Origin of the sequence: Pseudomonas sp. C1C7 (assembly GCF_013359595.1) — a bacterium.
Lineage (GTDB): Bacteria > Pseudomonadota > Gammaproteobacteria > Pseudomonadales > Pseudomonadaceae > Aquipseudomonas.
The window spans coordinates 1-53,052 of the sequence record NZ_JABFMP010000039.1; the positions used below are offsets into that span (position 1 = coordinate 1).

Sequence of the window (53,052 nt, forward strand, 5' to 3'; positions counted from 1 at the left end):
TCTTTTGATTTTGTTTTTCAAGATCAAAAGATCGCAGCCTTCGGCAGCTCCTACATCGATTCGGGTCAGCCACAGATCCAGCGTCTGCCACGGAGACTGTGTGCGAGCCTGCTCGCGATGGGGGCGACTCGGTCCATCTATTGAGTCGCCGGCCGATACTGCAGCGCCTCGGCCAGATGTTCCCGGCTGATCTCCTCCACCCGCTCCAGATCCGCCAACGTCCGCGCCACCTTGAGCAACCGATGCGCCGAGCGCAGCGACAGGGTCAACCGCTCACAGGCACTCTCCAGCCAATGCTCATCCGCTGTGGATAACTTGCAGTACCGCTTCAACCCCGGCAAATCGAGAAAGGCATTCGCACAACGCTGGCGCTTCTGCTGACGTTCCCGGGCATCGGCGACCAGTGCCGATGCGCTGCCGCTGTCATCACCGGGCTTTGTGACGGGGTTCAGCGTCGTGGCTTCCCGGGCCACCGTCAGGTGCAGATCGATACGATCCAGCAACGGCCCCGACAGTTTGTTGCGGTAGCGCTGCACCATGTCCGGTGTACATGAGCAGCGGCCAGTGGGCTCGCCAAGATATCCACAGGGGCACGGATTCATCGCGGCCACCAGTTGAAATCGCGCTGGAAAACGTACGCGTTCCTTGGCTCGGGAAATCACGATATGCCCTGACTCCAGCGGCTCCCTGAGAACCTCCAGCACCTTGCGATCAAATTCCGGGAGCTCGTCCAAAAACAGAACACCGTGATGGGCCAACGTGATCTCGCCGGGTTGCGGTTTTGAGCTGCCACCGACCAGCGCCGGACCCGATGCCGAGTGGTGCGGTTGGCGGAACGGTCGCTGCGGCCAATGGGTCAGCGGTGCACCACTGGAAACCGATTGAATCGCCGCCACTTCCAGGGCTTCACTCTCGGTCAGCGGTGGTAGCAATCCGGGCAGTCGACTGGCCAGCAACGTCTTGCCTGTTCCCGGCGGCCCGCTGAAAAGCAGGTTATGTGCCCCCGCCGCGGCAATCAGCAACGCACGTTTGGCGGCCATCTGGCCCTGGACTTCATTGAGATCGGGATAGGGTTTGGCAGCGTGGAACAGCCCGTCGGAGACATAAGGCTCAACCGGCGTATGCCCGTTGAAATGCGCCACTGCCTGCAGCAGATGATCCACCGCAATCACCTTCAGCCCCGACGCCAGACACGCCTCCTCGGCATTCGCCCGCGGCACCACCAGCGTCCGCCCAGCCTTGCGTGCGGCGAGCGCCGCCGGCAACACCCCGCGCACCGGCCGCACTTCGCCAGACAGCGCCAACTCGCCCAGGCATTCCACATCGTCGAGGGTCAGCGTCGGTACCTGCACACTCGCCGACAGAATCCCCAGGGCAATCGCCAGATCGAACCGCCCACCGTCCTTGGGCAAATCCGCCGGCGCCAGATTCAACGTAATCCGCCGCGCCGGAAACTGCAGCCCCGAATTGATGATCGCGCTGCGCACCCGATCCTTGCTCTCCTTCACCGCCGCCTCGGGCAAACCGACCATGGTCAGCGACGGCAAGCCATTGGCCAAATGGACTTCAACAGTAACGGCGGGAGCATCCACGCCAACCTGGGCGCGGCTGTGGACAATGGAGAGAGCCATGATCGTTCCTTGAAATGGTGTGGGGCCGCTTCCTGCGGGTTTTTCAAGGGTAGACACAAGGCGGGAATTTCGCGGGGCGATGGCGAGAGCAAACCTTCGCAGGATGTTGCGCGTTCACGTCGCAGGTTGGTTATGCGGTAAGAGCTGGCGCGCATTTCTTATAGGAAATGGTTGGAATCGGACTGCGTCCTGAAAGCACCTTTGTAGGCCTTTTCCTAAAGTTCTGAAGGGATAACCAAGATTCGCAGTTTTTGCATTTACATGCTGAAAGACCTGCGATCTCCTCCGGGTAATCGTTTGGAAGCGTTGGATGGAAACCGAAAAGGTCAACACAGCATCCGTGTGAATGCGCAATGGCGAATTTGCTTTGTTTGGGGGCCAAACGGACCAGAGAATGTCGAAATCGTCGATTATCACTGAGGTGAGCAATGAAGACTTGCGCAAAGCCGAGATTGAGCGTGGATCTGCGATTCGGGATCAGGTTGAGCGGCTTGCGCATTGCGCTTGATCGCGGTTTTGTTTTTTGTAGGACGTTGCCGAGAATGTTGTAGGGCAAAAGATCGAAAAATCGCATCCTGCGGCAGCTCCTACAGGTGAAGCTGAAGGCCGTTCCGGCCTTCTATCGCGAGCAGGCTCGCTCCCACAGAGGGGCGAGCGTTATTCCGTGGGCGGGGTGAGCTTCGCTTCCAGTTCGGCGACTTTGGCTTCCAGGCTTTCGAGGCGGGCGCGGGTGCGGGCGAGGACGACCATCTGGCTGTCGAATTCTTCGCGGCTCACCAGGTCCAGTTTGCTGAAGGCGCTTTGCAGCAGCATTTTGAACTGGCTTTCGATTTCGGCTTTCGGCAACGGGGTGTCGCCGCTGAAGAGGCGGGAGGCGGTGCCGCTCAGGGCGTCGAGGAAGTCTTTGGGCGCGAGCATGGTGAGTGTCCTGATAACGATGGCGGGCAGTGTATCACGCACCATTGGCAGTCATTTTCCCGGGCAGTGCATGCACGCTTTTCGCGCATGGGGATGGACGGCATCGCACCGTTGTTGTGCGTATCTTGCCGGGTGTTGCCGCGAAGTGGCGGGCATCCGCTGGCAAGCACTTGAAAACCGTGAATTTTGTGGAGATGGCAAGCTTTCTGCAAAGACACCATTAACCCATGCACTGATGCAGTCGCTGCGACGAATGCAGTGCGCCAGGCGGAACACGGGGAGTGTTCTGCAAGGAACGGTCAGCGGCGTCGGATGGGCGGGTAAGGCCGACGAAGCGTTACAAAGCCAGGCACTGCGCTTAGACTTGAGACGGGTTTGTTTTCCTGGGGCAAGTCCACCAATTCGGGAGAGAGTTTTCATGAAGCTAGTCACTGCCATCATCAAGCCGTTCAAGTTGGACGACGTGCGCGAGTCGCTGTCCGAGATCGGCGTGCAGGGCATTACCGTCACTGAAGTCAAAGGCTTCGGTCGGCAGAAGGGCCACACCGAGCTGTACCGCGGCGCGGAATACGTGGTCGATTTCCTGCCAAAGGTGAAGATTGATGTCGCCATTGACGACAAGGATCTCGACCGGGTTATCGAGGCGATAACCAAGGCGGCCAACACCGGCAAGATCGGTGACGGCAAGATTTTCGTGGTCAATCTGGAACAGGCGATTCGCATCCGTACCGGCGAAACCGATACCGACGCAATCTAAGCCGCCCAAACCCAACGCCCCAGGAGAAAACAAAATGACTCTGCGTAAATTCGCAGGGCTAGGAGCCCTGTTGTCCATCGTAATGCCAAGCCTTGCAATGGCGGCGGACGAAGCGGCGGCCCCAGTCCTCAATTCCGGCGACACCGCCTGGATGCTGACCTCGACAGCCCTGGTGCTGTTCATGACCATTCCCGGCCTTGCGCTGTTCTACGGCGGCATGGTTCGGTCGAAAAACATTCTTTCCGTGATGATGCAGTGCTTTGCCATTACCGGTCTGATCAGCATTCTGTGGGTCATTTATGGCTACAGCATTGCGTTCGACACCACCGGCATGGAGCAGGGTGTCGTCAACTTCAATTCCTTCTTCGGGGGCATGGGCAAGGCCTTCCTCGCCGGCGTCACGCCAGCCAGCCTGACCGGTCCTGCGGCGCTGTTCCCTGAAGCGGTGTTCATCACCTTCCAGATGACCTTCGCCATCATCACCCCGGCGCTGATCGTCGGTGCCTTCGCCGAGCGCATGAAGTTCTCCGCGATGCTGGTGTTCATGGGCATCTGGTTCACCGTGGTCTATGCACCGATCGCGCACATGGTCTGGTCCGGCAACGGCGGCCTGATGTGGGACTGGGGCGTGCTGGATTTCGCCGGCGGCACCGTGGTGCACATCAACGCCGGTATCGCAGGCCTGGTGGCGTGCCTGGTGCTGGGCAAGCGTAAAGGCTTCCCGACCACCCCGATGGCTCCGCACAACCTGGGTTACACCCTGATGGGCGCCGCGATGCTGTGGATCGGCTGGTTCGGTTTCAACGCCGGTTCCGCCGCAGCCGCCAACGGCACCGCCGGCATGGCGATGCTGGTGACCCAGATCGCAACCGCCGCTGCCGCATTGGGCTGGATGTTCGCCGAGTGGATCACCCACGGCAAACCAAGCGCACTGGGTATCGCTTCGGGTGTGGTGGCCGGCCTGGTCGCCATCACTCCGGCGGCTGGCACCGTAGGCCCGATGGGCGCTTTGGTGATCGGTCTGGCGGCAGGCGTGGTGTGCTTCTTCTGCGCCACCACGCTGAAACGCAAAATGGGCTACGACGACTCCCTGGATGCCTTCGGCGTCCACGGTATCGGCGGTATCCTCGGTGCGATCCTGACTGGTGTTTTCGCAGCCCCGTCCCTGGGTGGCTTCGGCACCGTGACCGACATCGCCGCACAAGTGTGGATCCAGTGCAAAGGCGTTGGCTTCACCGTGATCTACACCGCGATCGTCACCTACATCATCCTCAAGGTGCTGGATGCGGTGATGGGTCTGCGCGTCACTGAAGAAGAAGAGGCCGTCGGTATCGATCTGGCGCTTCACAACGAACGCGGCTACAACTTGTAAGCACGCGCACGCAAAAAACTTGCCCGGCTTGCCGGGCATTTTTTTGTCCAGGATTTGTCATCAGGGGCGCGGCTGAAAGGTTTTTTCCGACAGCTTTTTGAACGTTTGGGCGAGGTGGTTTTCTACGGTCAGAGGCACGCGCGTTCCAAGAAAAACAAGGGCCTTTGTTTTTTCCCAGACCGCGCTAGAATGCGCCCCGAACGAGCGGAGAACTGTATGTGGCAACAGACTCTGATAACCCTGCGGGCGCGGCCCAGGGGCTTTCATCTGGTAACGGACGAGTTACTCGCCGGCCTGCCTGAACTCAAGGCGTGTCGGGTCGGTCTGTTGCATTTGTGGCTGCAGCATACCTCGGCGTCGTTGACCATCAACGAGAACGCCGATCCGGCAGTACGCCGCGACTTCGAACGATTTTTCAATCGTCTGATCCCACAAGGAACAGACGGCTATGAGCATAACGACGAAGGCCTGGACGACCTCCCGGCGCACTTCAAGGCCAGCGTGCTTGGCTGTCAGCTCAGTCTGCCGGTTTCGGCGGGTCGACTGGCGCTAGGGAACTGGCAAGGTGTTTATCTGGGCGAGCACCGTGATTTTGGCGGTGCTCGCAAAGTCCTCGCCACCTTGCATGGTGAAGAGGCATGAGCCGCTGGTCACCAGCGACTATTGAATTTTTCCGGCAGCCTTCGACAGAGGGCTAAGCTGGTCTATAACTAACCTGCTTTTCGCAAGTCATGAGGTAGAACATGAGCGACGATGATCTGGAAAACGACGACCTCGAAGTAGGCGACGAAGACGAGGCTGAAGACGGCCTGGAAGCAGCGGCCGAAGACGTCGCTGAAGACAGCGGTGATGACGCACCGGCCCCGACCGCCAAAGGCAAGTCCAAGGCTGCGGTATCGGTCGATGAGCTGCCGAGTGTCGAAGCCAAGAACAAAGAGCGTGATGCTCTGGCCAAGGCCATGGAAGAGTTTCTGGCCCGTGGTGGCAAGGTGCAGGAAGTGGAGGCCAACGTGGTCGCCGATCCGCCCAAGAAGCCTGACAACAAGTATGGCAGCCGGCCTATCTGAGCCTGCTCCACGCTTATTGAAAAAGCCCGCCGTCGCTGCGGGCTTTTTCATGCCTGGATAAAAGCAAAAGATCGCAGCCTTCGGCAGCTCCTACAGGGGAACACATTCCAATGTAGGAGCTGCCGAAGGCTGCGATCTTTTGGGATTCACCTCAAATGCTGTTGGAATTCCACAACGCCAACAACGCCGGCAACTCGGTCAGGCTGCGGATTTCGGCATCCGGCAGGCGTTCGGCTTCCCAGATCTTGCCCGCCGGGTTGAACCAGATGGCCCGCAGACCCGCTTGCTGGGCGCCTGCAATGTCGTCACCCGGATGATCGCCGATATGCACCGCCGCCCTGGCGGTGACGCCCCCGCGCTGCAGGGCTTCGTGGAACAGGCGCGCGTCGGGCTTGGCGATGCCGATGTCTTCGGCGCACAGGGCGAACTTGAAGTAGTCCGCCAGACCCAGCCGGCGCACGTCGGCGTTGCCGTTGGTGACCACGCCCAGGGCATAGTGGTTGGCCAGCACTTCCAGGGTCGGTTGCACCTCCGGGAAGATCTCCAGTTGGTGCCGCGCATGCAGGAACACTTCGAAGCTGCGTTCGGCAAGGTCCGTGGCTTCGGCCCGGGCATAACCGGCTTCTTCCAGAGCCTGGAACAGCACGCGCCGACGCAGTGCGCTGATGCGGTACTTCAGGCCCGGTTCGCTATTGATGATGCGCTCGCGAATGGCCCACAGGTGTTCCACCGCAACCGCGCCCAGCTTGGGCGCATGCTCGGTCAGCCATTCACGCAGTACGGCTTCGGCGCTGACGATCACCGGGGCGGTGTCCCACAGGGTGTCATCGAGGTCGAAGGTGATCAGTTGGATCGTCATGAATCGTCGCCTTTAATGCGTTTGGCCCGTGGATGGGCGCTGTCGTAGACCGAAGCCAGGTGCTGGAAGTCCAGGTGGGTGTAGATCTGCGTGGTCTTGATGTCCGAGTGGCCGAGCAGTTCCTGCACCGCCCGCAGGTCCTGGGAGGACTCCAGCAAATGACTGGCAAAGGAGTGCCGCAGCATGTGCGGGTGCAGGTTCTGCCCCAGTTCGCGCTCGCCGGCGGCCTTGACCCGAACCTGGATCGCCCGTGGACCGAGGCGCCGGCCTTGCTGGCTGATGAACACCGCGTTGTCCGCCGGGTTGGCCAGGGCGCGCAAAGGCAACCACTGTTCCAGCGCTTCGCGGGCCTTGGTGCCCACCGGCAGCAGGCGGGTCTTGCTGCCCTTGCCGAGTACCTGGACCATGCCGTCGGCCAGATCCAGCTGATCGAGGTTCAGCCCGGTCAGCTCCGAGAGGCGCAGGCCGGAGGAGTAGAACAGCTCGAGAATCGCCTGATCGCGGCGCGCGAGGAAATCGTCTTCGACGCCGCCCTCCAGCAGCTGCAGCGCGCGGTCGGTGTCGAGGGTCTTGGGCAGGCGACGCTCGCCTTTGGGTGGCGCCAGGCCGTTGGCCGGGTCGTGATCGCACAGGCCTTCGCGGTTCAGATAGTGATACAACCCGCGCACTGCCGACAGCAGTCGCGCCAGGCTGCGGGAGGATTGACCCTGGGCATGCAGGCGGGCGATCAGGCTGCGCAGGCGCTGGATGTCCAGCGCCGCCCAGCTGCCGATGTTTTGCCTGGTGCACCAGAGCAGCACTTTATCGAGGTCGCGGCGGTAGGCCGACAGGGTGTGCGGCGACACCTGCCGCTCACTGCGCAGGTGTTCGCAGTAAGCGTCCAGTTGCCGTTCCATGATCAGCGTACCGAGCGCAGGGAGCTGTTGATCCGTGGCAGCACGCGGCCCATGACTTCGGCGATGTAGCTCAGGAACAGGGTGCCCACCGAGCTCTTGTAGTGCTGGGGATCACGGCTGGCGATGGCCAGGATGCCGTGGATGCCCTGATGGGAGATGGCGACGACGGCGGTGGAGCCGATCTGCTTGCGCTGTTCTTCGCCGAACAGGAAGTCCAGTTCGTGCTCGCGCAGGCTGCCGCTGACGCTCTTGTCTTCCTGCAACAGGCCGCCGATGGCCACCTGGGCATCGGCGTGGGTGACCCAGCGACCGACCGGCATGGGGTTGTCGCCAAGCAGGATGAGGCTGACGAAGGGCACCTGGAAGTCCTGGCGCAGACTGTCCTCGACGCTCATCACCACGTCTTCCAGGGTGCTGGCGTCCATCAGGGCGAGGATCAGGCGGCGGGTTTTCTCGAACAGACGATCGTTGTCGCGGGCGACGTCCATCAGATGGGAAAGACGGTGGCGCAACTCGATGTTGCGGTCACGCAGAATGGTCATCTGCCGTTCCACCAGCGACACGGTATCGCCGCGTCGGTGGGGAATGCGCAAGGCCGGCAGCAGTTCTTCGTGCTCGACGAAGAAGTCCGGATGAGCCTCCAGGTACGCGGCAATCGCCGCCGCCTCCAGGCTTTCGGACGCTGATTCGTCGGACTGTCGGGCGGGTACCTGTGGCTTATCGGTCATGGCTTTGGCTCACTCAAAGACGCACTTGTCCTTCGTATACGCGAACTGCCGGGCCGGTCATCAGAACCGGTTGGCCAGGGCCTGCCCATTCAATGGACAGACGCCCGCCAGGCAGGTCGATCAACAGCGGCGAATCCATCCACCCCTGGCTGATCGCGGCCACCGCGGCAGCGCAGGCGCCGGTTCCGCAGGCCTGGGTTTCCCCGGCACCGCGTTCCCAGACGCGCAATTGCGCGCGATTGCGGTCGATGACCTGGATGAAACCGACATTGACCCGCGACGGGAAGCGCGGGTGATGTTCGATTTTCGGTCCCAGCTCGTGCACCGGCGCACCGTTGATGTCGCTGACCCGCAGCACGGCATGGGGGTTGCCCATCGACACCGCGGCCAGCTCCACCGACTTGCCGTCGACGTCAACCTGATAACTCAGGGCCTGTTCCTCGGCCTGGAACGGAATATCGGCCGGCACCAGGCGCGGTGCGCCCATGTCGACGCCGATCTGCCCATCGTTGCGCACATCCAGTTCGATGATCCCGCTCTTGGTTTCGACGCGGATCTTCTTCTTGGCGGTCAGGCGCTTGTCGAGCACGAAGCGGGCGAAACAGCGGGCACCGTTGCCGCACTGTTCCACTTCGGAGCCGTCGGAGTTGAAGATCCGATAACGGAAATCCACGTCCGGGTTGCTCGGTGCTTCAACGATCAACAGCTGGTCGAAACCGATGCCGGTATGCCGGTCGCCCCACAGCTTGGCGTGCTTGGGCAGGATGTGCGCGTGCTGGCTGACCAGGTCGAGAACCATGAAGTCGTTGCCCAGGCCGTGCATCTTGGTAAAACGCAGCAGCATGGTTTTACTCCGGCAGCAGGCTTTCGCCAGCGAACAACTCGGCTACCGTTTCACGGCGACGCACTTCAAATGCCTGATCACCGTCCACCAGCACCTCGGCGGCGCGGCCGCGGGTGTTGTAGTTGGAGCTCATGACAAAGCCGTAGGCGCCCGCCGAATGCACGGCCAGCAGATCGCCTTCTTCCAGGGCCAGCTCACGCTCCTTGGCCAGGAAGTCGCCGGTCTCGCAGATCGGGCCGACGATGTCGTAGGTGCGGGCGGCGGTATCGCGTGGGCGCACGGCGGTGACGTCCATCCAGGCCTGATACAGCGCCGGGCGGATCAGGTCGTTCATGGCCGCATCGACGATGGCGAAGTCTTTGTGTTCGGTGTGCTTGAGGTACTCGACCTGGGTCAGCAGCACGCCGGCGTTGGCGACGATGAAGCGGCCCGGTTCGAACACCAGCGCCAGGTCGCGACCGTCGAGACGCTCGCGCACGGCCTTGATGTAATCGCCGGCCAGTGGCGGCTCTTCATCGCGATAACGCACGCCCAGGCCACCACCGAGGTCGATGTGGCGCAGGTAAATTCCGCAGTCGCTCAGGCGGTCGACCAGGCCCAGCAGGCGGTCGAGGGCATCGATGAATGGCGGCAGGGTGGTCAGTTGCGAACCGATGTGGCAGTCGACGCCGACCACTTCCAGGTTCGGCAGCTGCGCGGCGCGCACGTACACGTCTTCCGCGTCGGCGATGGCGATGCCGAACTTGTTCTCTTTGAGACCGGTGGATATGTACGGGTGGGTGCCGGCGTCGACGTCCGGGTTCACGCGCAGGGAGATCGGGGCGCGAACGCCGAGCTCCGCGGCCACCACTTGCAGGCGCTCCAGCTCGTCGGTGGACTCGACGTTGAAGCAGTGCACGCCCACTTCCAGGGCGCGGCGCATGTCGTCACGGGTCTTGCCGACGCCGGAGAACACGATCTTGTCGGCGCTGCCGCCGGCGGCCAGCACGCGTTCGAGCTCGCCACGGGAAACGATGTCGAAACCGGCGCCAAGACGGGCCAGGACATTCAGTACGCCCAGGTTGGAGTTGGCCTTGACGGCGAAGCAGACCAGGTGCGGCATGCCGGCCAGCGCATCGGCGTAGGCCAGATACTGGGCTTCGATGTGGGCACGGGAATAAACGTAGGTCGGTGTACCAAAGCGATCAGCGATAGCAGACAGGGCAACACCTTCCGCGAACAGTTCACCGTCACGGTAGTTAAAAGCGTCCATGATGCTCCCTTATTGGTAGACGTCGTGCTTGTGCTTGGACGATTGCTTCTGCGAGGACTGGGCTTGCTCGGCCGGGTCCTGGTCATCGTCGGGCAGGTACAGCGGGCCTTTTTGACCGCAGGCCGAGACGAGGCAGGCGATCGCGAGGAGCGCAGCAAGGGAAGAGATCAGGCGCTTCATGGCGAAATCCTTGAAAATGCATTAATTGGGCCGGAGTATACCGGCCACCCGACGGCTTGCCTATGCGAGGGGGCTCCCGTCCGGCGGGGCTTGGCGCATGCAGGTCGCTATACTGCATTCCCTGTGGGCAGTCCGGGCACCGCATTCCCTACAGGTCCTGCGGCGGCCTGACTGATCAGGCCCGCTCCCACAGTTTTTGGTTTCCAAAGGATAGGGTTCCCGGGCTTTAATCTTTGCAATCGACGAGACTCGGCCGTATCTTGCGGCGCTTGAGCCTGATCAGACACTTTTTGAGGTTGCCGTAATGAGTTTGTCCGAAGCGCGTTTCCATGATCTGGTCGATGCCACCCAGCAAACCCTGGAAGACATCTTCGAGGACAGCGACCTGGATATCGATCTGGAGAGCTCGGCCGGTGTGCTGACCGTCAAGTTCGAAAACGGCACCCAGCTGATCTTCAGCCGCCAGGAGCCGCTGCGTCAGCTGTGGCTGGCGGCGGTGTCCGGCGGTTTCCACTTCGATTACGACGAAGAGAGCGAGCGCTGGATGTGCGACAAGAGCGAAGAGCAGCTGGGCGAAATGCTCGAGCGCATCGTCCGCCAGCAGGCCGGTGTCGAATTCGATTTCGAAGGTCTGTAACACCGTGACACAACCTGCTCCGGTCCGTCCGCCCAAGCCGCTCTACAGCAACGTCAGCCCGGCGGTGCCCTCGCCCTGCTGCAATGTGTGCCGGCTGGATGAGCAAAAAGTCTGCACAGGATGTTTCCGTCATGTCGAAGACATCCGCGAGTGGCGGTCGGCGGATGACGAGCGCCGGCGCGTCATCTGCCAGCAGGCCAAAGTGCGCAAAAGCACCGCCACCTCCCTGTAGGAGCGAAGCTTGCTCGCGAACCAGGCGATGCGGTCTATCAGATAGAACCGGTAATCGTTCTTCGCGGGCAAGCCTCGCTCCTGCGGGCGGCGTCACTGGCTTGTATATTTTTTGAGCTGTGATAGTGTCCGAATACGCCTCAACCCATCGAGGCTTGTGAAAACCCCGCCTTGTTTCTGGCGGGGTTTTGCTTTTTTGTGCAGAAGAAAGGAGTCTGCCCTGATCATGACCGCACCTTCCATCACCCTTACCCGTCTGGACGTTCAGCGTCTGGAGCGTCTGATCGACAGCCTGGATGAAAACCTGCCGGGCGTTATTGCGTTGCAAACCGAGCTGGACCGAGCCGACACGCTGGTGGGCCACGATGAAGTGCCGCCTGATGTCGTGACCATGAATTCGCGCGTTCATTGCCGTGAAGAAAGCAGCGGCAAGGACTACCACCTGACCCTGGTTTACCCTAAGGACGCCAACGCCGACGAAGGCAAGGTCTCGATCCTGGCACCGGTGGGCAGCGCACTGCTGGGCCTGAAAGTCGGCCAGCACATCGACTGGCCGGCACCCGGCGGCAAGACCCTGAAGCTGACGTTGCTGGAAGTCGAATCGCAACCGTCCAATGGCGGCGACTACAACGTCTGACCCCGCCTCACACCTGATCGAGCGCCTCGTTCAATGCGCGCTCCAGGTCCGCCTTGTAGCGCAGATACAGATTGCTGGAACCCTGACCGTCACCGAGCAGGCCCGAAAGGTCCAGGTCGGTGATGTAGCAGCGGTAGCGTTGGGTCTCGCGGCGCTGCTCGACGATTTCCCGGGCGACCACGCTGAACAGCTGGTCGCCATGCTCCAACTCTGAAAACTCCCGCTGATTGCAATACAGGGTCACCTGCACCTCGCCCGGTGCGGCTTTGCCGACGATTGCCTGCACGTCATAGAAGGGTTTGTTGGCCGGCGTGTCCGGCGCCGGCCGGGCTTCGACGCGGCGCGCGCGCCCAGTGCCCGACGGCAGGAGCTGGTAATACAGGATGTCCAGGCTGCGAGGCTGGGCGGTCATCGGCAATGAGGCGTCGCGCCGGTACTGGATCGATTGCAGGAAACGTTGCAGCGGCACCAGCAGGCTCTGCTCGTCGTGCCACGGCAGGCGCTGCTGCCACAGCGCATTGAATTCATCGAGCACGTACAGCTCGGCGTGATCCTCATTGACCCGGTAGAACACCTGAATGCAGTCGGGCTGGCCCATGGGCAGCAGCAGGGCGAGGTCGTGGTCTTCCAGGGCCATCGAATCCAGGTGCAGCGGGCTGTAGCTGACCAGTTCCTCGCTCAGGTAATCGACCAGCGCCGTCAGCGTCGGCAAGGCGACATGATTGACCTGGCCCGGCACCAGCTCCAGCACGTGATAGTGCTGCTGAACCTGAATCAGGTAGCGGTGATTGAGCTTGCTCAGCAACAGGTTCTGCGCCGTGTCGAGGATGCCCTCCACGCGCTGCGCGATGAATTGCGCGCGGTTGTGGCAGAAGCAGCGCACCCGCAGCCGGGGCTGATTCGGGCCGTCGGGCAGGTCGTTGAGGTAATCGCGCACGCAGTCGAGCAGGGCGTGGGGGCCGTCGAAGCGACTCACCAGTACTTCGTTCCAGCTGTTGAGCGTGACCTGATCCAGGGTCAGCACCAGATTTTCCCGGACCCCCGCATAACTCAGGGAGTCGGTGCGTTCGGTGGTCATCAGGATGTTCAGGTCGCGGTGGTGCTTGAGCGGGTCGACGCCGACGTTCACCAGAATCAGCACTTCGCCGGGCACGCTGGCCCGCAGCAGAGGTTCTTCGTCGACGGTCGGCATCGGCAGGGGAATGGTCTGCTGCAGGCTGCCGAGCAGGTTGAACAGTTCGAATTCGCTCAGGTCGCTGCTGCCGGGGTGCAGGGCCAGGCGGGTGCTGCTGTCGATCACGCCGTTGCGGTGGCACCAGGTCAGCAGTTCGAGCAACTGGCGGCTGCGCTTGATCGGCGCGAAGTGCTCCCACTCAAGCGCGGTCAGGCTGCCGTTGTACAGGCCCCATTGGGATTGCCCGGCTTCCTTTTTGTTGGGCGCGTGCACCAGCGTCAGGGTGTCCTCGGCCAGGTCCGGGGCGATGCCCGGGTTGATGAACTCGACCTTGTCCGCCTTGCGCTCGAACGCTGCGTACAGACGCCGGCCGAGCACGCTGAGGTCGCGCTTGTTGATCAGGCTGACGGTCTGTTCCTGACGGGCGAACTGGGTCAGGAAGCGGTAGCTGTAATTGAGCTCGTTGACCAGCGCCCGGCGCTCGGAGCTGACCTGGCGGACTTTCCACTGACTGCGGCTGTCGAGCAGCGCCAATTGCCGATGATCCCAGTGCCATTCGTGGGCCAGGCGTTCCAGCAGCGAGCGCTGCCAGCTCTGAGTGCGGCTGTTGCCGGTGAGTTTGCGATTGACCTTCAGGTACAGCGCGCGTCGCACCAGTTCCAGGCGCTCCGGCTCGTTGCGGGCAATCAGGTATTCCTCGATGCGCCGGTACACCACGACATACGGGTCCAACTCATCCAGATCGAGGCGGTTGGCGAACACCGCCTGTTTGTAGCGCAGGCTCAGGCACTGGACCCGCGGGTGTTCGCTGGCGTACACCTCGGTCAGCAGCAGCTTGAGCACCGACTTGTAGGGCGACTCGATGCCCTTGAACAACTGCCACAGCCCGGCGCCAATGAACTCGCCGGGCGGGATGAAGGCGAGGTTGCCCAGGTCGAGGGTTTCGTCGGCCCGGATGAAGCGCTTGGACAGCAACGTATGGGTGTAGCGATCGTAGCTGGACTCTTCGTAGACCGGCACCAGCCACCAGATCGGCGTGCGCCCGGCCAGCCAGATCGCGGTGCGATAGAACTCGTCGAGCAGCAGGTAGTGCTGGGTGGTGCCGCAATTCTCGGAGCTGAGCTGATTGTCGCGCTCGCCCCGCACGAACCGCTCCGGATCGATCAGGAAGAAGTGCGCCTCGGCGCCCTGGCTGGCGGCCCAGGCTTCGAGCAACTGGCATTTCTTGCGCAGCTCGTTGAGTTCGCTCTCGCTCAGGTCCGGGCTGTGACAGACCCACAGGTCCATATCGCTCTGGTCGGCCTGGGCCAGGGTGCCGAGGCTGCCCATCAGGAACAGGCCGTGAATCGGTCGTGGCGGATTGCTGCCGTGGCGCGGTTTATAGGTAAACGAACGGGTCAGGCGCTGGGCTTCGGCCAGCAGGTTGGCGTCGGGCTCGTAGTTCGACAGCCCGGCCGGGGTGCTGCTCGAGACATACCCTGGCAACAGCGGATGATTGACGTGGAAAAACAGCGGCAACAGGCTCAGCACGCCTTGCTGGCGGGTCGACAACCCCTCCATGGCGCGGGCCATGCGACCTTCGTTGAGCTTCAGAAAGCGCGCGCGCAGCTGGCTCAGCACCTTGCGGTCGATGCCCTCGTCCAGATCGGGGCGGATTTCATGGTTGCGGGTCATGTCAGCTCAAACCGGCTCGCAGGGCTCGGACGTGGGGCTTTGGGGTGAGCGCAGTTTAGCGTCTCGTCCCTTGGACATTTAAGCTGATTTTGTTTTTTTGACGTCAGATTTATAACGTTGGAAAAGGTCAGTCAGCCGAACAGGCCCACGGATGTCCCGTTTCGGGTTTTCCGTGGGCGATACGGTACGGTCAGGCCGTTTCCTGAGTCGTCAGGATGGTCAGAAGGGATTGAGCGTGTTCGGCGGCATCGCGCCCCAGGCTGGTCAGGTAACCGCCATCGGGCTGGGTAATCAGTTCTTTTTCGTGCAGGCGTTTGGCAGCGGCAATGGCTTGAGGGGCAGCGGTGTGATGAATTTTCAGACCTTCCTGGGAACTGTCCAGGTTGTAGAGTGCAAGGATTTCCAGTTCGGCAACCAACTCAGGGGTAAACGACATAAGGACTCCATACTTTCTAGGAATGGGACAACAGCGCCCTTAAGGTGAACCTGCCGGTGCGGCATGTCCAGTGCCAACACAACAAATCGGAATCTCTTGTAGGAGCGAGGCTTGCCCGCGAAGAACGATGACGCGGTTTGTCTGGCAAACCGTGTTGGGGCGTTCGCGGGCAAGCCTCGCTCCTGCAAGGGGGCGGGGTTATTGCTTTTCCGGGGGCAGTTCCGGCAGCGCCCGCAGCGCCGCTTCGTACCATTCGGTGTTGAACGGGCGGTCTTCTTCGAGGATCGCGTCGATTTCCACCGCCAGAACGTGAGCCATCAGGTTGAGGATGTCCTCGCGCTCGTAGCCCACCAGGGTCAGCTTGTTGTACGTCGCCTTGGCCGCCGGCGGGTTTTCGCTTTCGATCTGGTTTTCGATGGCCTGGATCAGGGTGCTTTCGGCGAACTCTTCGTCGTCGTTGTCGATATCGGTTGGCTCGCTCATGGCTGGCTCCTCGGGAAATGGCGGCCAGTTTACCCGCATTCAGCCCGGTGATGCTGCTGGCAAGAATCCGCGCGCCGTTCTATAAACAGACACCGCCCACCCCGCACGGCCTGGAGGCTTTGTGATGATTGAGCTTTATGGATTCTCCGTCAGCAACTACTACAACATGGTCAAGCTGGCGCTGCTGGAAAAAGGACTCCCCTTCGAAGAAGTGCCGTTCTACGCCGGCCAGACCCCCGAGGCCCTGGCCATCAGCCCTCGCGGGAAGGTGCCGGTGCTGAAGACGGAGCAGGGCTTCATCAACGAAACCATGGTGATCCTCGACTACATCGAGCAGAGTCAGAAAGGCACGCCGCTGTTGCCTGGCGATCCGTTCGAGCGCGCCCAGGTGCTGGCGCTGGCCAAGGAAATCGAGCTGTATATCGAATTACCCGCGCGCGCCTGTTACGGCGAAGCGTTCTTCGGCGCCAAGCTGCCGGAGGCGATCAAGGAAAAGACCAAGGCCGAACTGCTTCTGGGCATTGCCTCACTGGCACGCCACGGCAAGTTCAGCCCTTATGTGGCGGGCGACAGCCTGAGCGTGGCGGATCTGTACTTCCTCTACAGCGTGCCGCTGGCCTGCGCAGTGGCGAAGAAGCTGTTCGAGATCGACCTGCTGGCCGAGCTGCCGGCAGCCAAGGCGTTGCTGCAGCGTCTTGAGCAGAACCCGAACGTTCAGCGCATTGCCGCGGACAAGGAAGCGGCGATGCCGGCGTTCATGGCGATGGTCGCGGCCAAGAAGTAATCGTCAGGGTTGGAACGAGGAAGGCCTGTGCTGCAGAAGACTCGCAATCTTTTGTCCCATATGGCCTTCACGCCTGCTTGGCAGCCTTTTCAGGCGTTTTTGTCATATGCGGCAATAGCCCAAAACCACCTCTTCCCCGAGCGATGCCTACCTTGAGCGCTGGATTGTTTTCGTAATGGAAACCAGACGGTCAAGGAGACCTGCTCATGCTCAAACTCTATGGCTTCGCGGCCAGTAATTACTTCAACATGGTCAAGCTGGCGCTGCTGGAAAAGGGCGTGGCCTTTGAGACCGTGCCGTTTTATGGCTGCCAGAATCCGCAGATTCTCGCCGTCAGCCCTCGGGGCAAGGTGCCGGTGCTGGAGACCGCAAAAGGTTTTCTAAGCGAAACCGACGCCATTCTCGACTTCATCGAAGAGACCCAAGAGGGCGTCGCCCTGCTGCCGACCGATCCGTTCGAGCGGGCGCGGGTTCGGGCATTGGCCAAGGAAATCGAGCTGTACATCGAACTGCCGGCGCGGGTCTGTTACGTCGAGGTGTTCTTTGGCGGTAGGCCAACCCCGCAAGCCTTGCGGGACAAGGCCGAACGGGATCTGCTCAAAGGTTTCAAGGCGCTGAAGCAGCGGGCGCGGTTCTCGCCCTTCGTGGCGGGAGAGCAGTTCACGTTGGCCGACCTGTACTTTCTGTACAGCGTCGATCTGGCCGTGGACGTCGGCAAACGCTTGTTCGGAATCGACTATCTGATGGGGATGCCTGGCGCCACTGCGCTATTGCAGCGTCTGGCCGAAAATCCGAACGTACAGAAAGTCGCCGCTGACAGAGAGGCCGAAGCGCCGGCGTTTCTGGCGCGGGTGCGAGCGGTGGGAAGTCCAGGCCGCTAAAACAAAGAGCCCGATGGTCACGACCATCGGGCTCTTTTTTCACGCTGTGTTACTTGCCGAGGAATCAGCGGCTGGCGAGCAGCGCCTGACCCCGCGCAACAGCAGCTTTCACCTGAGCCGGTGCAGTGCCGCCGATGTGGTCACGGGCGTTGACCGAACCTTCCAGGGTCAGAACGGCGAACACGTCCTGATCGATCTGATCGCTGAACTTGCGCAGCTCTTCCAGGCTCATCTCCGCCAGGTCCTTGCCGCTTTCCACGCCGTATTTCACCGCATGGCCAACGATCTCGTGGCAGTCACGGAACGGCAGGCCACGGCGCACCAGGTAGTCGGCCAAGTCAGTGGCGGTGGAGAAGCCGCGCAGGGCCGCTTCGCGCATGATCGCATGCTTGGGCTTGATCGCCGGGATCATGTCGGCAAAGGCGCGCAGCGAGTCGCGCAGGGTGTCGGCGGCGTCGAACAGCGGTTCCTTGTCTTCCTGATTGTCCTTGTTGTAGGCCAAAGGCTGGCCTTTCATCAGGGTCAGCAGGCCCATCACCGCGCCGAACACACGACCGGTCTTGCCGCGCACCAGCTCCGGCACGTCCGGGTTTTTCTTTTGCGGCATGATCGAGCTGCCGGTGCAGAAACGATCCGGCAGATCGATGAACTGGAACTGCGCGCTCGTCCACAGCACCAGCTCTTCGGAGAAGCGCGACAGGTGCATCATCGCGATGCTGGCGGCCGAGCAGAATTCGATAGCGAAGTCACGATCGGACACGTTGTCCAGGGAGTTGCCGCCCACGGCCTCGAAGCCCAGCAGCTGGGCGGTGTACTCGCGGTCGATCGGGTAGGTCGTGCCGGCCAGCGCGGCGCTGCCCAGCGGCATGCGGTTGGCGCGCTTGCGGCAGTCGACCAGACGCTCGTAGTCACGGCTGAGCATTTCGAACCAGGCCAGCATGTGGTGCCCGAAGGTCACCGGCTGCGCGGTTTGCAGGTGAGTGAAGCCCGGCATGATGCTGCCGGCTTCGCGCTCGGCCTGCTCCAGCAGGCCTTTTTGCAGGCGGGTGATTTCGCCCAGGATCAGGTCGATCTCGTCACGCAGCCACAGGCGGATGTCGGTGGCGACCTGGTCGTTGCGGCTGCGGCCGGTGTGCAGTTTCTTACCGGTCACGCCGATGCGGTCGGTCAGGCGCGCCTCGATGTTCATGTGCACGTCTTCGAGGTCGATGCGCCAGTCGAACTGGCCGGCCTCGATTTCGCCCTGAATGGTCTTCAGGCCGTCGATGATGCTGTCGCGCTCGGCATCGGTCAGCACGCCGACCTTGGCCAGCATGGTGGCGTGGGCGATCGAGCCCATGATGTCGTGGCGATACAGGCGCTGGTCGAAGGTGACGGAGGCGGTGAAGCGGGCGACGAAGGCGTCGACGGGTTCACTGAAGCGGCCGCCCCAGGACTGATTGGTCTTGTCAGTGCTCATGAATTCGCTCGTATCGGCTGGATAAAGATGGCGTTGAAAGCTGCGGCGGATGATAACAGGGTTGCCGGGGCTGGCGCTGACGCTGGTCGACTGCTTTTACACCGGATACACACGGAACCTGTAGGAGCCGAGCTCGCTCGCGATACACGAAAGAACACCACGGGATATCAGGCAACCCGCCTCATCGTTAACGACCATCGCGAGCAGGCTCGCTCCCACAGTCAGTTGTAAATACAACGATATTTTCCGATTGAGCAATATCGCTCCGCCAACCGTCTACAGTTGGACAGTAGGAGCAGCGCACTTCTCGGTGCAGACGCTGACTATAAGTAGAGGGGGTGTTCATATTGCGTAACAGCAAACCCTGTGGCGGTCTGTCGCCAATGCGTGCCTGGTCCGTCAATTGTCCGGCAGATGAAAATTTTGCTGTCGGACGAGCGGCACTTTTTGACGCTCGCGCTAGTCTTAGCGTGGATCGCGGTGACGGACGTCACTTCACCTGTCTACGCTATCCTTGTGCGAGACTCACGCAGGAATCCAGCGCAATATGAATGTCCTGATCGTTGATGACGACCCTACTGCCCGCGAGCGCCTGAGCCGAATGGTTGGCGAACTCGAGGGATACAGTGTCCTGGAGCCCAGCGCCACGAATGGCGAGGAAGCGTTGGCACTGATCGACAGCCACAAGCCGGATATCGTGCTGCTCGATATCCGCATGCCCGGCCTTGATGGCCTGCAGGTGGCCGCCCGATTGTGCGAGCGCGAGACCCCGCCCGCCGTGGTGTTCTGCGCAGGACCCGATGAATATTCCGAGGGAGCCTTACAGGCCAGCGCCGTAGGCTATCTGGTGAAACCGGTGAGAACTGAACATTTACATGACGCGTTGAAAAAAGCCGAACGCCCCAACCGCGTTCAACTCTCCGCCCTGACCCGGCCAGCGGCCGACAGCGGCAGTGGCCCTCGCAGCCATATCAGTGCGCGCACCCGCAAGGGGATCGAGCTGATTCCCATCGACCAGGTGGTCTACTTCATAGCCGATCACAAATACGTGACCTTGCGCCACGAGGCCGGTGAAGTGCTGCTCGATGAACCGCTCAAGGCCCTGGAGGACGAATTCGGCGAACGTTTCGTGCGCATTCACCGCAATGCCCTGGTCGCTCGCGATCGCATCGAACGTCTGCAACGCACGCCTCTGGGACATTTCCAGCTGTTCCTCAAGGGCTTGAACGGCGATGCACTGATCGTCAGCCGGCGTCACGTGGCTGGCGTACGGAAAATGATGCAGCAGCTGTGATCCGCGGGGCCGCAGGCAAATTTCTCACCCGATTTCCGGACATCCGGGGCCAGGGAGGCCAAGTAGTTTCTGATACAAGTCAAAGTGGATTTGGCTGAGCTGTTATCATCCGCCGTATCTATTCAGTACGGATTGATCCATGTCCACTCGCCAAATCCGCATCGCCACCCGTAAAAGCGCTCTTGCCCTGTGGCAGGCCGAATACGTTAAAGCCCGTCTGGAAGAGGCCCATCCGGGCCTGCTCGTGACCCTGGTTCCGATGGTCAGTCGCGGCGACAAGCTGCTCGACTCGCCGTTGTCGAAAATCGGTGGCAAGGGCCTGTTCGTCAAGGAGCTGGAAACCGCGCTGCTGGAAGACGAAGCCGACATCGCCGTGCACTCCATGAAGGACGTGCCGATGGACTTCCCCCAAGGCCTGGGCCTGTTCTGTATCTGCGAGCGCGAAGACCCGCGTGACGCGTTCGTCTCCAATACCTATGCCAGCCTCGATGCCTTGCCGCCAGGCAGCATCGTCGGCACCTCGAGCCTGCGTCGCCAGGCGCAACTGCTGACCCGTCGCCCGGATCTGGAAATCCGCTTCCTGCGTGGCAACGTCAACACGCGACTGGCCAAGCTGGATGCCGGCGATTACGACGCGATCATCCTGGCGTCCGCCGGCTTGATCCGCCTGGGTTTCGAAGATCGCATCACCTCGGCCATCAGTGTCGACGACAGCCTGCCGGCCGGTGGCCAAGGCGCGGTCGGCATCGAGTGCCGCAGCGGTGACAGCGAAATCCACGCGCTGCTGGCGCCGCTGCATCACCATGACACCGCGACCCGCGTGACCGCCGAACGTGCCCTCAACAAACACCTCAATGGCGGCTGCCAGGTGCCGATCGCCTGCTACGCCGTGCTCGAAGGCGAGCAGGTCTGGTTGCGCGGGCTGGTGGGCGATCCCAATGGCGGCCTGCTGCTCAGCGCCCAGGCGCGTGCGCCCCGTGGCGATGCCGAATCCCTGGGTGTGAAAGTGGCCGAAGACCTGCTGAACCAGGGCGCCGCCGACATTCTCAAGGCGGTCTATGGCGAGGCAGGTCACGAGTGACCGACTGGCGCCTGCTGCTGACGCGTCCGGCGGATGAGTCGGCGGCGCTGAGCGAAGTGCTGGCCGCGCAGGGGATTTTCAGCAGCAGCTTGCCGCTTTTGGACATCGTGCCGATCCCTGCCTCTGACACAATGCGCGAGGTGATCCAGGGGCTGGATCGCTATTGTGCGGTGATCGTGGTCAGCAAGCCGGCCGCGCGGATGGGCATCGAATTGCTCGATCGCTTTTACCCGCAGACGCCATCTGTGAAGTGGTTCAGCGTCGGCTCTGCGACCGCGCAGATTCTCCAGGATCGCAGCCTGGATGTGAGCTTCCCGCAAGACGGCGATGACAGCGAAGCCTTGCTCGAACTGGCGAACCTGCGCGAGGCCATTGCCCGGCCCGATCCACGGGTGCTGATCATGCGCGGCGAGGGCGGTCGCGAGCTGCTGGCTGAGCGCTTGCGCGAGCTAGGTGCTAGTGTCGATTATCTGGAGTTGTACCGCCGCGAGCTGCCGCAATACTTACCTGCGGCGCTGCCGGAACGGATCCGTGCGGAACGCCTGAATGCACTGGTGGTCAGCAGTGGACAGGGTTTTGAGCACCTGCATCAATTGGCTGGCGATGCCTGGCCGCAATTGGCGCGGTTGCCGTTGTTTGTACCAAGTCCCAGGGTTGCCGAGCTGGCACGTGCCGCCGGCGCCCTGACAGTTGTGGATTGTCGTGGCGCCAGTGCCGCGGCTTTGCTGACGGCGCTACGGGAGCATCCCGTACCCGTTTACTAATGCAAAGGATGGATACGTGAGCGAAACAGCCTTGCCTAAAGAAGACGTCCGGCCAGTACTGGATGCGCCGATTGAAACTCCACCTCCTGCCACAGAGCCGCGCCGAGGCAATGGCCTGGCCGTCGTCGCGCTCTTGCTCGGCGCCGCCGGTGTTGCGGTGGGCGGCTGGGGAGTCTGGCAGGTGCGCCACTTGCAGGCGACCAACCAGCAGCAGTTGAGCCAGGTGCAGGCTTTGAGCGATGAGGCGCAGAGCCTGAAGCTCAATGAGCAGCGCCTGAGCGCGCGTCTGGAGCAACTGCCCGGCGCCGACGTGCTGGAAGAGCGCAGCCGTCTGGTGGTGCAGTTGCAGGGCGATCAGCAGCGACTCAATCAGCGTCTGGAAACCGTCCTCGGCGCCAGCCGCAAGGACTGGCGCCTGGCCGAGGCCGAGCACTTGCTGAGACTGGCCAGCCTGCGTCTGTCCGCGTTGCAGGACATCAGCAGCGCCCAGGCCCTGGTCCAGGGCGCCGACGACATTCTGCGCGAGCAAAACGATCCGGGTTCCTTCGCCGCCCGCGAACAGGTGGCCAAGACCCTGGTGGCCTTGCGCAGCACCGATCAGCCGGATCGCACCGGCCTGTTCCTGCGCCTGGGCGCCCTGCGCGAACAGGTGACCGGTCTCACCGAACTGGCGCCCGAATACAAGGACCGTGGCGAGTCCCTGCTCGGTCTGACCGCCGACGGTGACGGCGCCAGTCGCTGGGCGCAATGGTGGGATCAGATCTCGCGTTACATCCGCATCGATTTCAATGCCGACAAAAACGTCCGTCCGTTGCTTGCCGGGCAGAGCCTGAGTCAGGTGCGTCTGGCGCTGAGTCTGGCGCTGGAGCAGGCGCAGTGGGCTGCGCTCAACGGCCAGGCGGCGGTTTACACCCAGGCGCTGGACGAGGCGCGTGACGTGCTCAAGGGCAACTTCAACCCGGACAACGCGCAGAGCAAAGTGATGCTCGATCAGGTGGCGGAGCTGAGCAAGCAACCGGTCACCGTGGTCACCCCGGACCTGACCGGCACGCTGAGCGCCGTGCAAGGCTATCTGGAGCGTCGCAACGTCAATGCCGAGGACGCGATCAAACCTCTGCCCAAGCCTGCCGCAAGCACTGCGCAGGAGACCACGCCATGAAGCGCCTGTATGTGATCCTGTTTCTGGTCATCGCCGCCGCGGCGGCGCTGGGGTTGGCGATTGCCGAGCATTCCGGTTACGTGCTGATCGCTTATAAGAGCTTTCGTTACGAGTCGAGCCTGTGGGCGACCCTGGCTTTGGTAGCGGTCCTGTGGCTGGTCATCTGGGGCATCAAGGCGTTGATCGAACTGGTGCTGACGTCCGGCGGCGTGGTCAATCCCTGGTCGCGGCGCAACCGCAGTCGCCGGGTGCAGGTGGCGATCGAGCATGGTCAGATGGACCTGGCCGAAGGTCGCTGGGCCAGTGCGCAACGTCATCTGCATCGGGCCGCGGAAGCCGAACGCCAGCCGCTGCTGTATTACCTCGGCGCGGCCCGTGCGGCGAACGAGCAGGGCAATTACGAAGAGAGCGACAACCTGCTCGAACGCGCTCTGGAGCGCCAGCCTCAGGCTGAGCTTGCGATTGCGTTGAACCACGCGCAATTGCAGACCGACCGTGGCGATACCGAAGGCGCCCTGACGACCCTGCAGGCGATGCGTGAGCGTCATCCGCATAACGCGCAGGTGCTGCGTCAGTTGCAGCGCCTGCATCAGCTGCGAGGCGAGTGGTCGGCGGTGATTCGTCTGCTGCCGGAACTGCGCAAGGACAAGGTCCTGTCCGCAGCCGAGCTGGCAGATCTGGAGCGTCGTGCCTGGGGCAAGAATCTTTCCCTGGCGGCTCAGCGTGAAGGCGAAGGGGCTGTCGGCCTGCAATCACTCAAGAGCGCCTGGGAGCAGCTGACCTCGCCACAACGGCAGGAACCGCAGCTGGTACTCGCCTACGCCGAGCAACTGCGGCAACTGGGGGCGCAGGTGGAGGCTGAAGAGGTCTTGCGCAACGCGCTCAAACGTCACTACGACAGTCACCTGGCGCGTCTCTACGGGCTGGTTCGCGGTAGCGATCCGGCGCGTCAACTGCACCTTGCCGAGGGCTGGCTCAAGGAGCATCCCGCCGATTCCGGTCTGCTGCTGACCCTGGGTCGCCTGTGCCTGCAAAGCAGCCTGTGGGGCAAGGCCCGGGACTATCTGGAGCGCAGTCTGCACATGGAGCGCAACCCGGAAGCCTGTGCCGAACTGGCACGGCTGCTGGCGCAGATGGGTGATACCGAACGCAGCAACCAGCTGTTCCAGGAAGGTCTTGGGTTGCTGGACGAGCGCCTGCTCGCCGCACCGCTGCCCGTACCTGCTCGCGCATGATCCTGTAGCCGCCGGACGCAGCCTTCGGCAGCTGCTACAGGTTCTGCGTACGCCGCGGTACATGTAGCAGCTGGCGCAGCCTGCGTCCGGCTGCGCAGCAGTCGTAGACCATTCAACACCGGTTCCAAACCTTAAAGTGTCTGCTTCGCAGCCGGATGCAGGCTGCGCCAGCTGCTACAGGAATTGTGTGGTTCTGAGGGGTGAAATTTGCCCTGTTTTTGCCTTCCTACAGTCTCATCAGCAAAGTCCTACAGAGGGTTTCGCCTATTCCTCTGTCTCGTGTTGGGATTTCCCTACATCCCTGCTGAACTGTCCCAAGCAACCCGCCTTGAAACGCCAAAGCGCTTTCCTCTACCGTAGCCGTCGGTCCCAACTGTTACGGAAAAGCCATGTCTTTGGCCTGCACACGCTCCTTGTTTTTCACGGTCTTCGTTGCGGGCGCCCTGGTCCTGGGCGTGTCCTACTACCTGGAATATTCCATCGGCCTGAACCCCTGCGGCCTGTGCCTGTTGCAACGGATTTGCCTGGCACTGCTGACGGGCATCTGCCTGATGGCGGCGGTGCAGGGCCCCGGTCGCGTCGGCTCCTCTCTCTATTGGCTGCTCGGTCTTCTCAGCAGCCTCGCGGGTACGCTCACGGCCGGGCGGCAGGTGCTGCTGCAAGGCAATCCGGCGCAGCCATTGGCGGGGTGTGCTTCAAACCTCTCAGAGCTGTTCGCTGCCGAGCCGTGGCTGTGTGTCGTGCAGCAACTATTCAAAGGTGCCTTCGACTGCACCCAGCGCTCCTGGACGCTGCTGGATCTGAGCATCCCCGAGTGGAGCCTGCTGTTCTTCGTCGCGATGTCGATTCTGGCCGTTTACCAGCTCCTGCGACTTGTCTGGCTCGCCATCAGGCGACCGCTCGGCGGCGAGTCGTCGCAGCAAGCCCTGTTGAATGATTAAACACTTGTATGAACTTTATCGCCTGCGTACCTTGAAGCCTCAGTCCTGCGGGCATAATCTGGCCCGCACGTGTCATTGGAATTTTGTCTTGCTCGATGACGCTCTGCCCCGAACGCCCAATACAAGAGGCGAACGGGCATAGAGCAGCTGACCCAAAAGGGAAGAGAGATCACCATGCTCGAAAGTTGTCAGAATGCTCAGGAACGCTGGGGTGGAGTGCACCTGCTGATCGATCGCTGGTTGCAGGAGCGTCGAGAACTGATCGGGGCCTATGATGCGCTTGGCGCAGAGCCCGCAGCGCTGAGTGAAAGTCGCAAACCCTTGCAGGAGTTCTGCGGCGTTCTGGTCGATTACGTGTCGGCCGGCCACTTCGAAATCTACGAACAGCTGACCGGGGAGGCCAAGGCCTTCAACGACAAGCGCGGCCTGGAACTCGCCGAAACCCTCTACCCACGCATCGACGTCATCACCGAGAAGCTCCTGGCTTTCAACGATCTGTGTGATGAAGGCAAATGCGTCGCGGAGAAATTCAAGGAGCTCGGCGGCCTGTTGCACGAACGCTTCGAACTGGAAGATTGCCTGATCGAAGTGCTGCACACCGCTCACAAGGCAGAAGACTCGGTTCAGGTCTGAACCGCGTTTTGCGAGACACGAAAACGGTGCGCCACGGCGCACCGTTTTTCATTTGTGCAATCAGCCGGTCGCACCGCGCAATTCGACTTCGAACACCAGTGGCGTGAACGGTGCGATCAGGTCGCCCGCACCGTCGGCGCCATAGGCCTGCGCCGAAGGAATCACCAGACGCCATTTCGCCCCGACCGGCATCTGTTGCAACGCACTGCGCCAGCCACTGATCACGCTGTCGAGACTGAACCACTGCGGCTGATTGTTCTGGTCGAACACGGTGCCGTCAGGCAGGCGACCGACGTACAACACCTGCACCTTTGCGTTCGGTCCGGCCTTGGCGCCGTTACCCGGTGTCAGTTCCGTCAGCAGAATTCCATCGGCCAGTTCGCGAACGCCAGGCTTGGCTTTTTCTTCGGCGAGAAAACGTTTTTCGTTTTCCACCGCCAGTTGGTTTTCCGGTGCCGGTGTCTGCATCGCCACCCGGGCTTCGTGCTCGGACAGGATCTGTTCGATCTGCTCGTCTTTCAATGCCAGTGGCTTGCCTTGATAGGCTTGCTGCAACCCTTCGACCAGAGCCTTCAGCTCCAGATCCGGGACCTCCTGGCGAAGGCGTTCGCCCAGGCTCGCACCCAGGCTGTAGGCGAGATCGTGCGCGTCATTTTCCTGGGTTTTTTCGGCGGCCTGAGCCACGGAAAAAATCACGCACAGCGATAAAAAAAGGTAGCGCGACATGGGCACTCTCCGACCTGAAATGCGGGCGATTATGCCAGTGTGAATGTGCTTTTCGGTGAACTGCTTTTGCGCAAGCGAAGAAGTTTTTCGCTCCTTTGCAACACGACGCTTTCGATAGTGTCAACATGCCCTAGCGGCGGTTGCAGCAGAGGTCTAGTATGAGCCGCACTCACTTCAGCCAGGAGGTAAATCATGTCGGCCACCAAGAAGCCAGTAAACACTCCGTTGCATCTTCTCCAACAACTGTCGGGCAGCTTGCTCGAGCACCTAGAAACTGCCTGTTCGGAAGCCTTGGCTGATGCTGAAAAACTGCTCGCCAAGCTGGAAAAACAACGCGGCAAAGCACAGGAAAAACTGCACAAATCCCGCACCAAACTGCAGGACGCCGCAGCGGCCGGCAAGGCCAAGGCACAAGCCAAAGCCAAGGACGCCGTGCAGCAACTCGAGGACCTGCTCGATGCTCTGAAAGATCGTCAGTCGGACACTCGCGGCTACATCCTGCAACTCAAGCGTGACGCTCAGGAAAGCCTGAAACTGGCTCAGGGCGTTGGTCGTGTTCAAGAGGCTGTCGGCAAGGCGTTGTCCCTGCGTGCGGCCAAACCTGCTGCGGCACCTGCCAAGAAAGCCGCTGCCAAACCGGCTGCCGCAAAAGCACCGGCCAAGTCTGCCGTCAAACCGGTTGCCAAAGCACCGGTGAAAGCCGCAGCAAAACCTGCCGCTGCCAGCGCTGCCAAACCAGCCGCTAAAACCGCAGCAGCAAAACCGGCTGCCAAGCCAGCCGCCGCGCGTACCGCTGCTGCCAAACCTGCAGCTCGCACCACCGCTGCCAAGCCAGCCGCCGCTCGCACCGCCGCTGCCAAACCTGCGGCGCGTACCGCCGCTGCAAAACCTGCCGCAGCGAAAACCGCCGCAGCAAAACCAGCCGCCAAGCCGGCGGCAAAACCTGCCGCTAAAACAGCTGCCGCGAAACCGGCTGCCAAGCCTGCCGCAAAACCTGTCGCGGCTAAAACCGCTGCCAAGCCAGCTGCCAAAACTGCCGCTGCAAAACCCGCCGCTAAACCGGCTGCTAAAACCGCTGCTGCGAAACCTGCAGCCGCCAAGCCAGCCACTGCAGCAAAACCTGCTGCGGCGAAACCGGCAGCCAAACCAGCTGCTGCGGCTAAACCCGCCGCTGCAAAACCGGCAGCCAAACCTGCTGCCAAGCCAGCAGCGAAACCAGCAGCGAAACCAGCCGCGGCAAAACCCGCAGCCAAGCCTGCAGTGAAAAAACCGGTTGCTGCCGCCAAGCCGGCTTCCGCTTCCACAGCGGCTCCGACAGCCGCTGCCAAGCCGGCAACTCCTGCGACTCCAGCACCGTCTGCTGCAGCCGCACCAGCGTCAGCCGTCACCTCTTCGACCGCCACCACTGCGCCAACGCCAGCGGCACCGTCGAGCACCACCAGCACCCCAACCAGCGCTTCCTAAGCGCCGGTTGCCGCGACGCGCAGCTGATGCAGCGCGTCGCGGTCCAGGTGGGCGGCGCCTGCCGCCACACCTTCAAGCCAGGCCGTTGAATCGGTCGCCTCACCCTGCGGCCAGTCTTGTGCCGATCGCTCCAGTTTCAAGATCAGACGCCGTTCGGCTTCAAGTTCCAGTGCCTTCACTCGCTCGCGCAATTCATGCAGATCGGCATCGCCCGTAGCGGCGGATTTCCATTGCATGCGCAGTGCCCGCAGCGGTTGCACAACATCGGCGTCCCAAGGTGATGTCACGCTGCGTAGCTCGCGCAAGCGTTGTGTATTGCAGGCAACACCGCGCTGTCCCAGCCACGCCGCACACAGCAGCAGGCACACGTTGAGCCCCGCCGACTGCAATCGCAGGCAGGCCTGTTCAACGCCCGGTCGGGCGTAAACGCTCAGGGAAAAGCTCCACAGGTCAGAGGACATAGTGCTACTCGCGCCAGTTGCGAGCGAAGCTGGTAGACTCCGCCGCCATTATGATTCGACTTCAGAACCTGACTTTACAGCGTGGCCCGCAGCGTCTGCTAGAAGACGCCGAGCTGACCCTGCACGCCGGCCAGAAAGCCGGCCTCATCGGTGCCAACGGCGCCGGCAAATCGAGCCTGTTCGCCTTGCTGCGCGGTGAACTGCACCCGGATTCGGGCGACTGCTTCCTGCCGGCCGACTGGCGTATCGCTCACATGCGCCAGGAGGTCGACACCCTCGAACGCCTGGCGGTCGACTATGTGCTCGACGGCGACCTGCGCCTGCGCCAGGTGCAGCGAGAGCTGGCGGCGGCCGAAGCGGCCCATGACGGTGCCGCGCTGGCTCGCCTGCACTCGGAGCTCGACAGCGCCGACGGCTATACCGCCGACGCCCGGGCGCGCAAGTTGCTGGCCGGTCTTGGCTTCACCAACGAGCAGATGGATCGCCAGGTCGGCGACTTCTCCGGTGGCTGGCGGATGCGCCTGAACCTGGCGCAGGCGCTGATGTGCCCGTCGGACCTGCTGCTGCTCGACGAGCCGACCAACCACCTGGACCTCGACGCCATCATCTGGCTCGAAGAGTGGCTCAAGGGCTATCCCGGCACCTTGATGCTGATCTCCCACGACCGCGACTTCCTCGATGCCGTGGTCGATCACGTGGCTCACGTCGATCAACGCAAGATCACCCTCTACCGCGGTGGCTACAGCGCCTTCGAGCGTGCCCGTGCCGAGCGTCTGGCCCAGCAGCAACAGGCCTACGAGAAGCAGCAGGCGCAGCGCGCGCACATGGAAAGCTACATCGCCCGCTTCAAGGCCCAGGCCACCAAGGCCCGTCAGGCCCAGAGCCGGATCAAGGCGCTGGAGCGGATGGAAGAGCTGACCGCGGCCCACGTCGATTCGCCGTTCGACTTCGTCTTCCGCGAGTCGCAGAAAATCTCCAGCCCGCTGATCGACCTGTCGGATGCCCGCCTGGGTTACGGCGAGAAGACCGTGCTGGAGAAGGTCAAGCTGCAACTCACTCCGGGTGCGCGGATCGGTCTGCTTGGCCCGAACGGCGCGGGCAAGTCGACCCTGATCAAGAACCTCGCGGGTGAACTGTCGCCGCTGGCCGGGCGCATGACCCGGGGCGAAAACACCGTCGTCGGTTACTTCGCCCAGCATCAGCTCGACTCCCTGGATTCCAAGGCCAGCCCGTTGCTGCACTTGCAGCGCCTGGCGCCGACCGAACGCGAACAGACCCTGCGTGACTTCCTCGGCGGCTTCGACTTCCGTGGCGCGCGGATCGACGAGCCGGTGCTGAATTTCTCCGGTGGCGAGAAAGCCCGTCTGGCCCTGGCGTTGATTGCCTGGGATCGGCCGAACCTGTTGCTGCTCGACGAACCGACCAACCACCTGGACCTGGAAATGCGCCTGGCGCTGACCATGGCCCTGCAGGAATTCAGCGGTGCGGTGTTGGTGGTTTCCCACGACCGTCACCTGCTCAAGAGCACCACCGACAACTTCTTCCTGGTGGCCGACGGCAAGGTCGAAGAGTTCGATGGCGACCTGGACGACTACACCCGTTGGCTGGTGGATTACCGTCAGCGCAACGCGCCGGTCAGCAGCACACCGGTCAATCCGGACAAGACCGACAAGAAGGCTCAGCGTCAGGCGGCGGCCGCTCTGCGTCAGCAGCTGGCACCGCACAAGCGTGAGGCGGACAAGCTCGAGGCCGAGCTGGGCAAGCTCCACGAGAAGCTGGCGAAGATCGATGCCAGTCTCGGCGACAGCGATATCTACGAGCCGTTGCGCAAGCACGAACTGCGCGACCTGCTGGCCGAACAGGCCAAGCTGAAGGTGCGTGAAGCGGAACTGGAAGAAGCCTGGATGGCAGCCCTGGAACTGCTGGAAAGCATGCAGGCGGAGCTGGAGTCGCTGTCCTGATGGACGCGTTCAAGCTGCCGCTGCCGGCGATGTGGGTCGAGCCGATCTGGCTCGGCGTGCAAATCCTGCTGATCCTGCTGGCCGGCTACCTGACCCAGCGTTTCGTGGCCAAGGTCCTGACCCGGCTGGGCGAGCGTTATCCGTTCCCGCCGCAATTGCTGATGCCGCTGCGTGGCGGCCTGCGCTGGCTGATCATGGGCAGCGCGCTGATCTTCGTCCTCGAACGCCTCGGGGTGTCGGCCACGGTACTGTGGACGGCGCTGTCCGGCTTTGTCGCGGTCGCTGCGGTGGCGTTTTTCGCCATGTGGAGCGTGCTGTCGAACCTGCTGTGCTCGGTGCTGATCTTCACCGTTGGCCCGTTCCGCCTGGGGGACGTGGTGGAGCTGGTGGACACCACCGACAAGCCTGGTGTGAAGGGGCGGGTGGTGGCGATCAATCTGCTGTACACCACGTTGATCGAGGCTGAAGAGCTGGGGACGGGGAGTGCGATGGTGCAGGTGCCTAACAGTCTGTTCTTTCAACGGTCGGTTCGGCGTTGGCGGGGGACTGATGTGTTCCCCTCCAGCGGGTTTGAGAAGTAAGCCTTCTGTTGTCTGAACTATTGCTATCGCGAGCCTGCTCGCGATAGGGCCCTGAAGGCCGCCCACGCCCGTCGGCGCTCGACACATCCTGCAAAAAATCAGTAGTCACCAGCCCAAAGCCGCATTAGCTTAGACGTTTGTTACGAGTCTGAGTCGAGGTGTGCATTGGAGCTTCAAACATGGCTGGCGTTTTTTGCCGCCTGCTGGGTGATCAGCCTTTCTCCCGGTGCCGGCGCCATTGCGTCGATGTCCAGCGGTCTGCAATACGGTTTCTGGCGCGGCTACTGGAACGCCCTGGGCCTGCAACTGGGCCTGGCGCTGCAAATTGCCATCGTCGGCGCCGGTGTGGGCGCGATCCTCACTGCCTCGGCCACCGCTTTCTACGCGATCAAATGGTTCGGTGTGGCCTACCTGGTCTACCTTGCCATCAAGCAATGGCGCGCGCTGCCCAGCGACATGAGCGATGACGCGGCCGTCCGCCAGATCGGCAAGCCAATGGCCCTGGTGTTCCGTGGCTTCCTGGTCAACGTCAGCAACCCCAAGGCCCTGGTGTTCATGCTGGCGGTACTGCCGCAGTTCATCGACCCGCACGCACCGCTGCTGATCCAGTACCTGATCATCGGCGTGACCATGATCTGCGTCGACCTGATCGTCATGGCCGGCTACACCGGGCTGGCCTCCAAGGTGCTGCGCATGCTGCGCACGCCGAAGCAGCAGAAACGCATGAACCGTACCTTTGCCGGGCTGTTCATTGGCGCGGCGGCGTTCATGGCGACGTTGCGCAAAGCGGCGGTCTGAAGCGGCGGGCACAAAAAAAGGCGACCTTTTCAGGTCGCCTTTTTCATTTCAAGGATCACGAAACCTGTAGCAGCTGGCGAAGCCTGCGTCCGGCTGCGCAGTAGTCGCAAAACCTGAGTGCGCGATTTTCCTGGCACACCGCGTTGGCTGATTTCACGACTGCTTCGCAGCCGGACGCAGGCTGCGCCAGCTGCAACAGGTCCTGCGCTGGCTTGGCTAGCGCAGGATGACCGGCGCCGTATCCTGCGGCAGGTTGTTACGCAACGGCGCCTGCCCCGGCTGCTCGTAGCCGCCGCCAAGCTGCTGGCTCAGTTGCGCCGCCACATCCTCACCCAACGCCTTGGACACCTCGCGAACCACCCGTGGGCGGTTCAGCGAAACCTTGATATCACGACCGTTCACCAGTTTGGTGTCCTGGCCTTCGCCCATCGCCGTGAAGGCCGAGGTGATTTCATAGGTCCGGGTGTTGATCAGGCTGAAATCGGCCACGAGGGTCAACGCCAGCACCGCCGAATGGCTGTCGGTGTTGGCCAGTTCGGTCACGTCGCGGGTGAAGTCGATGTCCGAGACGGTGCCGAACAGCACGTAGTCGGCGCCCTTGAAGTTGCCGGCCTTGATCCGCTTGATCACGTCGTAGACGTCACCCTTGGATGAGGCGGTGTAAGGCGTGCCCTGCACCAGCTGGAACATGCCGGTGCGCAGCATTTCACCCTTGATGTCGCCGGTGAATTTACGCAGTTCACCCTGTTCGATGTAGCTGCTGGTGGCTTCGATTTCGTTGTAGCTCGAAGAACCGCTGGCGCTGTAGTGACTCGCCTGGAAGTTGTTCTGGGCCGAGACGACGTGAATGTACTGCTCCACGCGCTCCTGGTACGCCAGGTCGGTCACCGCGACTTTCGGGGCCGCCTGCGCGCTGAACGCGCAAGCCAGGGCCATCATGCCAATCCATGTGCGCATCGATTAACGCTCCGTGGTTTTGCGGATCTCTTTCTCGTCCATCCACTCGGCCAGACCGCTTTCGACGTCGATCAATTGCAGGCTGAATTTGTAGAAGACGTCCTTGTAGTCGCTGCTGCGCTTGACGATCGAGCTGATCGAGCCTTCCAGGCGGTACTTGGCGGCGATCATGTTGCCGGTCTTGGCCACGGTGCTCTTCTTGTACAGGCCGCTCTGGTTCTGCAGCTTCAGCTGGTCGACCTGGCTCTGCATCTGGGTGTTGTCGCTGGCGAAGCGGGCGGTGCCGGACTTCATCAGCTGGGTCTTGATGCTGGTGGTGATTTCGCGGGTGTCGATGTACTCGCTGGTCTTGTTCTTCACGTCATAGACCTGAACCACCGGACGCCCCTGCAGCGTGCCCGACTGGGCCAGGGAGCGGGTCATGGACTCGGCGATCATTTGCAGGTCGGTCGAACCGAACTCGTTGGTGACGGTTTCAACGGCCTTGGTGTCGCCGTAGCTGATGTTCTTGCTGCCCAGGGTCGGCGAGGTGTTGGCGCAACCGCTGGCGAGCAGGGCGAGGACGGCGATGCAGGAAAAGCGTGCAAACATGGGAATGCTCTCTGAAACGAATAGGGAGGTTGGGCTCAAGGCGTCTTGATTTCCAGGCGGAAGTCCACGGCTTTGGCAGTCGGCGCAATCGCCTGGATGAAGCTGGTCTGTTCGCCGTACATCATCTGGCTTTTCCAGACTTCTTCTTCGGCCACCGGGAAGCCTTCAGGGCCGAGCCAGGCAAAGCGGTAGTAGAAGGTCTTGTTGTTGTAGCTGGTGTTGCTCAGCTGCGCATTGACCGTCATGAAGCCGTTTTCCCGGGCCACGCGCATGGCGCCGACCACGATGTTCTTCAGTTTGCCCATGGCCACGACCTTGCTGGCGGCGCTGCCCGGCTCCGGTGGCGGTGGGGTGGCGCAGCCGGTCAACAGGGCCAGGCCCAGGACCGCGATGAATTTCAAACGCATGCAAAGACTCCGTTCTTAAGGTTTGGCGAGGCTGGCCACGGCGATCGGGCTGGCGCTCGGGATCACATGGGCGGCGACGCCGCTGGCGAATACCTGATTGCCCACGGCGCGCAGGCTGATGACCTGGTAGCGTTGATCGACAGTGACTTTCACCGTCGTGCCACCGACGGCGTTCGGCAGCGCGATCTGGTGCTCGCCCTTCTTCAGGCGCAGGCGCACCACCTGGGTGTTGTCCGGCAGCGTGCGCCACGTACGGGTATCGGCACCTTCGAGCACCGCTGAAGTGATACCGACCGCCAGACCCGCCAGCGGGTTGGTTTCGTTGATCTTCTTCTGCGCCACGCCACGGCTGACCGCGCGCACGGTGGTGCGCACGATGATGCCCGGCATGTCGTCACGCAGGGCGCGCTGGGACATGGCGGTGGTGCTGTTGAGCTGGGTCAGGTTCAGTTGCTGACCGTCCACGCCGATCTGGGCGAAGGTCGCGGTGGAGGTGTCAGGCTTGATGATCGGGAACGACAGCGGGGTGATCACGACGTTGCCGCTGATCGGCAGGGGCAACGGCACCCGGATCGAGTCACGGGTCGGCGCCAGGCCGCTTTGCACGACGATCAGGATGTCGCTGTCTTCATCCTTGGCGCTTTTCTTGTCCAGATCCTTCAACGCCTGCTCCAGCAACGGCGTGTTCGGGCGCAGTTCGGCGGCCTTGCGATAGCCCGGTGCGGCCAGGTCTTTCTCACCCAGGGCTTCATAGACGAAACCGGCCAGGTAATGGCTGAACGCACTCTGGTAGCTGTTCTTCAGGCTCACCACTTCCGGCGCATCGAGGCTGGCGACCGGGTAACCCTGCAGGTCCTTGTACTGGGTGGTGATGCCTTCTTTCTCGGCCTCTTCCTCACTCTTGAGGTATTCCTTGTCGCGCAGCTCGGCGATCACCGCTTCGCGCTCGTGGGTTCTCTTGATGGCGGTACGGGCGCCGTCGAAGTCATTCAGCGCCAGCAGATTGAGGGCCATCTGCGTGGTCAGCATGACTTTTTCGTAGTCGTAGCCTTCGTAACGGCGAACCTTGTCGTTGACCAGGAAGCTGCCGAACTGGGCCAGGTACTTGTCGGTATCGAGCTTGACCGAATCTTCCCACTGACCCACCACCTGATCGGCGCTGGTCCAGGCGTTCTGGCTGCCGGACAGGTCGCCCTTGGCGCGCAGCAACTCACCTTTCTCGAAGTAATAGAGCAGGTCTTTGTTTTCGCCGGTGTTGTTCTTTTCCAGCAGGGACAGGGCGGCATCGACGTTGCCGGAGGCCAGTTGCTGGTTGGTCTGGGCCAGCTCGGAATCGTAGTTGCGAAAGGCCGAACAGCCGGAAATCAAAGTGACGGCGCTGAGCGCGATCGCGGTAAGGGCGCGGGAGGCCATAACGGTGCTTCTTCCCTGAATGAATGCAGCCGCAGTCGCTGGTCGGGCTGTTGGGACCTACTGGCAAGTGGTTCGGCTTCCTGCCAGTTCCTCGTGAAAGAGGAGCTTGGATGCCGCGTCGTCAGAACGAGGGCGGCGCATTATAGACAGGGATGGTGGCTATGTAATGGCTTTTTGACTTTGATTTGAGTGTTCGTGATATCACTTGCTCAACGTCGATACCGCGCGTCCGTCAGGGGCGGAGACGGCGTCGAAGGCGACGCCGTGGCTGTAGATGCGATCACCCAGCACCCGCAAGCCGATGACCTGATGCTTCTGGTCAATGCGGATCTTCAGCGGCTTCGCGCCCGGCGCAGTGGGCAGGCTGATCAGATGCTCGCCCTTTTTCAGGCGCAGGCGTGCAGCGAGGGTGAGGTTGGGCAGGGTGCGCCAGGTGCGCGTATCGGCGTGTTCGAAGCCATCATGCTGAGTGACGTAGGAGGCTTTGCTCGGGTCGCGTCGGTTGTCGGTGCCCTGGACGGACGCGGCCAGAAAGGCGCGATAGGTCGTGCGTTGAATGATGCCGGGCATGTCGTCACGCAACGTGCGCAGGGACATATCGGTGATGCTGTTGACGGCAATCAGCTTTTGTTTGCGCCCGTCGATGCTCATCTGGCTGAAGGCCGGCGTCGAGGTGTCGGGCACCATCACCGGAAACGACACGTTGGCGACAATCACCTGTCCGTCCTCCAGGTGCACCGGATAGGGGACGCGCACCGAACTGCGCGCCGGCGCCAGGCCGCTTTGCACAATGATCAGTACATCGCTTTCATCGGCCTTGGCAGTGGGCTTTTCGAGTTCGCGCAGGGCCTGCTCGAAGAACGGCATGTCAGGTCGCAACTCGATGGCCTGGCGATAACCCGGCGCGGCCAGGTCTTTTTCACCCAGGGCTTCATAGGTGAAGCCGGCGAGGTAGTGACTGAACGCACTCTGATAGCCGTTTTTCAGCGCAATCACTGCCGCAGCGTCAAGCGTCGTCACCGGATAGCCCTGAAGATCCTTGTAGCGCACACGAACGCCACTGGCTTTGGCTTCGTCTTCGACCCGCTCATATTCCCGTTCCCGCTGGCGGGCGATCAGTGCTTCGCGTTCATGGGTTTTCTTGATGTCGGCTCGCGCGCCGTCGAAGTCATTGAGCGCCAGCTGATTGAGGGCCATCTGGGTGGTCAGCATGACCTTTTCGTAGTCATAGCCATCGTAGCGGCGCAGTTTGTCGTTGATGATGCTGCCCCACTGATTGCCCATCGCAGCCAGCAGCTTGTCACTGGTGGTCTCGATGGTGTCCTGACGTTCGATCACCATTTGCTCGGCACTGCGCCAGGCCACCTGACTTTGCGGCAGGTCGCCTTCAGCGCTCAGTACCGCGCCCTTCTCGAAGTAGTAGAGCAGGTCCTTTTTCTCGTCAGGGTTGTGCTGTTCAAGCAACGAGAGCGCGCCGGCAGGGTTGCCGGATTTGAGCTGATCGGTGGTTTGCTGCAGTTCCAGGTCGTAGTCGCGATAGGCGGCACAACCGCTCAGTTGCAGGGCGAAGGCGATGAACAGCAAACAGCGGACGCGTGAACGCATGGCGAGATTTCTTCCCTGAAACGAGCCATTCGGTGATGGCAAACTGCCGCAAAATGTACAGGGTGAACGTCGCAAGTGCCAACAAAGCTTGAGTGAAAATCATTGAGAGGGAACAATATGTTACTTCGTGTTTCCAAATGAGATTCATTCATGATTGCCCCCTCCCGTTTCCTGGCCTGGCTGGTCGCGCCGGTGTTTGCCCTATGCAGTTTCAATCTGCTGGCCGACACGGTGGAAGGCGCGCCGCAAGCCCTGCATCTGCTCGACTACATCGGTGCGGACTACCCGCAAGCGGTGCAGGCAGGCGAGGTCGTCAACGAGTCCGAGTACCGTGAGCAACTGGAGTTCGTCCAGGCGTTGCAAGGCCTGGTGAGCGCCATGCCGGCCAAGCCGGAAAAGGCCGCTCTGGAGCAGGGCATCACCACCCTTCGCGCGGCGATCACTGACCGTCAGGACGGCGCGGATGTCGCCCGTCAGGCGCGGCAATTGGGTGCGAAACTGGCGGTGGCCTATGAAGTCAGCCAGGCGCCGATCATTACTCCGGACCCTACCCGTGGCGCGCCGCTGTATGCTCAGCACTGTTCGGTGTGTCACGGCGATGCCGGTGCGGGCGATGGCCCGGCGGGTGTCGGAATGACGCCGCCACCGGCCAATCTGCGCGACAACGCGCGTCTGGATCACCTGAGCCTTTATGCGATCTACAACACCCTGGGGCTGGGTGTTGAAGGGACCGACATGCCAGCTTTCGCCGATCAGCTGGACGAGCGTCAGCGCTGGGACCTGGCGACCTATATCGCCAGCTTCAGTGCCGACGCGGCGGCTGCCGGCGGCGACAAGGTCTACAACATCGCCGACCTGGCCCGTCAGACCCCGGCCGAAGTGCAGGCGGTCGATGGTCCGCAGGCGGCCGCGGTGTTCCGCGCGCAGAGGGCGCAACCGCCGCAGGTCAAGCGTGGCCCGGCGCAGTTGCTCGATTACACCGCCGCGACCCTGGACAAGAGCCTCGCGGCCTACCGTGCCGGCGACCACGATCAGGCCTATGACCTGTCGGTGGCGGCGTACCTGGAAGGCTTCGAGCTGGTGGAAAGCTCCCTGGATAACGTCGACGCCAACGTGCGCAAGGACACGGAAAAATCGCTGATGGCCTTCCGTCAGTCGTTGCAGGACGGTCTGCCGCTGGAGCAGGTCGAGCAGCGCCTGGACGCGGCCAAGGCCGGTTTGAAGACTGCCGCCGGCCTGCTCGGCAGCGATGGCTTGAGCTGGTCGCTGAGCTACATTTCCGGCCTGTTGATTCTGTTGCGCGAAGGCCTGGAAGCGATTCTGGTGCTGGCGGCGATCCTGGCGTTCCTGCGCAACACCGGCCAGCAGTCGGCGGTGCGCAGCGTCAACGTCGGCTGGGGTCTGGCGCTGTTGGCCGGGCTGGGTACCTGGGCGCTGGCGGCTTATGTGATCGATGTCAGCGGTTCGCAGCGCGAATTGCTGGAAGGCGCGACGGCGTTGTTCGCCAGTGTCATGGTGCTGTGGCTGGGCGTGTGGATGCACGACCGTCGCCATGCGGCGGCCTGGCAGGACTACATCAAGAGCAGCCTGGTGGGCGGCGGCGGGCGTTTCGGTTTTGCGATCCTGGCGTTTTTCTCGGTGTATCGCGAGCTGTTCGAAGTGATCCTGTTCTACGAAACCCTGTGGCTGCAGGCGGGTCCTGCGGGCCATGACGCGGTATTGGCCGGCGGTGGGACGGCGCTGGTGCTGCTGGTCGGCCTGGCCTGGGTGATCCTGCGCGGCTCGGCGAAACTGCCGCTGGCGCTGTTCTTCAGCATCAACGCCGCTCTGTTGTGCGCCTTGTCGGTGGTGTTCGCCGGGCATGGCGTGAAGGCATTGCAGGAAGCGGGCATCTTCGGCACGCGGCCGGTGCCGTTCTTCGAGTTCGACTGGCTGGGGATTCATGCCGATGCGTATTCGCTGAGCGCGCAGGCCGTGGCGATCGTTGCGATTGTGGTGCTGTATGGTCGCAGTTGGGTGGCTGAGAAGCGGCGGGTGCAGGTCTCCTGATCGAGTGATCCTTTAAAAGATCGCAGCCTTCGGCAGCGCCTGCAGGTGTACGTTAATCCTGTAGGCGCTGCCGAAGGCTGCGATCTTTTGCTTTTGAAGAGGTAAAAACATGCGCGTATGGATCGATGCCGACGCCTGCCCCCGGGCAGCCCGGGATCTGGTGGTGAAGTTCGCCCTCAAGCGCCAGTTCGAAGTGGTGATGGTCGCCGGCCAGCCGCAGAGCAAGCCGGCGCTGGCGCTGGTCAAGCTGATCGTGGTGCCCAGCGGCCCGGATGCGGCCGACGATTACCTGGTGGAGCATGCGGTGCCCGGTGAGCTGGTGATCTGCAGCGACATTCCCCTGGCCGACCGGCTGTTGAAGAAGGGCGTCGCGGCGCTGGACCCTCGGGGCAAGGAGTTCGATGAGCGCAACATGGGCGATCGGCTGGCGGTGCGCAACCTGTTCGCCGATTTGCGCGAGCAAGGCCAGGTCAGCGGCGGCCCGGCGCCGTTTGGCGATCGTGAGAAGCAGGCGTTTGCCAATGCGCTGGATCGGATCCTGACCCGTCTCGCCCGCTCACAGTGATCAACAGCCTGAAAAGATCGCAGCCTTCGGCAGCTCCTACAGGTGTCTGTGTAGGAGCTGCCGAAGGCTGCGATCTTTTGATTTTGCTTTTTACGCGTCGTTTTCGTGGGTCAGTTCGAGCACGCGGTCGACCAGTTTGTTGATGCCCGACGCCGCTTCGCTGATGCTCCCGGCCAGCATGTAAGCCGGGGTGCTGACCAGTTTGCGGGCCTTGTCTTCGACGATGTCGCTTACGGCGCAATCCTTGTGGGTGGCGCCCATCTTGTTCAGCGCGGCGGCGGTGTCGGCGTCGTTGCCGATGGTGCAGGTCACGCCCGGGCCGTAGATCTTCGCCGCCAGGGCCGGGGAGATGCAGATCAGGCCGACCGGCTTGCCGGCTTCGGCGAAGGCTTCGGTCAGGGCCAGGACTTCCGGTTGCACGGTGCAGCCCGTGCCTTCGATGGCAAAGTTGGACAGGTTCTTGGCCGATCCGAAACCGCCGGGAATGATCAGCGCATCGAACTCTTCGGCATCGGCTTCGCGAATGTCCCGTACCTGACCGCGGGCAATGCGCGCCGATTCCACCAGTACATTGCGCGACTCGGGCATTTCCTCGCCGGTCAGGTGATTGATCACATGCAGCTGCGCGATGTTCGGTGCGAAGCACTGCACCTGCGCGCCACGCTGGTCCAGGCGCAGCAGGGTTATCACACTCTCGTAGATCTCGGCGCCGTCGTACACGCCACAACCGGAAAGGATCACTGCAACTTTTTTGCTCATGGGCTTTTCTCCAGATTCATGGCGTTAAATGTCCACTAATTTGTCACTCGTTGCCATAGGGTTATTTCGCGGCTACACCTAGCATCTGTCCTTAAAAAATTCCGTTCAGGACGCCTTATGGACTTCATTCTGTACGCGGTGCCGTTTTTCTTTGTGCTGATCGCCGTCGAACTGCTGGCCGACCGCTGGCGCGGGGTCAGCAACTATCGGGTGGCGGACGCCGTCAACAGCATCAGCACCGGCGTGCTGTCGACCACCACGGGCCTTCTGACCAAGGGCGTGGGGCTGGTGACTTACGCATTCGCGCTCAAGCATCTGGCGCTGTTCGAGCTTTCCGCGAACAGCGTCTGGGTGTGGATCTTCGCCTTCGTCTTCTATGACTTCTGCTACTACTGGCTTCACCGCATGGGCCACGAGCGCAACATACTCTGGGCGGCGCATTCGGTGCATCACCAGAGCGAGGACTACAACCTCTCCACGGCCCTGCGCCAGACCAGTACCGGGTTTCTGCTGAGCTGGATTTTCTACCTGCCGATGGCGGTGGCCGGCGTGCCGCTTTTCGTGTTCATCAGCGTTGCCGCGCTGAACCTGCTGTACCAGTTCTGGGTGCACACCCGGCACATTCCCAAACTCGGCTGGTTCGAGTGGTTCTTCGTTACGCCGTCCAATCATCGGGCCCACCATGCGCAGAACGCTCTCTACATGGATCGCAACTACGGCGGCGTGTTCATTATTTGGGACCGTCTGTTCGGCTCGTTTCAGGAAGAAGACGACAACGAACCGGTGATTTTCGGCGTGACCACGCCGCTGGCGAGCTGGAACCCGATCTGGGCCAATGTGCAGTTCTATGCGCAGCTGTGGGCCGATGCGCGGCGCACCGAGAGCACCTGGGACAAGTTGCGGATCTGGTTCATGCGCACCGGCTGGCGGCCGGCGGATGTGGCGGCGAAATATCCGATCCACAAACCGGACCTGAGCCAGTTCCACAAATTCGAAGTGCCACTGGACACCCGTCAGCAGATTTACGTGCTGCTGCAGTTCTGCGTGTACATCGCTTTGGGCAGTTACCTGATGAACCTGGAGCCGCAACTGCCGGCCGCGGCCCTGGTGCTGGGCTGGGGAGCGGTGGCGCTGGGGTTGTTCGTGCTGGGCGTGGCCCTGGAGAATCGCCCGTGGGCGTTGAAGCTGGAGCTGCTGCGCCTGGCATTCAACGTGCCGCTGGTCTGGCTGGCGCCGCTGGTGGGGCTATGGCCGGCCAGCGCGGTGGGCTGGGTCGGCCTGCTCAGTTACAGCCTGCTCAGCGGGATCGGTCTCTACTGTTGCAGAAACCGTTTCACTCGGCTGGCGTCTTAGGTTCACCGGAAATGGCCTGTTTGGCCTTCAGGGCTTGCTCGTCGGCATAGACCTGTCTGGCCAGACGGGCATTCTTGAAGCGTCGACGCAGCCACAGGCCGACGCCGAGGACCAGCAGCGCACCCAATACCCACAGCTCGTATTTCTTGATGCTGCCGAGCATGCCTTCCAGCACCGCACCGAAGTGGTACGCGGCCGCTGCCAGCGCGGCGGCCCAGATCGCCGCACCAATGCCGTTGAGCAGCAGGTAACGTCCCGGCGGATAACCGGACAGGCCGATCGCCACCGGCATCACCGTGCGCAGGCCGTAGACGAAGCGGAAGCTCAACACCCAGATGTCCGGGTGCTTGCGGATATGCTCCAGCGCCCGGTCGCCCATCATCTGCCAGCGCGGTTTGCGCGCCAGCAGCTTGCGCCCGTGCTTGCGTCCCAGGAAGTACCACAGCTGATCGCCGGCATAGCTGCCGCAGAACGCCACGACCACCACCAGGTTGATGTCCATGTATCCACGGAACGCGAGGAAGCCTGCGAGCACCAGGATGGTTTCGCCTTCGAAGAACGTGCCGAGAAACAGGGCAAAGTAGCCGAAGTCATGCAGAAATTGTTGGAGCATTGTCTGGGTGCTGGCGAAATGAACGCGCAGCCTAACCCTTCGAACACATTCAGGAAAGTGTCCAAATGTGTCTCGACGTGAACATTTCCTACAAGGACAATGGAATGCGGCTACGCGTCACAGCGTGCGCACAACTGTAATACGTCCGTCATAATAGGCGCTTATAACTGTCACGCTCGCCCGTACGCGCGGGCTCAGGAGTCTGCCGTGAGCTTTACCCCCGCCAACCGTCTGTTCCCCGCAACCCGCCTGCGCCGCAACCGTCGTGACGATTTCTCGCGTCGACTGGTCCGTGAAAACGTCCTGACCGTCGATGACCTGATTCTGCCGGTGTTCGTGCTGGACGGTGAAAACCGTCGCGAAGCGGTGGCCTCGATGCCGGGCGTGGAGCGCCTGACCATCGATCTGTTGCTGGAAGAAGCGGCCAAGTGGGTCGAGCTGGGGATTGCGGCGCTGGCGCTGTTCCCGGTAACGCCGCCTGAGCTCAAGTCACTGGACGCCGCCGAAGCCTGGAACCCGGACGGCATCGCCCAGCGCGCCACCCGTGCCCTGCGCGCGCAATTCCCTGAGCTGGGTGTGATCACCGACGTCGCGCTGGACCCGTTCACCACCCACGGCCAGGACGGCATTCTCGACGAAGAAGGCTATGTGCAGAACGACATCACGGTCGATGCACTGGTCCGCCAGGCCCTGTCCCATGCTGAAGCCGGTGCGCAGGTGGTGGCGCCGTCGGACATGATGGACGGTCGCATCCAGGCGATCCGCGAGGCCCTTGAAGTGGCCGGTCACGTCAACGTGCGGATCATGGCCTACTCGGCCAAATACGCCAGCGCCTACTATGGCCCGTTCCGCGATGCGGTCGGTTCGGCGTCGAACCTGGGCAAGGCCAACAAGGCCTCCTATCAGATGGACCCGGCCAACAGTAACGAAGCCCTGCACGAAGTGGCGGCGGACTTGTCTGAAGGTGCAGACATGGTCATGGTCAAGCCAGGCATGCCGTATCTGGACATCCTTTGCCGGGTCAAAGAAGAATTCAAAGTGCCGACTTTCGTTTATCAAGTCAGCGGCGAATACGCCATGCACATGGCGGCGATCCAGAATGGCTGGTTGAGCGAAGGGGTGATTCTCGAATCCCTGACCGCTTTTAAACGCGCAGGCGCTGATGGCATTCTGACGTACTTTGCCGTTCGCGCAGCTCAATTGTTACGAGAGCAAAAATAGCCCTCCCAGGAACACTCGATGAATACCGAAGGACTCAGTGAAGTTGCCGTACAAGACGCTCAACCCGTGGTCGAGCAAATCGCCGAAACCCCGCCGGAGCTGGAGCCTGCTCCCCCGGCCGCGGTAACCGAGGCCGCTGCGGCGGCACCGGCGGCGATTGCCATTCCCGGCCTGGATGACAGCAGTCTGTACATCCACCGCGAGCTGTCCCAACTGCAGTTCAACATCCGTGTGCTGGAACAGGCGCTGGACGAGTCCTATCCGTTGCTGGAGCGACTGAAGTTCCTGCTGATCTTCTCCAGCAACCTGGACGAGTTCTTCGAAATTCGTGTCGCGGGCCTCAAGAAGCAGATCACCTTCGCCCGTGAACAGGCCGGTGCCGACGGCCTGCAACCGCACCAGGCCCTGGCGCGCATCAGCGAACTGGTCCACGGTCACGTCGACCGCCAGTACGCGATCCTCAACGACATTCTGTTGCCGGAGCTGGAAAAACATCAGGTCCGCTTCATCCGTCGCCGTCACTGGACGACCAAGCTGAAAACCTGGGTGCGCCGCTACTTCCGCGACGAAATCGCCCCGATCATCACACCGATCGGCCTCGACCCGACCCACCCGTTCCCCTTGCTGGTGAACAAGAGCCTGAACTTCATCGTCGAGCTCGAGGGTATCGATGCCTTCGGTCGCGACTCCGGTCTGGCGATCATCCCGGCCCCGCGCCTGTTGCCGCGGATCATCAAGGTGCCGGAAGAGGTCGGCGGCGCCGGCGACAACTATGTGTTCCTGTCGTCGATGATCCACGCCCACGCCGATGACCTGTTCCAGGGCATGAAGGTGAAGGGCTGCTACCAGTTCCGCCTGACCCGAAACGCCGACCTGGCGCTGGACTCCGAAGACGTGGAAGATCTGGCCCGCGCCCTGCGCGGCGAGCTGTTCTCCCGTCGCTATGGTGACGCGGTGCGTCTGGAAGTGGCCGACACCTGCCCGAAACACCTGTCCGACTACCTGCTCAAGCAGTTCAACCTGAGCGAGACCGAGCTGTATCAGGTCAACGGTCCGGTGAACCTGACCCGTCTGTTCAGCATCACTGGCCTGGACAGCCAGCGCGATCTGCAGAACGCGCCGTTCACTCCGCAGATTCCGAAGCTTTTGCAGAACAGCGAGAACATTTTCAGCGTGATCAGCAAGCAGGACATCCTGCTGCTGCACCCGTTCGAATCCTTCACCCCGGTGGTCGATCTGCTGCGCCAGGCCGCCAAGGACCCGCACGTACTGGCGGTGCGTCAGACCCTGTACCGTTCCGGCGCCAACTCGGAAATCGTCGATGCGTTGGTGGACGCCGCGCGTAACGGCAAGGAAGTCACCGCGGTGATCGAACTGCGGGCGCGGTTCGACGAAGAATCCAACCTGCAACTGGCCAGCCGCCTGCAAGCGGCCGGTGCGGTGGTGATCTACGGCGTGGTCGGCTTCAAGACTCACGCCAAGATGATGCTGATCCTGCGCCGCGAAGCCGGTGAAATCGTGCGTTACGCGCACCTGGGTACCGGTAACTACCACGCCGGCAACGCTCGTCTGTACACCGACTACAGCCTGCTGACCTCCGACGACGCGCTGTGCGAAGACGTCGGCAAGCTGTTCAGCCAGCTGATCGGCATGGGTAAAACGTTGCGCATGAAGAAGCTGCTGCATGCGCCGTTCACCCTGAAGAAGGGCATGCTCGACATGATCGCCCGGGAAACCCAGTTCGCCCTCGACGGCAAACCGGCGCACATCATCGCCAAGTTCAACTCGCTGACCGATCCGAAGATCATTCGCGCGCTTTACAAGGCCAGCCAGTCAGGCGTGCGCATCGACCTGGTGGTGCGCGGCATGTGCTGCCTGCGTCCGGGTATCGCCGGGGTTTCCCACAACATCCACGTGCGCTCGATCATCGGCCGCTTCCTGGAACACACCCGGGTTTTCTACTTCCTCAACGGCGGCGAAGAGCAGATGTTCCTCTCCAGTGCCGACTGGATGGAGCGCAACCTCGACAAGCGCGTCGAGACCTGCTTCCCGGTGGAAGGCAAGAAGCTGATCATGCGGGTGAAGAAGGAGCTGGAGCTGTATCTGACCGACAACACCCACAGCTGGAGTCTGCAGTCGGATGGTCGTTACATCCGCAACACGCCGACCGGCAACCAGAACCCGCGTAGCGCGCAGGCGACGTTGCTGGAGCGCCTTGGCAGCCCGATCCTGCCGGTGAGTAGCTAACAAAAAAGGCGATCCCGAAAGGATCGCCTTTTTTTATTGCACTGAAATCACTCCCTGTAGGAGCTGCCGCAGGTTGCGATCTTTTGATCTTGCTTCTCTAAAATCAAAAGATCGCAGCCTCGTTTCACTCGACAGCTCCTAAAGGGGGCAGGTCGGGGGGTTAGCGCACGGTCAGGACGATATCCACCCGCGTCAGCCATTCAGCTTCGATCTCGAAATCAGCCTGGGTCAGCTGGTTGTCTTCCAGCCATTTCTCCGGGAACACCACTTCCAGGTTGTTGCCATTGGCGTTCAGTTCCACTTGAGGCATCTGCTGGGTGCCGCGGATGTGGTGGAACAGGATCGCAAAGCGCAGCAGTACGCACAGGCGAATCAGCTTGATGCCGTCTTCCTCGAAGTCGGCGAAGCGGTCTTTTGGAATGTTACGGCGGTGGCCGCGCACCAGCAGCGCGAGCATCAACTGGTCTTCGCGGGAGAAGCCGGCGAGGTCCGAGTGCTCGATCAGGTAGGAGCCGTGTTTGTGGTACTGATAGTGGGCGATGTCCAGGCCCACTTCATGGACCTTGGCCGCCCAGCTGAGCAGCTCGCGCCAGACGCCGTCTTCCAGATCCCAGTCCTTGGCCACCTGATCGAACGCATGCAGGGCCTTGCGCTCGACCCGCGCGGCCTGTTCCAGGTCGACGTGGTAGCGCTCCATCAGCGAGGTCAGGGTGCGTTCGCGCACGTCCTCATGATGATGGCGACCCAGCAGGTCGTAGAGCACGCCTTCACGCAGGGCACCTTCGCAGTGGTCCATGCGTTCGAGTTCGAGGGAGTCGAAGATGGCTTCGAGAATCGCCAGGCCCGCAGGGAAAATCGCCCGGCGATCCGGCTTGATGCCTTCGAAGTCGATCTTCTCGACATCGCCCAGCTTGATCAGCTTGCGCTTGAGCCAGGCCAGGCCTTCTGCGTTGACTTCACCGGAACCGTGTCCGCCGGCCTTCAGCGCCAGGCCGATGGCGCGGATGGTCCCCGAGGAGCCGATGGCTTCATCCCAGGTCAGGCGGTGCAGGGCGTGTTCGATGCTCATGATCTCCAGCCGCGCCGCCGTGTACGCCTGGGCGTAGCGGGCCGGGGTGATCTTGCCGTCCTTGAAGTAGCGCTGGGTGAAGCTCACGCAGCCCATCTGCAGGCTTTCGCGCAGCAGCGGTTCGAAGCGCTGGCCGATGATGAATTCGGTACTGCCGCCGCCGATGTCGGCGACCAGGCGCTTGCCCGGCGTGTCGGCGAGGGTGTGGGACACGCCGAGATAGATCAGACGCGCTTCCTCACGACCGGAGATGACTTCCACCGGGTGGCCGAGAATTTCTTCGGCGCGATGGATGAATTCGGCGCGGTTGCGGGCCTCACGCAAGGCGTTGGTGCCCACGATCCGCACGGCGCCCAGCGGCATACCGTTGATCAGCTGGGCGAAGCGCTTGAGGCAATCGAGCCCGCGCTGCATGGATTCTTCGCTCAGACGACGTTCTTCGTCGATGCCGGCGGCCAGCTGAACCTTTTCCCCGAGACGTTCGAGAATGCGGATTTCGCCGTTCTGGGCCTTGGCCACGACCATATGGAAACTGTTGGAGCCCAGGTCGATCGCGGCGATCAGGGACAGATTCTTGGCTTGGGAATGGGGCATGGTCAGGGTCTCGGTCGATAACCCCGACATCGTGCCACGATCAACGGCTGGCGCCAACGCGCAGTGTTCAAAGCCTTGATCCTGGGCAGTTAATCGCGAGCAGGCTCGCTCCCACATTGGGCTTCGGTGTTTTCGGCGAACAAGTGCTGGCCGATCCAGTTCAACAACTGGCGGATCATCAAGGCCATGCACAGGTACATCAGTGCGGTCAGGGCGTAGGTTTCGAAGGCGCGTGCATTGCGCGATTGAAGGACGTCGGCGACGAAGCTCAGCTCCTGGGTCGCGATCAGGGAACACACCGACGAGCCGAGCATGACGACGATGATCTGGTTGCTCAACGCCGGCCAGGCGTTGCTCAGGGCGGGACGCAGGGCTTCGATGCGAGGCCGGGGGACGGTCTGGAGACTGTCGCGGATGATGTCCGTGGCGTGCGCACCCAGGTTGATCACCATCGCCAATGCCGCGGCCTGCCAAGGGGAAATCGGAACGCCAAGGGCCGGCAGGCCAAAGAAGATGCACAGCAGTTGCATCAGGAACGGCGTATTGCGGATCACCTCGACATAGACGCCGAAAATCGCCGCGAACGGTCGGACGTTCCGCGCTCGCACCCATGCACCAAGGGCACCGATGCTCAGCCCGAGTACCGCGCCGATGGCCGTCAGCTCCAAAGTGAACAGCGCGCCGCGCAACAGCAGTTCGGTGTTGCCCACCATTGGCAGGAAATCGGACGGATAAGCCATGGTGTGTCCTCGAATCGGCCGCCAGTGAGTTCTGCGATTCGATACAGCACGTGCCATGCCAGCCTGTGTCCGGGCGCGGCACGCGGGCCATCGGGCTATTGATAGTCAGGCGACATGCACCGCAATGGCGCATTGTCGATGCGCTGCGAGCGCCTTTGGGGCTGGAAACGCAAAAGACCGTTCATCCGGACCGGATGGTCATGAAGATCTGCCAAAGCGCCACATTGCTGGACCTGGGCTATACACAGACTCATGAAACACCATAGCGAGACTCAATCAACTGCGGCTTCCTGAACGAGGGAAGGGCGGCTATGATGGGCCACGTTTTTTTGCTTACAACCCTGGAGAATTCCATGAGCAGCGATCTTATCAAACACGTTAGCGACGCTAGCTTCGAGGCCGATGTACTCAAGGCTGAAGGCGCTGTACTGGTCGACTACTGGGCTGAGTGGTGCGGCCCTTGCAAAATGATCGCTCCTGTTCTGGACGAAATTGCAGAGACTTACAAAGGCAAGCTGACCGTTGCCAAACTGAACATCGACGAAAACCAGGAAACCCCTGCCAAGCACGGCGTACGTGGTATCCCGACCCTGATGCTGTTCAAGAACGGCAACGTTGAAGCGACCAAGGTCGGCGCCCTGTCGAAATCGCAACTGGCCGCTTTCCTCGACGCCAACATCTAAGCGTCGTTGTAGCCAGTCTGCCAAAGGCCCCGCAAATCGCGGGGCCTTTTCGTTATGCAGGGCTAGACGGCTCCCAAACTCAAGTGATACATTCGGCCCCGCACTGGTTTCTCCATTGCCCCCTGCTAGCCGTCGCCGACGCTCTCCTTTTCGAATAAGTACGCGATCCTGTCGCCTTCTCCGCGGCGCGGCCTCATTAAGCCAAAAGCTTAATTTCCCCCCTCCATAAATGATTACGTCATTCCTATATGAATCTGACTGAACTCAAGCAAAAGCCGATTACCGAACTGCTCGAATTGGCCGAACAGATGGGCATAGAAAATATGGCCCGTTCGCGCAAGCAGGACGTGATTTTCTCCCTGCTCAAGAAGCACGCGAAAAGCGGTGAGGAAATCTCCGGTGATGGCGTGCTGGAGATTCTCCAGGACGGCTTCGGCTTCCTCCGCTCTGCAGACGCCTCCTATCTCGCCGGCCCGGACGATATCTACGTCTCGCCGAGCCAGATCCGTCGCTTCAACTTGCGCACCGGTGACACCATCGTTGGCAAGATCCGCCCTCCAAAGGAAGGTGAGCGTTATTTCGCGCTGCTCAAGGTCGACACCATCAACTTCGACCGTCCGGAAAACGCCAAGAACAAGATTCTCTTCGAGAACCTGACCCCGCTGTTCCCGACCGTGCGCATGAAGATGGAAGCCGGCAACGGTTCCACCGAGGACCTCACCGGTCGTGTGATCGACCTGTGCGCCCCGATCGGCAAAGGCCAGCGTGGTCTGATCGTTGCTCCGCCGAAAGCGGGCAAGACGATCATGCTGCAGAACATCGCCGCGAACATCGCGCGTAACAACCCTGAAGTTCACCTGATCGTGCTGCTGATCGACGAGCGTCCGGAAGAAGTGACCGAAATGCAGCGCACCGTGCGCGGCGAAGTGGTTGCCTCGACGTTCGACGAGCCGCCAACCCGTCACGTGCAGGTTGCCGAAATGGTGATCGAGAAGGCCAAGCGCCTGGTCGAACACAAGAAGGACGTGGTGATCCTGCTCGACTCCATCACCCGTCTGGCCCGTGCCTACAACACCGTGATCCCGAGCTCCGGCAAGGTGCTGACCGGTGGTGTCGATGCCCACGCCCTGGAAAAACCGAAGCGTTTCTTCGGTGCCGCACGGAACATCGAAGAAGGCGGCTCGCTGACCATCATCGCCACCGCGCTGGTTGAAACCGGCTCGAAGATGGACGAAGTGATCTACGAGGAGTTCAAGGGTACCGGCAACATGGAGCTGCCTCTGGACCGCCGTATCGCTGAAAAGCGCGTCTTCCCGGCCATCAACATCAACCGTTCCGGTACTCGCCGCGAAGAGTTGCTGACGGCTGACGATGAGCTGCAGCGCATGTGGATTCTGCGCAAGCTGCTGCATCCGATGGATGAAGTGGCTGCCATCGAGTTCCTGGTCGACAAGCTGAAAACGACCAAGACCAACGATGAGTTCTTCCTGTCGATGAAGCGCAAGTAAGTCGACAGCTCTGCAAAAAGCCGGGGAAACCCGGCTTTTTGCTATCCGATTTTCGCTCAACAGGTTCTGAAGCGTCTGGTTCGGCGCTAAACTGCCAGCCCCCGAACGCCACGGCCAACACGAGGCTCACGCATGCAGTATCGCGACTTGCGCGACTTTATCAGCGGTCTGGAACAGCGCGGCGAACTCAAGCGCATCCAGGTTCCGGTGTCCCCAGTGCTCGAAATGACCGAGGTCTGCGACCGCACCTTGCGCGCCAAGGGCCCGGCCCTGCTCTTCGAAAAGCCTACCGGTTTTGACATTCCCGTCCTCGGCAACCTGTTCGGCACCCCCGAGCGCGTCGCGTTGGGCATGGGCGCCGAAGCAGTCAGCGAACTGCGCGAGATCGGCAAGCTGCTGGCGTTCCTAAAGGAGCCCGAGCCGCCGAAGGGGCTGAAAGACGCCTGGTCCAAGCTGCCGATCTTCCGCAAGATCATCTCGATGGCGCCCAAGGTCGTCAAAGACGCGATCTGCCAGGAAGTGGTCATCGAAGGCGATGACGTCGACCTCGGCAAGTTGCCGGTGCAGACCTGCTGGCCGGGCGACGTCGCGCCCCTGATCACCTGGGGTCTGACCGTCACCAAAGGCCCGAACAAGGATCGCCAGAACCTCGGCATCTACCGTCAGCAGGTGATTGGCCGCAACAAAGTCATCATGCGCTGGCTGAGCCACCGTGGCGGCGCACTGGATTATCGCGAGTGGTGCGAGAAACATCCGGGCCAGCCGTTCCCGGTCTCGGTGGCCCTGGGTGCCGACCCTGCGACCATCCTCGGCGCCGTGACACCGGTGCCGGACACCCTGTCCGAATACGCCTTCGCCGGCCTGTTGCGCGGCAACCGTACCGAACTGGTGAAATGCCGCGGCAACGACCTGCAAGTGCCGGCCACCGCCGAGATCATCCTCGAAGGCGTGATCCATCCGGGCGAGATGGCCGATGAAGGTCCCTACGGCGACCACACCGGCTACTACAACGAAGTCGACAGCTTCCCGGTGTTCACCGTCGAGCGCATCACCCACCGCACCAAGCCGATCTATCACAGCACCTACACCGGCCGTCCGCCGGATGAGCCGGCGATTCTCGGCGTGGCGCTCAACGAAGTGTTCGTGCCGATCCTGCAGAAGCAGTTCCCGGAAATCACCGACTTCTACCTGCCGCCCGAAGGCTGTTCGTACCGCATGGCCGTGGTGACCATGAAGAAGTCGTATCCGGGCCACGCCAAGCGGGTAATGCTCGGTGTCTGGTCGTTTTTGCGACAGTTCATGTACACCAAGTTCGTTATCGTCACCGACGACGACATCAATGCGCGGGACTGGAACGACGTGATCTGGGCCATCACCACGCGCATGGACCCCAAGCGCGACACGGTGATGATCGAAAACACGCCGATCGACTATCTGGACTTCGCTTCGCCGGTGTCTGGCCTGGGCTCGAAGATGGGCCTGGACGCCACCCATAAATGGCCAGGGGAAACCACGCGCGAATGGGGCCGGGTGATCGTCAAGGACGATGCCGTGACCCAGCGGATCGATGCCATCTGGAATCAGTTAGGAATAGATTGATGCGTGTAACCTTGCAGCCCTCCGGAGCAGTGCTGGAGATTCAGCCCGGCGAGCGGATTCTCGATGGCGCACGCCGTCTCGGCTATGAATGCCCGCAAAGCTGCCGCAATGGCAATTGCCATGTGTGCGCGGCGTTGCTCGTGGAAGGTCGGGTCGAACTGGCCGGCCTCGTGCGTGACCATGGCGAGTTCTACACTTGCATAGCAGAGCCGCTGGAAGACTGCATCGTGCTGTGGGATGGCGTGCTCGCGCTGGGAGAGTTGCCGGTGCGCACCCTGTCGTGTCAGGTCACCAGTTGCACCGAAGTCGGTGGTGATACCTGGCGCGTGAGACTGCGCACGCCGGCCGGCAAGCCACCGCGTTACCACGCCGGCCAGTACCTGATGATCCATCGGGACAACGGCGACAAGTCATCCTTTTCCCTGGCCTCGGCGCCATCGGGCGGGCGGGATCTGGAAATCCACGTGCTGGCGCGTGAGCCCAGTGCGCAAAATCTGATCAAACAACTGCAGCGCGACTCGATGGTGCGGATCGACATGCCCTTTGGCGATGCGCACCTGGCCGAGCTGCCGGACGGCCCCTTGGTGCTGATCGCTGCGGGCACCGGCATGGGTCAGATTCACGGCCTGATCGAACATTGCCGCGCCGAGGGTTTCAAGCATCCGGTGCACCTGTATTGGGGCGTGCGTCGTCCGGAAGACTTTTATGAAGTCGAACACTGGGATGAGTGGCTGAAACTGCCGAATCTGTTCCTGCACAAAGTTGTCAGCGATCAATGCGGCTGGCAGGGGCGTTGCGGCATGTTGCATGAAGCGGTCTGTGAAGATTTCCCTGATCTGAAGGCGTTGCATGTCTACGCCAGCGGCTCGCCGGCGATGGTCTATGGCACGCTGGATGCGCTGGTGGAAGCAGGGATGGACGCCCACCAGATGCGCGCCGACGTCTTCGCCTACGCCCCAAGATCCTGACCCTGCCCCTGTAGGAGCTGCCGCAGGCTGCGATCTTTTGATCTATGTATTTGAAAATCAAAAGATCGCAGCCTGCGGCAGCTCCTGCAGGTTTATAACCCTCTATATAGCCC

General features: G+C 61.8%; 52 protein-coding genes and 2 pseudogenes. 31 read left to right on the top strand and 23 right to left on the bottom strand.

The window, feature by feature from the left end:
- Nucleotides 1-137: 137 nt before the first annotated feature.
- Nucleotides 138-1,631 carry a YifB family Mg chelatase-like AAA ATPase gene (locus HNO86_RS24920; protein WP_175379579.1) on the bottom strand — a complete coding sequence of 498 codons (1,494 nt, stop codon included), beginning with the start codon at nucleotides 1,629-1,631 and terminating at the stop codon, nucleotides 138-140.
- A gap of 264 nt (nucleotides 1,632-1,895) precedes the next feature.
- Here HNO86_RS24920 and HNO86_RS24925 point away from each other — a divergent pair.
- A pseudogene (locus tag HNO86_RS24925) lies at nucleotides 1,896-2,051 on the top strand (type II toxin-antitoxin system RelE/ParE family toxin); the annotation flags it as partial.
- Between the two features lie 237 nt (nucleotides 2,052-2,288).
- Here the strand turns inward: HNO86_RS24925 and HNO86_RS24930 are convergent.
- Nucleotides 2,289-2,549: an accessory factor UbiK family protein gene (locus tag HNO86_RS24930; RefSeq protein ID WP_047596744.1), complete on the bottom strand. Its 261-nt coding sequence runs from the start codon at nucleotides 2,547-2,549 to the stop codon at nucleotides 2,289-2,291.
- A 418-nt stretch (nucleotides 2,550-2,967) separates the two neighbouring features.
- On the opposite strand from HNO86_RS24930, the gene glnK reads away from it, so the two are divergent.
- The 4 genes from glnK to sutA all read left to right on the top strand — a co-directional run bounded on the left by glnK (nucleotide 2,968) and on the right by sutA (nucleotide 5,745).
- A complete protein-coding gene (gene glnK / locus HNO86_RS24935; RefSeq protein ID WP_002555808.1) occupies nucleotides 2,968-3,306 on the top strand; it encodes a P-II family nitrogen regulator in 339 nt (112 codons plus the stop codon).
- Between the two features lie 34 nt (nucleotides 3,307-3,340).
- Nucleotides 3,341-4,678 (top strand): ammonium transporter, encoded by a 1,338-nt coding sequence (locus HNO86_RS24940; protein WP_175379581.1) that lies wholly within the window; start codon nucleotides 3,341-3,343, stop codon nucleotides 4,676-4,678.
- 216 nt (nucleotides 4,679-4,894) lie between these two features.
- On the top strand, nucleotides 4,895-5,320 hold the full coding sequence (locus HNO86_RS24945; RefSeq protein WP_175379582.1) for a secondary thiamine-phosphate synthase enzyme YjbQ: 426 nt from the start codon (nucleotides 4,895-4,897) through the stop codon (nucleotides 5,318-5,320).
- 101 nt (nucleotides 5,321-5,421) lie between these two features.
- On the top strand, nucleotides 5,422-5,745 hold the full coding sequence (gene sutA / locus HNO86_RS24950; protein ID WP_175379583.1) for a transcriptional regulator SutA: 324 nt from the start codon (nucleotides 5,422-5,424) through the stop codon (nucleotides 5,743-5,745).
- 151 nt (nucleotides 5,746-5,896) lie between these two features.
- Here the strand turns inward: sutA and HNO86_RS24955 are convergent, their stop codons facing one another.
- Genes HNO86_RS24955 through HNO86_RS24980 form a run of 6 tightly spaced genes read right to left on the bottom strand, consistent with a single transcriptional unit; the run spans nucleotide 5,897 to nucleotide 10,504 of the window.
- Nucleotides 5,897-6,604, bottom strand: coding sequence for an HAD family hydrolase (locus HNO86_RS24955; RefSeq protein WP_175379584.1), 708 nt, complete (start codon nucleotides 6,602-6,604; stop codon nucleotides 5,897-5,899).
- Nucleotides 6,601-7,500, bottom strand: a complete 900-nt coding sequence (xerC, locus tag HNO86_RS24960) for a tyrosine recombinase XerC (RefSeq protein ID WP_175379585.1) — start codon at nucleotides 7,498-7,500, stop codon at nucleotides 6,601-6,603. The genes HNO86_RS24955 and xerC overlap by 4 nt, the downstream gene beginning before the upstream one ends.
- A gap of 2 nt (nucleotides 7,501-7,502) precedes the next feature.
- Nucleotides 7,503-8,228 carry a DUF484 family protein gene (locus HNO86_RS24965; protein ID WP_175379586.1) on the bottom strand — a complete coding sequence of 242 codons (726 nt, stop codon included), beginning with the start codon at nucleotides 8,226-8,228 and terminating at the stop codon, nucleotides 7,503-7,505.
- A 13-nt stretch (nucleotides 8,229-8,241) separates the two neighbouring features.
- On the bottom strand, nucleotides 8,242-9,072 hold the full coding sequence (dapF, locus tag HNO86_RS24970) for a diaminopimelate epimerase (protein ID WP_175379587.1): 831 nt from the start codon (nucleotides 9,070-9,072) through the stop codon (nucleotides 8,242-8,244).
- Nucleotides 9,073-9,076: 4 nt separating this feature from the next.
- The gene (lysA, locus tag HNO86_RS24975; RefSeq protein WP_175379588.1) at nucleotides 9,077-10,324 is read right to left on the bottom strand and encodes a diaminopimelate decarboxylase; all 1,248 of its coding nucleotides are present in this window, start codon (nucleotides 10,322-10,324) and stop codon (nucleotides 9,077-9,079) included.
- Between the two features lie 9 nt (nucleotides 10,325-10,333).
- On the bottom strand, nucleotides 10,334-10,504 hold the full coding sequence (locus HNO86_RS24980; protein ID WP_175379589.1) for a lipoprotein: 171 nt from the start codon (nucleotides 10,502-10,504) through the stop codon (nucleotides 10,334-10,336).
- Nucleotides 10,505-10,808: 304 nt separating this feature from the next.
- Between HNO86_RS24980 and cyaY the strand changes: the two genes are divergently transcribed.
- The 3 genes from cyaY to rnk all read left to right on the top strand — a co-directional run bounded on the left by cyaY (nucleotide 10,809) and on the right by rnk (nucleotide 12,009).
- Nucleotides 10,809-11,141, top strand: coding sequence for an iron donor protein CyaY (gene cyaY, locus HNO86_RS24985; protein ID WP_175379590.1), 333 nt, complete (start codon nucleotides 10,809-10,811; stop codon nucleotides 11,139-11,141).
- 4 nt (nucleotides 11,142-11,145) lie between these two features.
- Nucleotides 11,146-11,373 carry a DUF1289 domain-containing protein gene (locus tag HNO86_RS24990; RefSeq protein WP_175379591.1) on the top strand — a complete coding sequence of 76 codons (228 nt, stop codon included), beginning with the start codon at nucleotides 11,146-11,148 and terminating at the stop codon, nucleotides 11,371-11,373.
- A 225-nt stretch (nucleotides 11,374-11,598) separates the two neighbouring features.
- Complete coding sequence (gene rnk, locus HNO86_RS24995) at nucleotides 11,599-12,009, top strand: nucleoside diphosphate kinase regulator (RefSeq protein WP_175379592.1); 411 nt, start codon at nucleotides 11,599-11,601, stop codon at nucleotides 12,007-12,009.
- Between the two features lie 7 nt (nucleotides 12,010-12,016).
- On the opposite strand, the gene HNO86_RS25000 is transcribed toward rnk, so the two are convergent.
- The 3 genes from HNO86_RS25000 to HNO86_RS25010 form a co-directional block, all read right to left on the bottom strand.
- Complete coding sequence (locus HNO86_RS25000; RefSeq protein ID WP_175379593.1) at nucleotides 12,017-14,857, bottom strand: class I adenylate cyclase; 2,841 nt, start codon at nucleotides 14,855-14,857, stop codon at nucleotides 12,017-12,019.
- Nucleotides 14,858-15,047: 190 nt separating this feature from the next.
- A complete protein-coding gene (locus HNO86_RS25005) occupies nucleotides 15,048-15,293 on the bottom strand; it encodes a TIGR02647 family protein (RefSeq protein ID WP_175379594.1) in 246 nt (81 codons plus the stop codon).
- Between the two features lie 198 nt (nucleotides 15,294-15,491).
- Entirely contained in the window at nucleotides 15,492-15,776 is a 285-nt protein-coding gene (locus HNO86_RS25010; RefSeq protein WP_175379595.1) for a hypothetical protein, read from the bottom strand.
- A gap of 124 nt (nucleotides 15,777-15,900) precedes the next feature.
- Here HNO86_RS25010 and HNO86_RS25015 point away from each other — a divergent pair, with 124 nt between their 5' ends.
- Nucleotides 15,901-16,560 carry a glutathione S-transferase family protein gene (locus HNO86_RS25015; protein WP_175379596.1) on the top strand — a complete coding sequence of 220 codons (660 nt, stop codon included), beginning with the start codon at nucleotides 15,901-15,903 and terminating at the stop codon, nucleotides 16,558-16,560.
- 206 nt (nucleotides 16,561-16,766) lie between these two features.
- Nucleotides 16,767-17,441 (top strand): glutathione S-transferase family protein, encoded by a 675-nt coding sequence (locus HNO86_RS25020; RefSeq protein WP_175379597.1) that lies wholly within the window; start codon nucleotides 16,767-16,769, stop codon nucleotides 17,439-17,441.
- 64 nt (nucleotides 17,442-17,505) lie between these two features.
- On the opposite strand, the gene argH is transcribed toward HNO86_RS25020, so the two are convergent.
- On the bottom strand, nucleotides 17,506-18,900 hold the full coding sequence (gene argH, locus HNO86_RS25025) for an argininosuccinate lyase (RefSeq protein WP_175379598.1): 1,395 nt from the start codon (nucleotides 18,898-18,900) through the stop codon (nucleotides 17,506-17,508).
- A 434-nt stretch (nucleotides 18,901-19,334) separates the two neighbouring features.
- On the opposite strand from argH, the pseudogene HNO86_RS30710 reads away from it, so the two are divergent.
- The 8 genes and pseudogenes from HNO86_RS30710 to rsd all read left to right on the top strand — a co-directional run.
- Nucleotides 19,335-19,451, top strand: a pseudogene (locus tag HNO86_RS30710) (sensor histidine kinase); the annotation flags it as partial.
- Nucleotides 19,448-20,194 (top strand): LytTR family DNA-binding domain-containing protein, encoded by a 747-nt coding sequence (locus HNO86_RS25030; protein WP_175379599.1) that lies wholly within the window; start codon nucleotides 19,448-19,450, stop codon nucleotides 20,192-20,194. The pseudogene HNO86_RS30710 and the gene HNO86_RS25030, both read left to right, overlap by 4 nt.
- 139 nt (nucleotides 20,195-20,333) lie before the next feature.
- On the top strand, nucleotides 20,334-21,275 hold the full coding sequence (gene hemC, locus HNO86_RS25035; RefSeq protein WP_175379600.1) for a hydroxymethylbilane synthase: 942 nt from the start codon (nucleotides 20,334-20,336) through the stop codon (nucleotides 21,273-21,275).
- Nucleotides 21,272-22,039, top strand: a complete 768-nt coding sequence (locus tag HNO86_RS25040) for a uroporphyrinogen-III synthase (protein ID WP_175379601.1) — start codon at nucleotides 21,272-21,274, stop codon at nucleotides 22,037-22,039. The genes hemC and HNO86_RS25040 overlap by 4 nt, the downstream gene beginning before the upstream one ends.
- Nucleotides 22,040-22,055: 16 nt before the next feature.
- The gene (locus HNO86_RS25045; RefSeq protein WP_175379602.1) at nucleotides 22,056-23,198 is read left to right on the top strand and encodes a uroporphyrinogen-III C-methyltransferase; all 1,143 of its coding nucleotides are present in this window, start codon (nucleotides 22,056-22,058) and stop codon (nucleotides 23,196-23,198) included.
- Nucleotides 23,195-24,433 carry a heme biosynthesis protein HemY gene (locus HNO86_RS25050; protein WP_175379603.1) on the top strand — a complete coding sequence of 413 codons (1,239 nt, stop codon included), beginning with the start codon at nucleotides 23,195-23,197 and terminating at the stop codon, nucleotides 24,431-24,433. Before HNO86_RS25045 ends, HNO86_RS25050 begins: the two co-directional genes overlap by 4 nt.
- 389 nt (nucleotides 24,434-24,822) lie before the next feature.
- Complete coding sequence (locus HNO86_RS25055) at nucleotides 24,823-25,374, top strand: disulfide bond formation protein B (RefSeq protein ID WP_175379604.1); 552 nt, start codon at nucleotides 24,823-24,825, stop codon at nucleotides 25,372-25,374.
- Nucleotides 25,375-25,548: 174 nt separating this feature from the next.
- On the top strand, nucleotides 25,549-26,007 hold the full coding sequence (gene rsd / locus HNO86_RS25060; RefSeq protein ID WP_175379605.1) for a sigma D regulator: 459 nt from the start codon (nucleotides 25,549-25,551) through the stop codon (nucleotides 26,005-26,007).
- Nucleotides 26,008-26,067: 60 nt separating this feature from the next.
- On the opposite strand, the gene HNO86_RS25065 is transcribed toward rsd, so the two are convergent.
- Nucleotides 26,068-26,733 carry an FKBP-type peptidyl-prolyl cis-trans isomerase gene (locus HNO86_RS25065; RefSeq protein WP_175379606.1) on the bottom strand — a complete coding sequence of 222 codons (666 nt, stop codon included), beginning with the start codon at nucleotides 26,731-26,733 and terminating at the stop codon, nucleotides 26,068-26,070.
- A 192-nt stretch (nucleotides 26,734-26,925) separates the two neighbouring features.
- On the opposite strand from HNO86_RS25065, the gene HNO86_RS25070 reads away from it, so the two are divergent.
- A complete protein-coding gene (locus HNO86_RS25070; RefSeq protein ID WP_175379607.1) occupies nucleotides 26,926-28,197 on the top strand; it encodes an AlgP family protein in 1,272 nt (423 codons plus the stop codon).
- On the opposite strand, the gene HNO86_RS25075 is transcribed toward HNO86_RS25070, so the two are convergent.
- Entirely contained in the window at nucleotides 28,194-28,658 is a 465-nt protein-coding gene (locus HNO86_RS25075) for a TIGR02444 family protein (protein ID WP_175379608.1), read from the bottom strand. The genes HNO86_RS25070 and HNO86_RS25075 overlap by 4 nt on opposite strands.
- 50 nt (nucleotides 28,659-28,708) lie before the next feature.
- On the opposite strand from HNO86_RS25075, the gene HNO86_RS25080 reads away from it, so the two are divergent.
- The 3 genes from HNO86_RS25080 to rhtB all read left to right on the top strand — a co-directional run bounded on the left by HNO86_RS25080 (nucleotide 28,709) and on the right by rhtB (nucleotide 31,998).
- Entirely contained in the window at nucleotides 28,709-30,619 is a 1,911-nt protein-coding gene (locus tag HNO86_RS25080; RefSeq protein ID WP_175379609.1) for an ATP-binding cassette domain-containing protein, read from the top strand.
- The gene (locus HNO86_RS25085) at nucleotides 30,619-31,200 is read left to right on the top strand and encodes a mechanosensitive ion channel family protein (RefSeq protein WP_175379610.1); all 582 of its coding nucleotides are present in this window, start codon (nucleotides 30,619-30,621) and stop codon (nucleotides 31,198-31,200) included. Before HNO86_RS25080 ends, HNO86_RS25085 begins: the two co-directional genes overlap by 1 nt.
- Before the next feature lie 165 nt (nucleotides 31,201-31,365).
- Nucleotides 31,366-31,998 (top strand): homoserine/homoserine lactone efflux protein, encoded by a 633-nt coding sequence (rhtB, locus tag HNO86_RS25090; RefSeq protein ID WP_175379611.1) that lies wholly within the window; start codon nucleotides 31,366-31,368, stop codon nucleotides 31,996-31,998.
- A gap of 216 nt (nucleotides 31,999-32,214) precedes the next feature.
- On the opposite strand, the gene HNO86_RS25095 is transcribed toward rhtB, so the two are convergent.
- The 5 genes from HNO86_RS25095 to HNO86_RS25115 all read right to left on the bottom strand — a co-directional run bounded on the left by HNO86_RS25095 (nucleotide 32,215) and on the right by HNO86_RS25115 (nucleotide 36,971).
- Complete coding sequence (locus tag HNO86_RS25095) at nucleotides 32,215-32,955, bottom strand: penicillin-binding protein activator LpoB (protein WP_175379612.1); 741 nt, start codon at nucleotides 32,953-32,955, stop codon at nucleotides 32,215-32,217.
- A gap of 3 nt (nucleotides 32,956-32,958) precedes the next feature.
- Nucleotides 32,959-33,546 carry a penicillin-binding protein activator LpoB gene (gene lpoB / locus HNO86_RS25100; protein ID WP_175379613.1) on the bottom strand — a complete coding sequence of 196 codons (588 nt, stop codon included), beginning with the start codon at nucleotides 33,544-33,546 and terminating at the stop codon, nucleotides 32,959-32,961.
- A gap of 35 nt (nucleotides 33,547-33,581) precedes the next feature.
- Entirely contained in the window at nucleotides 33,582-33,953 is a 372-nt protein-coding gene (locus HNO86_RS25105; protein ID WP_175379614.1) for a YcfL family protein, read from the bottom strand.
- Nucleotides 33,954-33,968: 15 nt separating this feature from the next.
- A complete protein-coding gene (locus HNO86_RS25110) occupies nucleotides 33,969-35,366 on the bottom strand; it encodes a COG3014 family protein (RefSeq protein ID WP_175379615.1) in 1,398 nt (465 codons plus the stop codon).
- 201 nt (nucleotides 35,367-35,567) lie between these two features.
- Nucleotides 35,568-36,971 carry a COG3014 family protein gene (locus tag HNO86_RS25115; protein ID WP_175379616.1) on the bottom strand — a complete coding sequence of 468 codons (1,404 nt, stop codon included), beginning with the start codon at nucleotides 36,969-36,971 and terminating at the stop codon, nucleotides 35,568-35,570.
- A 150-nt stretch (nucleotides 36,972-37,121) separates the two neighbouring features.
- On the opposite strand from HNO86_RS25115, the gene HNO86_RS25120 reads away from it, so the two are divergent.
- On the top strand, nucleotides 37,122-39,020 hold the full coding sequence (locus HNO86_RS25120; RefSeq protein ID WP_175379617.1) for an FTR1 family protein: 1,899 nt from the start codon (nucleotides 37,122-37,124) through the stop codon (nucleotides 39,018-39,020).
- 109 nt (nucleotides 39,021-39,129) lie between these two features.
- Complete coding sequence (locus HNO86_RS25125; RefSeq protein ID WP_175379618.1) at nucleotides 39,130-39,585, top strand: YaiI/YqxD family protein; 456 nt, start codon at nucleotides 39,130-39,132, stop codon at nucleotides 39,583-39,585.
- 90 nt (nucleotides 39,586-39,675) lie between these two features.
- Here the strand turns inward: HNO86_RS25125 and elbB are convergent, their stop codons facing one another.
- Nucleotides 39,676-40,344 carry an isoprenoid biosynthesis glyoxalase ElbB gene (elbB, locus tag HNO86_RS25130; protein ID WP_175379619.1) on the bottom strand — a complete coding sequence of 223 codons (669 nt, stop codon included), beginning with the start codon at nucleotides 40,342-40,344 and terminating at the stop codon, nucleotides 39,676-39,678.
- 117 nt (nucleotides 40,345-40,461) lie between these two features.
- Between elbB and HNO86_RS25135 the strand changes: the two genes are divergently transcribed.
- Nucleotides 40,462-41,697, top strand: a complete 1,236-nt coding sequence (locus tag HNO86_RS25135; protein WP_175379620.1) for a sterol desaturase family protein — start codon at nucleotides 40,462-40,464, stop codon at nucleotides 41,695-41,697.
- Here HNO86_RS25135 and HNO86_RS25140 read toward each other — a convergent pair.
- Nucleotides 41,678-42,310: a DedA family protein gene (locus tag HNO86_RS25140; protein WP_175379621.1), complete on the bottom strand. Its 633-nt coding sequence runs from the start codon at nucleotides 42,308-42,310 to the stop codon at nucleotides 41,678-41,680. The two genes, HNO86_RS25135 and HNO86_RS25140, sit on opposite strands and share 20 nt — an antisense overlap.
- Before the next feature lie 207 nt (nucleotides 42,311-42,517).
- Between HNO86_RS25140 and hemB the strand changes: the two genes are divergently transcribed.
- Both hemB and ppk1 read left to right on the top strand, forming a co-directional pair.
- A complete protein-coding gene (gene hemB, locus HNO86_RS25145) occupies nucleotides 42,518-43,531 on the top strand; it encodes a porphobilinogen synthase (protein ID WP_175379622.1) in 1,014 nt (337 codons plus the stop codon).
- 18 nt (nucleotides 43,532-43,549) lie between these two features.
- A complete protein-coding gene (ppk1, locus tag HNO86_RS25150) occupies nucleotides 43,550-45,778 on the top strand; it encodes a polyphosphate kinase 1 (protein WP_175379623.1) in 2,229 nt (742 codons plus the stop codon).
- Nucleotides 45,779-45,938: 160 nt separating this feature from the next.
- On the opposite strand, the gene ppx is transcribed toward ppk1, so the two are convergent.
- Together ppx and HNO86_RS25160 are read right to left on the bottom strand one after the other, a co-directional pair.
- The gene (gene ppx / locus HNO86_RS25155; protein ID WP_175379624.1) at nucleotides 45,939-47,441 is read right to left on the bottom strand and encodes an exopolyphosphatase; all 1,503 of its coding nucleotides are present in this window, start codon (nucleotides 47,439-47,441) and stop codon (nucleotides 45,939-45,941) included.
- Nucleotides 47,442-47,530: 89 nt separating this feature from the next.
- Nucleotides 47,531-48,181: an amino acid ABC transporter permease gene (locus HNO86_RS25160; RefSeq protein WP_175379625.1), complete on the bottom strand. Its 651-nt coding sequence runs from the start codon at nucleotides 48,179-48,181 to the stop codon at nucleotides 47,531-47,533.
- Nucleotides 48,182-48,534: 353 nt separating this feature from the next.
- Here HNO86_RS25160 and trxA point away from each other — a divergent pair, with 353 nt between their 5' ends.
- The 4 genes from trxA (at nucleotide 48,535) to HNO86_RS25180 (ending at nucleotide 52,939) form a co-directional block, all read left to right on the top strand.
- Nucleotides 48,535-48,864: a thioredoxin TrxA gene (gene trxA, locus HNO86_RS25165; RefSeq protein WP_003206727.1), complete on the top strand. Its 330-nt coding sequence runs from the start codon at nucleotides 48,535-48,537 to the stop codon at nucleotides 48,862-48,864.
- A 248-nt stretch (nucleotides 48,865-49,112) separates the two neighbouring features.
- A complete protein-coding gene (rho, locus tag HNO86_RS25170) occupies nucleotides 49,113-50,372 on the top strand; it encodes a transcription termination factor Rho (protein WP_003206716.1) in 1,260 nt (419 codons plus the stop codon).
- A gap of 132 nt (nucleotides 50,373-50,504) precedes the next feature.
- The gene (gene ubiD, locus HNO86_RS25175) at nucleotides 50,505-51,971 is read left to right on the top strand and encodes a 4-hydroxy-3-polyprenylbenzoate decarboxylase (protein ID WP_175379626.1); all 1,467 of its coding nucleotides are present in this window, start codon (nucleotides 50,505-50,507) and stop codon (nucleotides 51,969-51,971) included.
- Nucleotides 51,971-52,939: a CDP-6-deoxy-delta-3,4-glucoseen reductase gene (locus tag HNO86_RS25180; RefSeq protein WP_175379627.1), complete on the top strand. Its 969-nt coding sequence runs from the start codon at nucleotides 51,971-51,973 to the stop codon at nucleotides 52,937-52,939. The genes ubiD and HNO86_RS25180 overlap by 1 nt, the downstream gene beginning before the upstream one ends.
- Nucleotides 52,940-53,052: the final 113 nt, after the last annotated feature.

What these genes read in the sequence shown, in the direction of transcription:
- HNO86_RS24920 (WP_175379579.1), bottom strand. Translation starts at nt 1,631, where the DNA reads ATGGCTCTCTCCATTGTCCACAGCCGCGCCCAGGTTGGCGTGGATGCT.
- HNO86_RS24930 (WP_047596744.1), bottom strand. Translation starts at nt 2,549, where the DNA reads ATGCTCGCGCCCAAAGACTTCCTCGACGCCCTGAGCGGCACCGCCTCC.
- glnK (WP_002555808.1), top strand. Translation starts at nt 2,968, where the DNA reads ATGAAGCTAGTCACTGCCATCATCAAGCCGTTCAAGTTGGACGACGTG.
- HNO86_RS24940 (WP_175379581.1), top strand. Translation starts at nt 3,341, where the DNA reads ATGACTCTGCGTAAATTCGCAGGGCTAGGAGCCCTGTTGTCCATCGTA.
- HNO86_RS24945 (WP_175379582.1), top strand. Translation starts at nt 4,895, where the DNA reads ATGTGGCAACAGACTCTGATAACCCTGCGGGCGCGGCCCAGGGGCTTT.
- sutA (WP_175379583.1), top strand. Translation starts at nt 5,422, where the DNA reads ATGAGCGACGATGATCTGGAAAACGACGACCTCGAAGTAGGCGACGAA.
- HNO86_RS24955 (WP_175379584.1), bottom strand. Translation starts at nt 6,604, where the DNA reads ATGACGATCCAACTGATCACCTTCGACCTCGATGACACCCTGTGGGAC.
- xerC (WP_175379585.1), bottom strand. Translation starts at nt 7,500, where the DNA reads ATGGAACGGCAACTGGACGCTTACTGCGAACACCTGCGCAGTGAGCGG.
- HNO86_RS24965 (WP_175379586.1), bottom strand. Translation starts at nt 8,228, where the DNA reads ATGACCGATAAGCCACAGGTACCCGCCCGACAGTCCGACGAATCAGCG.
- dapF (WP_175379587.1), bottom strand. Translation starts at nt 9,072, where the DNA reads ATGCTGCTGCGTTTTACCAAGATGCACGGCCTGGGCAACGACTTCATG.
- lysA (WP_175379588.1), bottom strand. Translation starts at nt 10,324, where the DNA reads ATGGACGCTTTTAACTACCGTGACGGTGAACTGTTCGCGGAAGGTGTT.
- HNO86_RS24980 (WP_175379589.1), bottom strand. Translation starts at nt 10,504, where the DNA reads ATGAAGCGCCTGATCTCTTCCCTTGCTGCGCTCCTCGCGATCGCCTGC.
- cyaY (WP_175379590.1), top strand. Translation starts at nt 10,809, where the DNA reads ATGAGTTTGTCCGAAGCGCGTTTCCATGATCTGGTCGATGCCACCCAG.
- rnk (WP_175379592.1), top strand. Translation starts at nt 11,599, where the DNA reads ATGACCGCACCTTCCATCACCCTTACCCGTCTGGACGTTCAGCGTCTG.
- HNO86_RS25000 (WP_175379593.1), bottom strand. Translation starts at nt 14,857, where the DNA reads ATGACCCGCAACCATGAAATCCGCCCCGATCTGGACGAGGGCATCGAC.
- HNO86_RS25005 (WP_175379594.1), bottom strand. Translation starts at nt 15,293, where the DNA reads ATGTCGTTTACCCCTGAGTTGGTTGCCGAACTGGAAATCCTTGCACTC.
- HNO86_RS25010 (WP_175379595.1), bottom strand. Translation starts at nt 15,776, where the DNA reads ATGAGCGAGCCAACCGATATCGACAACGACGACGAAGAGTTCGCCGAA.
- HNO86_RS25015 (WP_175379596.1), top strand. Translation starts at nt 15,901, where the DNA reads ATGATTGAGCTTTATGGATTCTCCGTCAGCAACTACTACAACATGGTC.
- HNO86_RS25020 (WP_175379597.1), top strand. Translation starts at nt 16,767, where the DNA reads ATGCTCAAACTCTATGGCTTCGCGGCCAGTAATTACTTCAACATGGTC.
- argH (WP_175379598.1), bottom strand. Translation starts at nt 18,900, where the DNA reads ATGAGCACTGACAAGACCAATCAGTCCTGGGGCGGCCGCTTCAGTGAA.
- HNO86_RS25030 (WP_175379599.1), top strand. Translation starts at nt 19,448, where the DNA reads ATGAATGTCCTGATCGTTGATGACGACCCTACTGCCCGCGAGCGCCTG.
- hemC (WP_175379600.1), top strand. Translation starts at nt 20,334, where the DNA reads ATGTCCACTCGCCAAATCCGCATCGCCACCCGTAAAAGCGCTCTTGCC.
- HNO86_RS25050 (WP_175379603.1), top strand. Translation starts at nt 23,195, where the DNA reads ATGAAGCGCCTGTATGTGATCCTGTTTCTGGTCATCGCCGCCGCGGCG.
- HNO86_RS25055 (WP_175379604.1), top strand. Translation starts at nt 24,823, where the DNA reads ATGTCTTTGGCCTGCACACGCTCCTTGTTTTTCACGGTCTTCGTTGCG.
- rsd (WP_175379605.1), top strand. Translation starts at nt 25,549, where the DNA reads ATGCTCGAAAGTTGTCAGAATGCTCAGGAACGCTGGGGTGGAGTGCAC.
- HNO86_RS25065 (WP_175379606.1), bottom strand. Translation starts at nt 26,733, where the DNA reads ATGTCGCGCTACCTTTTTTTATCGCTGTGCGTGATTTTTTCCGTGGCT.
- HNO86_RS25070 (WP_175379607.1), top strand. Translation starts at nt 26,926, where the DNA reads ATGTCGGCCACCAAGAAGCCAGTAAACACTCCGTTGCATCTTCTCCAA.
- HNO86_RS25075 (WP_175379608.1), bottom strand. Translation starts at nt 28,658, where the DNA reads ATGTCCTCTGACCTGTGGAGCTTTTCCCTGAGCGTTTACGCCCGACCG.
- HNO86_RS25080 (WP_175379609.1), top strand. Translation starts at nt 28,709, where the DNA reads ATGATTCGACTTCAGAACCTGACTTTACAGCGTGGCCCGCAGCGTCTG.
- HNO86_RS25085 (WP_175379610.1), top strand. Translation starts at nt 30,619, where the DNA reads ATGGACGCGTTCAAGCTGCCGCTGCCGGCGATGTGGGTCGAGCCGATC.
- HNO86_RS25095 (WP_175379612.1), bottom strand. Translation starts at nt 32,955, where the DNA reads ATGCGCACATGGATTGGCATGATGGCCCTGGCTTGCGCGTTCAGCGCG.
- lpoB (WP_175379613.1), bottom strand. Translation starts at nt 33,546, where the DNA reads ATGTTTGCACGCTTTTCCTGCATCGCCGTCCTCGCCCTGCTCGCCAGC.
- HNO86_RS25105 (WP_175379614.1), bottom strand. Translation starts at nt 33,953, where the DNA reads ATGCGTTTGAAATTCATCGCGGTCCTGGGCCTGGCCCTGTTGACCGGC.
- HNO86_RS25110 (WP_175379615.1), bottom strand. Translation starts at nt 35,366, where the DNA reads ATGGCCTCCCGCGCCCTTACCGCGATCGCGCTCAGCGCCGTCACTTTG.
- HNO86_RS25115 (WP_175379616.1), bottom strand. Translation starts at nt 36,971, where the DNA reads ATGCGTTCACGCGTCCGCTGTTTGCTGTTCATCGCCTTCGCCCTGCAA.
- HNO86_RS25120 (WP_175379617.1), top strand. Translation starts at nt 37,122, where the DNA reads ATGATTGCCCCCTCCCGTTTCCTGGCCTGGCTGGTCGCGCCGGTGTTT.
- HNO86_RS25125 (WP_175379618.1), top strand. Translation starts at nt 39,130, where the DNA reads ATGCGCGTATGGATCGATGCCGACGCCTGCCCCCGGGCAGCCCGGGAT.
- elbB (WP_175379619.1), bottom strand. Translation starts at nt 40,344, where the DNA reads ATGAGCAAAAAAGTTGCAGTGATCCTTTCCGGTTGTGGCGTGTACGAC.
- HNO86_RS25135 (WP_175379620.1), top strand. Translation starts at nt 40,462, where the DNA reads ATGGACTTCATTCTGTACGCGGTGCCGTTTTTCTTTGTGCTGATCGCC.
- HNO86_RS25140 (WP_175379621.1), bottom strand. Translation starts at nt 42,310, where the DNA reads ATGCTCCAACAATTTCTGCATGACTTCGGCTACTTTGCCCTGTTTCTC.
- ppk1 (WP_175379623.1), top strand. Translation starts at nt 43,550, where the DNA reads ATGAATACCGAAGGACTCAGTGAAGTTGCCGTACAAGACGCTCAACCC.
- ppx (WP_175379624.1), bottom strand. Translation starts at nt 47,441, where the DNA reads ATGCCCCATTCCCAAGCCAAGAATCTGTCCCTGATCGCCGCGATCGAC.
- HNO86_RS25160 (WP_175379625.1), bottom strand. Translation starts at nt 48,181, where the DNA reads ATGGCTTATCCGTCCGATTTCCTGCCAATGGTGGGCAACACCGAACTG.
- trxA (WP_003206727.1), top strand. Translation starts at nt 48,535, where the DNA reads ATGAGCAGCGATCTTATCAAACACGTTAGCGACGCTAGCTTCGAGGCC.
- rho (WP_003206716.1), top strand. Translation starts at nt 49,113, where the DNA reads ATGAATCTGACTGAACTCAAGCAAAAGCCGATTACCGAACTGCTCGAA.
- ubiD (WP_175379626.1), top strand. Translation starts at nt 50,505, where the DNA reads ATGCAGTATCGCGACTTGCGCGACTTTATCAGCGGTCTGGAACAGCGC.
- HNO86_RS25180 (WP_175379627.1), top strand. Translation starts at nt 51,971, where the DNA reads ATGCGTGTAACCTTGCAGCCCTCCGGAGCAGTGCTGGAGATTCAGCCC.